51 protein-coding genes, 1 rRNA gene, 1 other RNA gene, 2 pseudogenes and 1 other annotated feature (1 of these 56 running past the window's edge) are annotated in these 57,671 nt (G+C 54.2%); of the genes and pseudogenes, 22 read left to right on the plus strand and 33 right to left on the minus strand.

The window, feature by feature from the left end; all coding sequences use genetic code 11:
* From QQZ17_RS14080 to rluD, 4 genes are all read right to left on the minus strand, one after another.
* A 16S ribosomal RNA gene (locus QQZ17_RS14080) occupies window positions 1–92 on the minus strand; the annotation flags it as partial.
* A 456-nt stretch (window positions 93–548) separates the two neighbouring features.
* The gene (clpB, locus tag QQZ17_RS14085; protein WP_152402761.1) at window positions 549–3,122 is read right to left on the minus strand and encodes an ATP-dependent chaperone ClpB; all 2,574 of its coding nucleotides are present in this window, start codon (window positions 3,120–3,122) and stop codon (window positions 549–551) included.
* A gap of 129 nt (window positions 3,123–3,251) precedes the next feature.
* Window positions 3,252–3,983: a purine nucleoside phosphorylase YfiH gene (yfiH, locus tag QQZ17_RS14090; RefSeq protein WP_152402759.1), complete on the minus strand. Its 732-nt coding sequence runs from the start codon at window positions 3,981–3,983 to the stop codon at window positions 3,252–3,254.
* Entirely contained in the window at window positions 3,980–4,960 is a 981-nt protein-coding gene (gene rluD / locus QQZ17_RS14095; RefSeq protein ID WP_152402756.1) for a 23S rRNA pseudouridine(1911/1915/1917) synthase RluD, read from the minus strand. The genes yfiH and rluD overlap by 4 nt, the downstream gene beginning before the upstream one ends.
* A gap of 130 nt (window positions 4,961–5,090) precedes the next feature.
* Between rluD and bamD the strand changes: the two genes are divergently transcribed.
* The 4 genes from bamD to pheA all read left to right on the plus strand — a co-directional run bounded on the left by bamD (window position 5,091) and on the right by pheA (window position 7,848).
* Window positions 5,091–5,828 carry an outer membrane protein assembly factor BamD gene (gene bamD / locus QQZ17_RS14100; RefSeq protein ID WP_152402753.1) on the plus strand — a complete coding sequence of 246 codons (738 nt, stop codon included), beginning with the start codon at window positions 5,091–5,093 and terminating at the stop codon, window positions 5,826–5,828.
* A 271-nt stretch (window positions 5,829–6,099) separates the two neighbouring features.
* Window positions 6,100–6,438 (plus strand): ribosome-associated translation inhibitor RaiA, encoded by a 339-nt coding sequence (gene raiA / locus QQZ17_RS14105; RefSeq protein WP_152402750.1) that lies wholly within the window; start codon window positions 6,100–6,102, stop codon window positions 6,436–6,438.
* 102 nt (window positions 6,439–6,540) lie between these two features.
* Window positions 6,541–6,665: a sequence feature (Phe leader region), on the plus strand.
* Complete coding sequence (pheL, locus tag QQZ17_RS14110; protein WP_100249759.1) at window positions 6,542–6,589, plus strand: pheA operon leader peptide PheL; 48 nt, start codon at window positions 6,542–6,544, stop codon at window positions 6,587–6,589. It overlaps the preceding feature by 48 nt.
* A 22-nt stretch (window positions 6,666–6,687) precedes the next feature.
* Entirely contained in the window at window positions 6,688–7,848 is a 1,161-nt protein-coding gene (pheA, locus tag QQZ17_RS14115) for a bifunctional chorismate mutase/prephenate dehydratase (RefSeq protein ID WP_152402748.1), read from the plus strand.
* 102 nt (window positions 7,849–7,950) lie between these two features.
* Here the strand turns inward: pheA and tyrA are convergent, their stop codons facing one another.
* The gene (gene tyrA, locus QQZ17_RS14120) at window positions 7,951–9,072 is read right to left on the minus strand and encodes a bifunctional chorismate mutase/prephenate dehydrogenase (RefSeq protein WP_152402746.1); all 1,122 of its coding nucleotides are present in this window, start codon (window positions 9,070–9,072) and stop codon (window positions 7,951–7,953) included.
* A gap of 10 nt (window positions 9,073–9,082) precedes the next feature.
* Window positions 9,083–10,153, minus strand: coding sequence for a 3-deoxy-7-phosphoheptulonate synthase AroF (gene aroF / locus QQZ17_RS14125; RefSeq protein WP_152402744.1), 1,071 nt, complete (start codon window positions 10,151–10,153; stop codon window positions 9,083–9,085).
* Between the two features lie 214 nt (window positions 10,154–10,367).
* On the opposite strand from aroF, the gene QQZ17_RS14130 reads away from it, so the two are divergent.
* From QQZ17_RS14130 to QQZ17_RS14145, 4 genes are all read left to right on the plus strand, one after another.
* Window positions 10,368–10,742, plus strand: coding sequence for a DUF2799 domain-containing protein (locus tag QQZ17_RS14130; protein ID WP_152402742.1), 375 nt, complete (start codon window positions 10,368–10,370; stop codon window positions 10,740–10,742).
* A gap of 140 nt (window positions 10,743–10,882) precedes the next feature.
* Complete coding sequence (locus tag QQZ17_RS14135; RefSeq protein WP_152402740.1) at window positions 10,883–11,401, plus strand: YfiR family protein; 519 nt, start codon at window positions 10,883–10,885, stop codon at window positions 11,399–11,401.
* Window positions 11,394–12,617 (plus strand): diguanylate cyclase DgcN, encoded by a 1,224-nt coding sequence (gene dgcN / locus QQZ17_RS14140; protein WP_152402737.1) that lies wholly within the window; start codon window positions 11,394–11,396, stop codon window positions 12,615–12,617. Before QQZ17_RS14135 ends, dgcN begins: the two co-directional genes overlap by 8 nt.
* 15 nt (window positions 12,618–12,632) lie before the next feature.
* Complete coding sequence (locus QQZ17_RS14145; RefSeq protein WP_152402736.1) at window positions 12,633–13,115, plus strand: OmpA family protein; 483 nt, start codon at window positions 12,633–12,635, stop codon at window positions 13,113–13,115.
* 3 nt (window positions 13,116–13,118) lie between these two features.
* Here QQZ17_RS14145 and QQZ17_RS14150 read toward each other — a convergent pair whose 3' ends face one another.
* The 7 genes from QQZ17_RS14150 to ffh form a co-directional block, all read right to left on the minus strand.
* Window positions 13,119–14,477 carry a PepSY-associated TM helix domain-containing protein gene (locus tag QQZ17_RS14150; protein ID WP_152402733.1) on the minus strand — a complete coding sequence of 453 codons (1,359 nt, stop codon included), beginning with the start codon at window positions 14,475–14,477 and terminating at the stop codon, window positions 13,119–13,121.
* A gap of 57 nt (window positions 14,478–14,534) precedes the next feature.
* Window positions 14,535–14,945: a DUF2946 domain-containing protein gene (locus QQZ17_RS14155; protein ID WP_152402731.1), complete on the minus strand. Its 411-nt coding sequence runs from the start codon at window positions 14,943–14,945 to the stop codon at window positions 14,535–14,537.
* 141 nt (window positions 14,946–15,086) lie between these two features.
* On the minus strand, window positions 15,087–15,434 hold the full coding sequence (gene rplS, locus QQZ17_RS14160) for a 50S ribosomal protein L19 (protein ID WP_125294809.1): 348 nt from the start codon (window positions 15,432–15,434) through the stop codon (window positions 15,087–15,089).
* Window positions 15,435–15,474: 40 nt separating this feature from the next.
* The gene (gene trmD / locus QQZ17_RS14165) at window positions 15,475–16,242 is read right to left on the minus strand and encodes a tRNA (guanosine(37)-N1)-methyltransferase TrmD (RefSeq protein ID WP_046485395.1); all 768 of its coding nucleotides are present in this window, start codon (window positions 16,240–16,242) and stop codon (window positions 15,475–15,477) included.
* Between the two features lie 44 nt (window positions 16,243–16,286).
* A complete protein-coding gene (gene rimM, locus QQZ17_RS14170; RefSeq protein ID WP_046485398.1) occupies window positions 16,287–16,835 on the minus strand; it encodes a ribosome maturation factor RimM in 549 nt (182 codons plus the stop codon).
* An 18-nt stretch (window positions 16,836–16,853) separates the two neighbouring features.
* Window positions 16,854–17,102: a 30S ribosomal protein S16 gene (rpsP, locus tag QQZ17_RS14175; RefSeq protein ID WP_042325918.1), complete on the minus strand. Its 249-nt coding sequence runs from the start codon at window positions 17,100–17,102 to the stop codon at window positions 16,854–16,856.
* A gap of 255 nt (window positions 17,103–17,357) precedes the next feature.
* The gene (gene ffh / locus QQZ17_RS14180) at window positions 17,358–18,719 is read right to left on the minus strand and encodes a signal recognition particle protein (protein WP_046485408.1); all 1,362 of its coding nucleotides are present in this window, start codon (window positions 18,717–18,719) and stop codon (window positions 17,358–17,360) included.
* A 165-nt stretch (window positions 18,720–18,884) separates the two neighbouring features.
* Between ffh and QQZ17_RS14185 the strand changes: the two genes are divergently transcribed.
* Window positions 18,885–19,676, plus strand: a complete 792-nt coding sequence (locus QQZ17_RS14185; protein WP_152402729.1) for a cytochrome C assembly family protein — start codon at window positions 18,885–18,887, stop codon at window positions 19,674–19,676.
* Window positions 19,677–19,695: 19 nt separating this feature from the next.
* Window positions 19,696–20,982, plus strand: a complete 1,287-nt coding sequence (locus QQZ17_RS14190) for an HlyC/CorC family transporter (RefSeq protein ID WP_152402727.1) — start codon at window positions 19,696–19,698, stop codon at window positions 20,980–20,982.
* 81 nt (window positions 20,983–21,063) lie between these two features.
* Here the strand turns inward: QQZ17_RS14190 and grpE are convergent, their stop codons facing one another.
* Entirely contained in the window at window positions 21,064–21,657 is a 594-nt protein-coding gene (gene grpE / locus QQZ17_RS14195; RefSeq protein WP_152402725.1) for a nucleotide exchange factor GrpE, read from the minus strand.
* A gap of 122 nt (window positions 21,658–21,779) precedes the next feature.
* Here grpE and nadK point away from each other — a divergent pair, with 122 nt between their 5' ends.
* The 3 genes from nadK (at window position 21,780) to bamE (ending at window position 24,899) form a co-directional block, all read left to right on the plus strand.
* Entirely contained in the window at window positions 21,780–22,658 is an 879-nt protein-coding gene (nadK, locus tag QQZ17_RS14200) for an NAD(+) kinase (protein ID WP_042325929.1), read from the plus strand.
* Window positions 22,659–22,743: 85 nt separating this feature from the next.
* A complete protein-coding gene (gene recN / locus QQZ17_RS14205) occupies window positions 22,744–24,405 on the plus strand; it encodes a DNA repair protein RecN (RefSeq protein ID WP_152402722.1) in 1,662 nt (553 codons plus the stop codon).
* A 149-nt stretch (window positions 24,406–24,554) separates the two neighbouring features.
* Window positions 24,555–24,899, plus strand: coding sequence for an outer membrane protein assembly factor BamE (bamE, locus tag QQZ17_RS14210; protein ID WP_152402720.1), 345 nt, complete (start codon window positions 24,555–24,557; stop codon window positions 24,897–24,899).
* 54 nt (window positions 24,900–24,953) lie between these two features.
* Here bamE and QQZ17_RS14215 read toward each other — a convergent pair whose 3' ends face one another.
* Together QQZ17_RS14215 and QQZ17_RS14220 are read right to left on the minus strand one after the other, a co-directional pair.
* Window positions 24,954–25,244, minus strand: coding sequence for an RnfH family protein (locus tag QQZ17_RS14215; protein ID WP_152402718.1), 291 nt, complete (start codon window positions 25,242–25,244; stop codon window positions 24,954–24,956).
* The gene (locus QQZ17_RS14220) at window positions 25,234–25,671 is read right to left on the minus strand and encodes a type II toxin-antitoxin system RatA family toxin (protein ID WP_199800597.1); all 438 of its coding nucleotides are present in this window, start codon (window positions 25,669–25,671) and stop codon (window positions 25,234–25,236) included. Before QQZ17_RS14220 ends, QQZ17_RS14215 begins: the two co-directional genes overlap by 11 nt.
* Before the next feature lie 169 nt (window positions 25,672–25,840).
* On the opposite strand from QQZ17_RS14220, the gene smpB reads away from it, so the two are divergent.
* The 8 genes and pseudogenes from smpB to ssrA all read left to right on the plus strand — a co-directional run bounded on the left by smpB (window position 25,841) and on the right by ssrA (window position 42,953).
* Complete coding sequence (smpB, locus tag QQZ17_RS14225) at window positions 25,841–26,323, plus strand: SsrA-binding protein SmpB (RefSeq protein WP_046498167.1); 483 nt, start codon at window positions 25,841–25,843, stop codon at window positions 26,321–26,323.
* Between the two features lie 621 nt (window positions 26,324–26,944).
* Window positions 26,945–27,407: pseudogene (locus QQZ17_RS26435) on the plus strand (BapA/Bap/LapF family prefix-like domain-containing protein); the annotation flags it as partial.
* Between the two features lie 140 nt (window positions 27,408–27,547).
* Window positions 27,548–32,659 (plus strand): annotated as a pseudogene (locus tag QQZ17_RS26440) (Ig-like domain-containing protein); the annotation flags it as partial.
* Entirely contained in the window at window positions 32,657–37,684 is a 5,028-nt protein-coding gene (locus QQZ17_RS26445; protein ID WP_442548510.1) for a BapA/Bap/LapF family large adhesin, read from the plus strand. The pseudogene QQZ17_RS26440 and the gene QQZ17_RS26445, both read left to right, overlap by 3 nt.
* 84 nt (window positions 37,685–37,768) lie before the next feature.
* On the plus strand, window positions 37,769–39,175 hold the full coding sequence (locus QQZ17_RS14235; RefSeq protein WP_152402711.1) for a TolC family outer membrane protein: 1,407 nt from the start codon (window positions 37,769–37,771) through the stop codon (window positions 39,173–39,175).
* The gene (locus QQZ17_RS14240; protein ID WP_152402709.1) at window positions 39,172–41,358 is read left to right on the plus strand and encodes a type I secretion system permease/ATPase; all 2,187 of its coding nucleotides are present in this window, start codon (window positions 39,172–39,174) and stop codon (window positions 41,356–41,358) included. The genes QQZ17_RS14235 and QQZ17_RS14240 overlap by 4 nt, the downstream gene beginning before the upstream one ends.
* Window positions 41,339–42,529: an HlyD family efflux transporter periplasmic adaptor subunit gene (locus QQZ17_RS14245; RefSeq protein WP_152402707.1), complete on the plus strand. Its 1,191-nt coding sequence runs from the start codon at window positions 41,339–41,341 to the stop codon at window positions 42,527–42,529. Before QQZ17_RS14240 ends, QQZ17_RS14245 begins: the two co-directional genes overlap by 20 nt.
* Before the next feature lie 61 nt (window positions 42,530–42,590).
* Window positions 42,591–42,953: a transfer-messenger RNA gene (ssrA, locus tag QQZ17_RS14250) on the plus strand.
* 117 nt (window positions 42,954–43,070) lie between these two features.
* On the opposite strand, the gene QQZ17_RS14255 is transcribed toward ssrA, so the two are convergent.
* The 8 genes from QQZ17_RS14255 to QQZ17_RS14290 all read right to left on the minus strand — a co-directional run bounded on the left by QQZ17_RS14255 (window position 43,071) and on the right by QQZ17_RS14290 (window position 49,910).
* Window positions 43,071–43,289, minus strand: coding sequence for an ogr/Delta-like zinc finger family protein (locus QQZ17_RS14255; RefSeq protein WP_152406273.1), 219 nt, complete (start codon window positions 43,287–43,289; stop codon window positions 43,071–43,073).
* A gap of 68 nt (window positions 43,290–43,357) precedes the next feature.
* Window positions 43,358–44,458 (minus strand): phage late control D family protein, encoded by a 1,101-nt coding sequence (locus QQZ17_RS14260; protein ID WP_152402704.1) that lies wholly within the window; start codon window positions 44,456–44,458, stop codon window positions 43,358–43,360.
* The gene (locus tag QQZ17_RS14265) at window positions 44,455–44,940 is read right to left on the minus strand and encodes a phage tail protein (protein ID WP_125369893.1); all 486 of its coding nucleotides are present in this window, start codon (window positions 44,938–44,940) and stop codon (window positions 44,455–44,457) included. Before QQZ17_RS14265 ends, QQZ17_RS14260 begins: the two co-directional genes overlap by 4 nt.
* Window positions 44,937–47,729 (minus strand): phage tail tape measure protein, encoded by a 2,793-nt coding sequence (locus QQZ17_RS14270; RefSeq protein WP_152402702.1) that lies wholly within the window; start codon window positions 47,727–47,729, stop codon window positions 44,937–44,939. The genes QQZ17_RS14265 and QQZ17_RS14270 overlap by 4 nt, the downstream gene beginning before the upstream one ends.
* Window positions 47,722–47,841, minus strand: coding sequence for a GpE family phage tail protein (locus QQZ17_RS14275; RefSeq protein WP_000763315.1), 120 nt, complete (start codon window positions 47,839–47,841; stop codon window positions 47,722–47,724). The genes QQZ17_RS14270 and QQZ17_RS14275 overlap by 8 nt, the downstream gene beginning before the upstream one ends.
* 14 nt (window positions 47,842–47,855) lie before the next feature.
* Window positions 47,856–48,158, minus strand: a complete 303-nt coding sequence (locus tag QQZ17_RS14280) for a phage tail assembly protein (RefSeq protein WP_060773291.1) — start codon at window positions 48,156–48,158, stop codon at window positions 47,856–47,858.
* A 54-nt stretch (window positions 48,159–48,212) separates the two neighbouring features.
* A complete protein-coding gene (locus QQZ17_RS14285) occupies window positions 48,213–48,728 on the minus strand; it encodes a phage major tail tube protein (protein ID WP_094464801.1) in 516 nt (171 codons plus the stop codon).
* Window positions 48,729–48,737: 9 nt separating this feature from the next.
* A complete protein-coding gene (locus QQZ17_RS14290) occupies window positions 48,738–49,910 on the minus strand; it encodes a phage tail sheath protein (protein ID WP_152402700.1) in 1,173 nt (390 codons plus the stop codon).
* 438 nt (window positions 49,911–50,348) lie between these two features.
* Between QQZ17_RS14290 and QQZ17_RS26450 the strand changes: the two genes are divergently transcribed.
* Window positions 50,349–51,344, plus strand: a complete 996-nt coding sequence (locus QQZ17_RS26450; protein ID WP_446715180.1) for an acyltransferase family protein — start codon at window positions 50,349–50,351, stop codon at window positions 51,342–51,344.
* Window positions 51,345–51,531: 187 nt separating this feature from the next.
* On the opposite strand, the gene QQZ17_RS14295 is transcribed toward QQZ17_RS26450, so the two are convergent.
* The 9 genes from QQZ17_RS14295 to QQZ17_RS14335 all read right to left on the minus strand — a co-directional run.
* Window positions 51,532–51,945, minus strand: coding sequence for a tail fiber assembly protein (locus tag QQZ17_RS14295; RefSeq protein WP_152402696.1), 414 nt, complete (start codon window positions 51,943–51,945; stop codon window positions 51,532–51,534).
* Between the two features lies 1 nt (window position 51,946).
* Window positions 51,947–53,104, minus strand: coding sequence for a phage tail protein (locus QQZ17_RS14300; RefSeq protein WP_371306155.1), 1,158 nt, complete (start codon window positions 53,102–53,104; stop codon window positions 51,947–51,949).
* A complete protein-coding gene (locus QQZ17_RS14305) occupies window positions 53,101–53,706 on the minus strand; it encodes a phage tail protein I (protein WP_152402694.1) in 606 nt (201 codons plus the stop codon). The genes QQZ17_RS14300 and QQZ17_RS14305 overlap by 4 nt, the downstream gene beginning before the upstream one ends.
* Entirely contained in the window at window positions 53,699–54,607 is a 909-nt protein-coding gene (locus QQZ17_RS14310) for a baseplate assembly protein (RefSeq protein ID WP_152402692.1), read from the minus strand. The genes QQZ17_RS14305 and QQZ17_RS14310 overlap by 8 nt, the downstream gene beginning before the upstream one ends.
* Window positions 54,594–54,953 carry a GPW/gp25 family protein gene (locus QQZ17_RS14315; protein WP_152402690.1) on the minus strand — a complete coding sequence of 120 codons (360 nt, stop codon included), beginning with the start codon at window positions 54,951–54,953 and terminating at the stop codon, window positions 54,594–54,596. The genes QQZ17_RS14310 and QQZ17_RS14315 overlap by 14 nt, the downstream gene beginning before the upstream one ends.
* A complete protein-coding gene (locus tag QQZ17_RS14320) occupies window positions 54,950–55,528 on the minus strand; it encodes a phage baseplate assembly protein V (RefSeq protein WP_152402688.1) in 579 nt (192 codons plus the stop codon). Before QQZ17_RS14320 ends, QQZ17_RS14315 begins: the two co-directional genes overlap by 4 nt.
* 147 nt (window positions 55,529–55,675) lie before the next feature.
* Window positions 55,676–56,716, minus strand: coding sequence for a hypothetical protein (locus QQZ17_RS14325; protein WP_152402686.1), 1,041 nt, complete (start codon window positions 56,714–56,716; stop codon window positions 55,676–55,678).
* Between the two features lie 132 nt (window positions 56,717–56,848).
* Window positions 56,849–57,316, minus strand: coding sequence for a phage virion morphogenesis protein (locus tag QQZ17_RS14330; protein WP_152402683.1), 468 nt, complete (start codon window positions 57,314–57,316; stop codon window positions 56,849–56,851).
* Window positions 57,309–57,671, minus strand: partial view of a phage tail protein gene (locus QQZ17_RS14335; protein WP_152402681.1) — the 3' portion only. The gene runs 69 nt beyond the window's last position; only the last 363 of its 432 coding nucleotides appear in the window; its start codon lies beyond the right edge, outside the window; it ends in the stop codon at window positions 57,309–57,311. Before QQZ17_RS14335 ends, QQZ17_RS14330 begins: the two co-directional genes overlap by 8 nt.

Below are 57,671 nucleotides of genomic sequence, written 5' to 3' on the forward strand. Positions count from 1 at the left end.
AAGCAGCAAGCTGCTTCCTGTTACCGTTCGACTTGCATGTGTTAGGCCTGCCGCCAGCGTTCAATCTGAGCCATGATCAAACTCTTCAATTTAAGTTTGATGCTCGTAGAATTAAACTTCGTAATGAATTACGTGTTCACTCTTTGAGACTTGGTATTCATTTAGTGTCCGAAGACATTAAGAATCCATGTCACTTTGAGTGCCCACACAGATTGTCTGATAAATTGTTAAAGAGCAGTGCCGCTTCGCTTTTTTTCTCAGCGGCGCGGGGTGTGCATAATACGCTTTCCCGCTTCAGAGTCAAGCATTTATTTCGCTTTTCTCTGTGGGTATTCATCTCTGAACCCCGCTGACCCGGCGGCTTGCGTGCCGTTGTTCCGTGTCAGTGGAGGCGCATTATAGGGAGTTATTTCAGGCTGACAAGTCAAAAATACAAAAAACTTATCAACCGCTCACTTTCCAGGCAATCAGCCTCATAAACCGTCATTTTAGCCTGTTTTTTAAACAAAAATGGGCTCCGGAGAGCCCATTTATTATTTCATCAGAAATTACTGTACTGCGACAATACGATCGTTGTTTACTTCAAGACGAATCGTTTTGCCTGGAATTAACTCACCAGACAGGATTTGCTGCGCCAGCGGGTTTTCGATCTGCTGTTGGATTGCACGTTTCAACGGACGAGCCCCATACACCGGATCATAACCATTCGCGCTCAGCAGTTTCAGTGCCTCGTCGGAGATGTGGATTTCATAGCCACGCTCTTCCAGACGTTTATACAGACGCTGCAGTTGGATCTGCGCAATAGATGCGATGTGTTGTTCACCCAACGGATGGAATACGACAACCTCATCTATACGGTTTATGAATTCAGGGCGGAAGTTGTGACTCACCACGCCTAGCACCAGGTCTTTCATATGGCTGTAGTCCAGATCGCCGAAGCGTTCCTGAATCAGATCGGAACCCAGGTTAGAGGTCATAATAACTACCGTATTACGGAAGTCGACCGTTCTCCCCTGCCCGTCGGTCAGGCGACCGTCATCCAGTACCTGCAGAAGAATGTTGAACACATCAGGATGCGCTTTTTCAACTTCATCTAACAGAATGACCGAATAAGGACGACGACGAACCGCTTCTGTCAGGTACCCCCCCTCTTCATAGCCGACATATCCCGGAGGCGCCCCTACCAGACGAGACACCGAGTGTTTCTCCATAAACTCGGACATGTCGATACGCACCATCGCATCATCGCTATCAAACATAAAGTTTGCCAGCGCTTTACAGAGCTCGGTTTTACCTACCCCGGTTGGGCCGAGGAACAGGAACGAACCGATCGGACGGTTTGGATCGGCAAGACCCGCACGACTACGACGAATCGCGTTCGATACCGCTTCTACCGCTTCGTTCTGCCCGATCACGCGGCTGTGTAACTCCTGCTCCATACGCAACAGTTTTTCGCGCTCACCTTCCAGCATTCTCGCAACCGGAATGCCAGTCCAGCGCGCCAGCACTTCGGCAATTTCCGCATCCGTCACTTTATTACGCAGCAGACGCATGGTCTTGCCTTCAGACTGGGTCGCGGCTTCCAGCTGTTTTTCCAGCTCAGGGATTTTGCCGTACTGCAGTTCGGACATCCGCGCCAGATCGCCAACACGACGAGCCTGCTCAATGGCAATCTTCGCCTGTTCCAGCTCGGCCTTAATCGTTTGGGTTCCGGAGAGCGACGCTTTTTCCGCTTTCCACTCTTCTTCTAATTCAGAGTACTGACGCTCTTTGTCGTCCAGTTCTTCGTTAAGCATGTCGAGACGTTTTTTGCTCGCCTCATCAGACTCTTTCATCAGCGCCTGCTGTTCCAGTTTGAGCTGGATAATACGGCGGTCGAGTCTGTCCAGTTCTTCCGGCTTGGAGTCAATCTGCATACGGATGCTGGATGCTGCTTCATCGATCAGGTCAATAGCTTTATCCGGCAACTGACGGTCAGCGATGTAGCGATGAGACAGCGTAGCCGCCGCAACGATTGCCGGGTCCGTAATTTGTACATGGTGATGCAGTTCATAACGTTCTTTCAGACCACGAAGAATCGCGATGGTATCTTCCACTGAAGGCTCTGCTACAAACACTTTCTGGAAACGACGTTCCAGTGCCGCATCTTTTTCGATGTACTGGCGATACTCGTCGAGCGTTGTCGCCCCCACGCAGTGTAGTTCCCCACGCGCCAGCGCCGGTTTCAGCATGTTCCCGGCATCCATTGCGCCATCCGCTTTACCCGCGCCGACCATCGTGTGCAGTTCGTCGATAAACAGGATGACATTCCCTTCCTGTTTGGCGAGATCGGTAAGTACGCCTTTTAAGCGTTCTTCAAATTCACCACGGTATTTTGCCCCTGCCACCAGCGCACCCATATCCAGCGCCAGTACGCGACGGCCTTTTAACCCTTCCGGAACTTCACCGTTAATGATCCGCTGTGCCAGCCCTTCAACAATCGCCGTTTTACCGACGCCAGGTTCACCGATTAACACCGGGTTGTTTTTAGTACGACGTTGCAGCACCTGAATGGTACGGCGGATCTCTTCGTCACGGCCGATAACCGGGTCAAGTTTGCCCTGCTCAGCACGCTCGGTCAGATCGACTGTGTATTTTTTCAAGGCCTGACGTTGGTCTTCAGCCCCCTGGTCATTCACGCTTTCACCTCCACGCATTTGTTCAATTGCCTGAGTAATATTGGCGGTTGTTGCACCAGCCGATTTCAGTAAATCGGGCAATGTGCCGCGCGACTCAAGCGCCGCCAGAACGAACAGTTCTGACGAAATAAAGTTGTCCCCTCGCTTTTGCGCCAGCTTGTCGCAAAGATTCAGTACGCGCACCAGATCCTGAGACGGCTGGACGTCGCCGCCGGTGCCTTCCACCTGCGGTAAACGACTCAGCGCCTGATCGATGGCGGTGCGTAGCTGTCCGGCATTAATGCCGGCAGAGGTTAATAAAGGACGTACCGATCCCCCTTCCTGATTCAGCAAGGCGCTCATTAAATGAAGAGGTTCGATGAATTGGTTGTCGTGCCCCAGTGCGAGTGACTGGGCATCGGCAAGAGCAAGCTGGAATTTGTTAGTAAGACGATCCAGACGCATAACTCCTCCCATAACAGGTCAAATTTGCTACTGGAGATTAAATGAGGTCATCCCTCAATTATTCAAGGTTATTGACCTGAATTATGTGAAAAGAAAATTACGCGTACCGGATCGTCTTGATTCTTTAGGTTATATCAGCCAAATAAAACTTGCCATACGCCCCGTGGTCTTGTCGCGACGATAAGAGAAGAAAGTCTCATTTTCACTAAAAGTACAGCGGTCACCGCCATAAATTTGCTCAATGCCAACCTTTGCCAGGCGCTGGCGCGCAAGCTGATAAATATTCGCCAGATATTTTTCACCGTGCGGCACAAAGGCTTCATGCGCGTTAGCCTCTTTGGCGATAAATGCCTCACGCACCTCTGGCCCAACTTCAAACGCGGCTGGACCAATCGCCGGGCCTAACCAGGCAAGAATATTTTCTGGCTTGTCGACAAAACAGGCCACCGTCTCTTCCAGTACGCCTTCACATAATCCACGCCAGCCCGCATGGGCTGCCGCCACTTCAGTACCCGCCCGGTTACAGAATAATACGGGCAGACAGTCCGCCGTCATCACCGCGCAAACGGTGCCCGGAGTATTACTGTATGAAGCATCCGCCCGTTTAGAGGCGTAAGGCTCGCCGGTTAGCTTCAGGACATCTTTTCCATGAACCTGCTCCAGCCAGACCGGTTTTGAAGGCAGATTGCCCGCAGCAAACAGGCGTCTGCGGTTCTCGTCGACATGCTCCGGGTTATCGCCGCAGTGAGCCCCCAGATTTAATGCATCATACGGCGGCAAACTCACGCCGCCTGTACGGGTCGAACTGCAGGCCGCCACACCTTTCGGTAGAGGCCACTGCGGGACAATAAGCTCACTCATAGCCAGGCCACGTCATCCTTATGTTCTTCGAAATCCGCGCGCATCGCGTCAATCAGTTCAACCATATCCTGCGGGATTGGCGCATGCCATTCCATTTCGATACCGGAAATCGGGTGATACAAACGCAGCATAGTGGCATGCAGCGCCTGACGGTCGAATTTACGCAGCGTAGAGATAAACACATCCGACGCCCCTTTCGGCGGACGCGGACGGCCACCGTACACCTGATCGCCCACCAGCGGATGGGTGATATGCGCCATATGCACGCGGATCTGGTGCGTACGTCCGGTCTCCAGACGTAACCGCAGACGCGTGTGCACACGGAAGTGCTCCATGATGCGATAGTGCGTGACCGCCGGTTTACCCATCGGATGCACCGCCATATGGGTACGTTTCGTCGGGTGACGGCTGATAGGTTCTTCCACCGTGCCACCTGCGGTCATATGACCGATCGCTACCGCTTCATATTCACGGGTGATCTCACGCAACTGCAGCGCTTCCACCAGACGCGTCTGCGCCGGAACGGTTTTCGCGACCACCATCAGTCCAGTGGTGTCTTTATCCAGACGATGGACAATACCCGCACGTGGAACATCAGCAATCGGCGGATAATAATGCAGTAACGCATTCAGAACCGTACCGTCCGGATTGCCCGCGCCAGGGTGGACAACCAGATCGCGCGGCTTGTTGATAACAATGATGTCATCATCTTCATAAACGATATCCAGTGGGATATCCTGAGGCTCGAAGCGGATTTCTTCATCGATTTCAGCATCGATGGCGACCAGCTCTCCGCCTAACACTTTTTCTTTAGGTCTGTCGCAAAGTTTACCGTTGACCAACACGCGCCTATCAAGAATCCAATCTTTTATGCGCGATCGCGAATAATCAGGGAACATTTCGGCCAAAGCTTGATCTAAGCGTTGACCGAGTTGATTTTCGGATACTGTTGCGGTGAGTTGTACTCGTTGTGCCATATACAGCTTCTTCGTTTATCGTTGGGTTTTACGGCTTTGCCGTTTAATATAGTGTGCTATTGTAGCTGGTCTTAACCGGGAGCAGGAACAGAGAATCTCCCGTAAACATTTTGAGGAAAGTCAAAACGTCATGACGCGCATGAAATATCTGGTGGCAGCAGCCACGTTGAGCCTGTTTTTGGCGGGTTGCTCTGGTTCAAAGGAAGAGGTGCCCGATAATCCGCCTAATGAAATCTACGCGACTGCTCAGCAAAAGCTGCAGGACGGTAACTGGAAACAGGCAATAACGCAATTGGAAGCGTTGGATAACCGCTATCCATTTGGTCCCTATTCTCAGCAGGTGCAGTTAGATCTCATCTATGCCTACTACAAAAACGCCGATCTGCCGCTTGCTCAGGCTGCTATCGATCGCTTTATCCGCCTGAACCCGACGCATCCTAACATTGATTATGTCATGTATATGCGTGGTCTGACCAATATGGCGTTAGATGACAGCGCATTACAAGGATTCTTTGGTGTCGATCGTAGCGACCGCGATCCGCAGCATGCGCGAGCTGCGTTCAATGACTTTTCGAAACTGGTCCGCGGTTATCCGAACAGCCAGTACACCACCGACGCCACCAAACGTCTGGTGTTCCTGAAAGATCGCCTGGCGAAGTATGAGTACTCCGTTGCGGATTACTACACCAAGCGCGGCGCATGGGTTGCCGTGGTTAACCGTGTAGAAGGTATGCTGCGCGATTTCCCGGATACGCAGGCCACGCGTGACGCCCTGCCGCTAATGGAAAATGCCTATCGCGAAATGCAGATGACGACGCAGGCTGACAAAGTGGCGAAAATTATCGCCGCCAATAGCAGCAACACCTGATCGATTTTCATATGCAAAAACGGCAGCCCAAGGGCTGCCGTTTTTTTATCCGTTTCGCGTCATGACGCTGATGACTTTTGCATGACGCAACCCATCAAATATGGCCTGCTTTCTGGCTTTCCTCAAGTGAAAAATCACCTCTTCCTGCGATAACTCACAAAAAGGTTCCCTTGACAAAAAGTGACAAAATAATGTGATTAAAGTCACACATTTTGACATTAGGAACGGTATGCTGGGATCACCAAGACGGGAAAGACAAGAGGTAAAATTTATGACAATGAACATTACCAGTAAACAAATGGAAATTACTCCGGCAATTCGCCAACATGTCGCAGACCGTCTCGCCAAGCTGGATAAATGGCAAACCCATCTTATTAATCCGCATATCATTCTGTCCAAGGAGCCAAAGGGTTTCGTTGCTGATGCCACCATCAATACACCGAACGGACATCTGGTCGCCAGCGCAAAACACGAAGATATGTACACCGCTATTAACGATTTGATCAACAAGCTGGAACGGCAGCTCAATAAAGTGCAGCACAAAGGCGAAGCCCGTCGTGCAACAACTTCAGTAAAAGACGCCAACTTCGTCGAAGCAGAAGAAGAGTAGTCCCTTACATTGAGTGTATCGCCAACGCGCCTTCGGGCGCGTTTTTTGTTGACAGGGTGAAAACAGTACGGGTACTTTACTCACATCGCTTAAGGAAACTGATATGAAACTCACCCCGTTCTTCTTCGCATTCTTTTTTACCTTCCCCTGAATGGGAGGCTTTCGTCGTGTGAAAAAGAATGCGAAGACGAACAATAAGGCCTCCCACACCGGGGGGCCTTTTTTATTGATAACAATAAAGGCAACACTATGACATCGGAAAACCCATTACTGGCGCTGCGCGATAAAATCAGCACGCTGGATGCAAAATTGCTGGCGTTACTGGCCGAGCGACGTGAGCTGGCGGTTGAAGTCGGTAAAGCCAAGCTCGAATCCCATCGCCCGGTACGGGATATTGACCGCGAGCGCGATCTGCTGGACAGGCTGATTACACTTGGCAAAGCGCATCATCTTGATGCCCACTACATCACCCGCCTTTTTCAGCTCATCATCGAAGATTCCGTTCTCACCCAGCAGGCGCTGCTCCAGCAACATCTGAATAAAACCAACCCGCATTCCGCGCGCGTGGCGTTCCTGGGGCCAAAAGGCTCTTACTCACATCTCGCGGCTCGTCAGTATGCTGCACGTCACTTTGAACAGTTTATTGAAAGCGGCTGTGCAAAGTTCGCTGATATTTTTAATCAGGTCGAAACCGGCCAGGCCGACTACGCGGTCGTGCCAATTGAAAACACCAGCTCCGGTGGAATTAACGATGTGTACGATCTGCTGCAACACACGACGCTGTCAATTGTGGGCGAGATGACGATCGCTATCGACCACTGCGTGCTGGTTTGCGGAACAACAGACCTGGACACCATCGAAACGGTGTACAGCCATCCGCAGCCGTTCCAGCAGTGCAGCAAGTTTCTCAGTCGTTACCCGCACTGGAAAATTGAGTACACCGAAAGCACGTCCGCCGCGATGGAAAAGGTCGCTCAGGCGAACTCTCCACGCGTTGCCGCACTCGGAAGCGAAGCGGGTGGCGTGCTGCATGGTTTACAGGTTCTGGAACGTATCGAAGCGAACCAGACGCAGAACATCACTCGCTTCATCGTGCTGGCACGTAAAGCGATCAACGTCTCCGACCAGGTACCAGCGAAAACCACACTGCTGATGGCGACAGGACAACAGGCGGGTGCTCTGGTGGAAGCGCTGCTGGTGATGCGTAATCACAATCTGATCATGACCAAACTGGAATCCCGCCCCATACACGGCAATCCCTGGGAAGAGATGTTTTATCTCGACATCCAGGCCAACCTGGAATCCCCGCAGATGCAAAAAGCGCTTAAAGAGTTGGGCGAAATTACTCGCTCCATGAAGGTGCTGGGCTGCTATCCCAGTGAGAACGTGGTGCCGGTGGATCCGAGCTGACAATCTTAATTTTCCGGATGGCGCTACGCTTATCCGGCCTACAATTCATGCGACTTTTGTAGGCCGGATAAGGCGAAGCCGCCATCCGGCATCATCCTGCCATTACTGTCGACTGTCATTCGCCTGGCGTAATAGCGTACGACTTTCGCTCTGGAAGCGCTTCGCATAGTCACCGAACCAGTGCTCCACTTTGCGGAAGCTGTCGATAAATGCTTGTTTATCCCCCTGCTCCAGCAGGCTAATCGCTTCGCCAAAACGCTTATAGTAACGCTTAATCAGCGCCAGATTGCTCTCCGAGGACATGATGATATCGGCGTAAAGCTGCGGGTCCTGGGCAAACAGTCGCCCCACCATCGCCAGTTCAAGACGATAAATCGGAGAAGAAAGTGCCAACAGTTGTTCAAGCTGCACGTTTTCTTCCGCCAGATGCAGGCCATAGGCAAAGGTCGCAAAGTGGCGCAGCGCCTGAATGAACGCCATGTTCTGATCGTGCTCGACGGCGCTGATGCGGTGCAGTCGTGCGCCCCAGACCTGAATCTGCTCCAGGAACCACTGATAGGCTTCCGGATTGCGCCCGTCGCACCAGACCACCACCTGCTTTGCCAGGCTACCGCTGTCCGGACCGAACATCGGGTGCAGACCGAGCACAGGGCCGTCGTGCGCCGCCAGCATCGCCTGTAAGGGACCATTTTTCACCGACGCCAGATCGACCAGAATACAGTCAGCCGGCAAAGGCGGTAACTTGCCGATCACCGATTCCGTCAGATGGATCGGGACGCTGACGATCACCATACCGGCATCCGCGACGATCTCCTGCGCGCGATCCCAGTCATGCTGTTCAAGGATCCGCACCTGATAACCCGACAGGGTGAGCATTTTCTCGAACAACCGTCCCATCTGCCCGCCCCCGCCGACAATGACCACCGGGCGCAGAGAAGGACACAGCGTCTTAAACCCTTTATCGTTCTCGCTGGAATAGGACTCACGCATCACCCGGCGCAACACGTCTTCAATCAGATCGGGCGGTACGCCGAGCGCTTCTGCTTCTGCACGACGCGACGCCAGCATCGAGGCTTCGCGCTCTGGTACGTAAATCGGCAGGCCAAAGCGGCTTTTGACTTCACCGACCTCAGCCACCAGTTCCAGACGGCGCGCCAGCAAATCCAGCAGCGCCTTGTCCACTTCATCAATTTGATCGCGTAATGCGGTCAACTCAGCAACCATAACGAACCTCTTAAGCCTGGCGCGCCGCCAACTGGCCGTTCAAGTCTTTGTTTATTTCACGCAGCAACGCGTCCGTCATTTCCCAACTGATGCAGGCATCGGTAACGGACACGCCGTACTTCATTTCGCTGCGCGGTTGCTCGGAGGACTGGTTGCCTTCGTGAATGTTACTTTCAATCATCAGACCGATGATTGAGCGGTTGCCATCTTTAATTTGTGCAACCACCGACTCTGCCACGGCAGGCTGACGACGGTAATCTTTATTGGAGTTACCATGACTGCAATCTACCATCAGTGACGGCCGCAGTCCCGCCTGCTCCATCTCTTTTTCGCACTGCGCGACGTCTGCCGGGCTGTAGTTAGGCGCTTTCCCACCGCGCAGGATCACATGCCCGTCCGGGTTACCCTGGGTTTGCAGTAGCGCAACCTGTCCGGCCTGGTTAATACCGACAAAACGGTGCGACTGCGCCGCAGCGCGCATGGCGTTGATCGCCGTCGCCAGGCTGCCGTCGGTGCCGTTTTTGAAACCCACCGGCATCGACAGACCCGACGCCATTTCACGGTGCGTTTGAGATTCTGTGGTGCGTGCGCCAATCGCCGACCAGCTAAACAGATCGCCCAGGTACTGTGGGCTGTTCGGATCCAGCGCTTCCGTCGCCAGCGGTAGCCCCATGTCGACCAGTTCAAGCAGCAGTTGACGCGCAATTTTCAGACCCGCTTCAACGTCAAAGGAGCCATCCATATGAGGATCGTTAATTAACCCTTTCCAGCCAACGGTGGTACGGGGTTTTTCAAAATAGACGCGCATCACCAGATAGAGGCTATCGCTGACCTCTGCGGCAAGGGCTTTAAATCGACGAGCATATTCCAGGGCCGTTTCAGGATCGTGAATGGAACACGGTCCACACACCACCAGCAGGCGCGGATCGCGACCGGCAATGATGTCAGAAATGGTTTTGCGCGACTGGCCGATTTGCGCCTCTTGCGCCAGGCTCAGCGGGAATTCCGCTTTAAGTTGTTCCGGGGTCATCAGAACCTGTTCGTCGGTAATATGTACGTTGTTCAGCGCGTCTTTTTGCATGATGGCGATCCTGTTTTAGCTCGTTTGCGATAGTTTTCCTCAGAGAGGATGACGTAACGATAACACAACGAGTAAAGATATCAATCCAAAATACGTAAACATTACGTTACAATAGTGATATTTGTTCGATTTAACGCCTTTGTTTTCGTACAGAATAATTTACATGTGTTTATTACGCGATCCGCTATGCTTTGAAAAAACAGGAGAACGGGCAATGACGAGAATAGTCGGTATCGCAGTCATTTTTCTGCTCAGCGGTTGTCAGATAGATCCTTACACCCACGCGCCAACATGGACCAGTACCAACTGGTATGATGCCGGCATCGAAGATGCGATTTCCGGCATTGCCGTTAAAGATAATGAAACGCTGGCCGATACCTTTAACGATCCGGAAGTGGATCGTCCGCAATACCTCAAAGGCTATGCAGAAGGTCAACGTAAAACCTGCCAGCAAAATTTTGCCTACGCCAGAGGCGTGACGGGGAAAACTTTCCCTGCCAGTTGCGATACGGTAGAAAATGCCAGCCAGTTGCGTAAAGCATGGCAACAAGGTGCTGATGAAAATGCCAACTCAACGCGTCTGAATTAATATTTAGTCAGATTTAGCTTAAGGCTTATACGTTAATTCATAAGCTATAATGACGCTCCGCAAAAATAATGCTATTTTGCTTTAAACAAGACATGGATGTATTTTGATGACTGATAAAAGATGCTGGTGAGGAAACCGTTATGTTCGCTTCTCACCGACGCCTGATGCTGTTAATGCTTTTACTGGCAGGATCGCCAGTTTGTGCTCAGGACATCCCTGATGCGGCAAAAAACGTTCGCGCAATGGTCTCTGGCATTGTCAGCTATACGCGCTGGCCTGCCCTCTCAGGGCCGCCCAGACTGTGCATTTTCTCGTCTTCCCGGTTCGCCAGCGTATTGGGGGACAGCAGTGATACGTCACTGCCTTATCAACCCGTCATTATTAACACCGAACAAGAAGCATTAGCTGCTCGCTGTGATGGTGTTTATTTCGGCAGTGAATCTCCCACTGCTCAGGTTGAATTAACAAATAAATATCCGTCTAAGGCGTTGTTATTAATTGCAGAACAGAATACCGAATGCATTATTGGTAGCGCCTTTTGTCTGATTATTAACAATAATGATGTCAGATTCGCCGTTAATCTGGATTCTTTGTCGCGTAGTGGCATAAGAGTCAATCCGGATGTATTGATGCTCGCACGGAATAAAAAGCATGGATAAGGATCATTCCCCTACTACTCGTCCAACGTTTAAGCGAGCGTTGCGACGCATCAACATCACCAGCGTGATCGTGACCATGACGCTGATCTGGCTGCTGCTGTGTGTTGCCTCGGTACTGACGTTAAAACAGTATGCGCAAAAAAACCTCGAGCTCACTGCGGCGACAATGACCCACAGTCTGGAAGCCGCACTGGTATTTACCGATGATGCCGCCGCCGCAGAAACGCTGGCCGCACTTGGCCAGCAGGGGCAATTTTCCGCCGCAGAAGTGCGCGACAATAATCAGAATGTCATTGCCTCCTGGCGCTATAACGCGCAGGAGAACGACGATAAGTTGGGTGATTTTATCAGCCACTGGCTCTTTCCCTTCCCTGTCGCCCAGCCTGTCTGGCACAGCGGAGAGATTATCGGTGAAGTTCGACTTACCGCGCGTGACAGTTTAATCAGCCACTTCATCTGGCTTTCACTGGCCGTGCTCACCGGGTCAATTCTGCTGGCCTCCAGTATCGCCATTTTGCTGACGCGACATCTGCACCGCGGCGTGGTTGAGGCGCTGCAAAATATCACCGACGTGGTGCACGATGTGCGTACCAACCGCAATTTCTCCCGCCGCGTCTCTGAAGAGCGGATTGAAGAGTTCCACAATTTTGCCCAGGACTTCAACAGCCTGCTGGATGAAATGGAAGAGTGGCAACTACGCTTGCAGGCCAAAAATGCGCAATTACTGCGAACGGCACTGCACGATCCGCTGACGGGTCTGGCAAACCGTGCGGCTTTTCGTAGCAGTATCAGCGCCCTGATGAACGACAATTCCGCCCGTAGCAGCTCTGCGCTCTTATTTCTCGATGGCGATAACTTCAAATTCGTGAATGATACCTGGGGGCATGCCGCAGGCGATCGCGTCCTGATTGAAGTCGCCAGACGACTGGCCGAATTTGGTGGCAACCGCCATATCCCCTATCGCCTCGGCGGAGATGAGTTTGCCGTCGTGCTTTACGGCGTACATTCAGACTACGAAGTCCAGCGAATCAGCGCTGCGCTGTCACAAGAGTTTACTCGTCCTTTTGACCTGCATAACGGGCATTTAGTCAGTATGACGCTGAGCATGGGTTACGCGCTGACCTGGGAGCACGCTTCCGCCGAGAAATTACAAGAACTGGCCGATCGCAATATGTATCAGGCTAAACATCAGCGCACCGAGCGCTCGATTAAATAAAAAAGGAATGCACACATGCTTAAGCGTCTTTTATCTCCACTCATTCTTGCCGCGCTACTGCTGGCAGGCTGTCAGGCTCCACAGGGGAAATTCACCCCTGAACAGGTAGCGGCCATGCAATCGTACGGATTTACGGAATCGGCGGGCGACTGGTCCCTGGGGCTTTCCGACACCATTTTGTTTGATAAGAATGACTACAAGCTACGAGCGGAAAGCCAGCAGCAGATCGAGTCGATGGCCGCTCGTCTGGCCTCAGTGGGTCTGAACCATGCTCGTATGGATGGGCACACCGATAACTACGGTGAGGACAGCTACAATGAAGCCTTATCGCTCAAGCGCGCCAATGTCGTGGCTGATGCTTGGTCAGAGGGCGCGAAGATCCCGCGCACCAATCTGACCACCCAGGGATTAGGGAAAAAATATCCGATCGCCAGCAACCAGTCTGCGAAAGGTCGCGCTGAAAACCGCCGCGTCGCCGTGGTCATCAGCACGCCTTAATCCTCAGTCGACTGACTGCGTGAACACCGTACGTGACGCATGAACCCAGCGCAGCCAGTCGATCAGCATGAACAGCAGCAGACTTCCCCCCAGCACCGGCATTGCCAGTCCGAGCGCAATCGCCAACAGCACGACGCTAACACGTCCCCGCACGCTCAACATAAGCCAGCAATGAACCAGCGTCTGTGCCGGACTGACTGATGGGCTCGCAGGGCGGCGGCTCCACCACAGTCGATAGCCAATCACTATCATCAGGCATAGCCCGGCGCCAAAACCGATCAGCAACAGTTGGTTCGGCAATCCCAGCAGAATACCCATATGAAAATCGACGCCCCAACGCGTCAACTTCGCCATTAGTGGGAAGTCGGCAAACCGCGTACGGTCAGTCACCTGCCGTGTTGCCGGATCGACAGCAATGGCGTCAACCTGAGTAGGCCAACGGCGATCGATCTCTGTCACCGTCCAGCCGTGCTGCGCATCCTTCGGCGGGCGGATTTCCAGCCGGAGTGCATTCAGTCCTGCTTGCTGCGCGGTCTGTAATACGGCATCGAACTGACGGATATCCACGCGGGTCTCAGGCATCACCATGCCGCCATGATGGTCTGCATGCTCATCATGAAGCTGGCGAGGTCCGTGGAGTTGAGCGTTAAGCTGTGGTGTCAGCCAGCCAAACGCCGCGCGCATTTTATCCACGTTGCCGCCTGCCCACTGTGACCAGGTCAGTCCGGTTGCCGAAAATAACAGCATTCCGGCTAACAACAGCCAGCCCAGCGTAACGTGCAGTCGCCGGTGGTTTTGTACCGGATTGTTCAGCCGACGACGGGGGCGCGTAAACCACCAGAGTGCGATACCGCCCAGCGCCGCCACCCACATCCAGGATGCCGCCAGTTCACTGTAAATGCGCCCGACCTCCCCCAACAGTAGCGAACGGTGGGCATAATCAATCCACTGACGCAGAGGCAGAATGCCGCTGGTGCCGTACACCGGCATATCGCCTTTGATGGCCAGGGTCACTGGATCGATAAAAATAGCCCGGTGTTCAGAGGCCGCCAGTGCAGGATCGGCAAACATGACTCGCGTTGTATCGCCAGGTTCCAGTCCAGGGCGAACGGCGTGCAAGCGCAGGTGCCCACCGGTCACCTGCTGAGCGATAGCCACCTGTGCCGCCAGCGATTGCGGCTCTCCCTGCATCGTCCCGTTAAGTGCCTGAGCGTAAATAGCCTCTTCCAGCTGCGGCGTCGCCACATACAGCGTACCGGTCAGCGCGGCAGCAAAGATAAATGGCCCGACAAACAGGCCGATATAGAAATGAAGGCGCCGCAGCAGGGTTATCCATGCCGCGCGCGGTGTGCAGGTTGTCATACTTTTCCTCAGAAAAAGCAAAAGAGTGTCGTGACGCTTATGCGCACAATCTTATTTTCAGAAACAGGAAAGCGCAGACCTGCGCGGCGGCGCGCGAGTATCCGGATACAGCCAGGGGAAGAAGTGCCAGTGTTGAACCGTCGGACGAATGGGGTTGCATGGCACTCTGAGCAGGACGCCGCAGAGCAGAATAACCAGAGCCAGGATAAGCCCGGGAACGTGAGCCAGTAACACGCAGTAACCACAGGCTTCGCCGTGATCGACGGGCATCGGGACGGGAGGAGAATCACCGTGATGCCCGGCGTGCTTTGTCATCGAATTCATCTCATGATGCATACCCGGCATCGCACTCATCGGGTCCTTTTGCAGCGCCACGGAGATCAGCGGGGCAATAACAATCAGCAGGATCGCCAACAGCGCGAGACATGCCGCACGCTGCTGAAAACCTGACTGACGAATTTTACCCATAACACCTGCCCCACTCGCTGCAAACGAAGAGCATTGTAAATGATTTATGAACCGAAGGTTAACGTCGTGAGTATTACGGAGATAAAAAAAGGGCCAGCCAACTGGCCAGCCCCTCTAACAGGATGTCGCCTGAGCGATATCTTAGTTAAGACGCTCTTTGATACGAGCAGCCTTACCAGTACGCTCACGCAGGTAGTACAGTTTAGCTTTACGAACGGCACCACGACGTTTGACAGTAATGCTGTCAACAACCGGAGAGTGAGTCTGGAAGACACGCTCAACGCCTTCGCCGTTGGAAATTTTACGAACAGTGAATGCAGAGTGCAGACCGCGGTTACGAATAGCGATAACCACGCCCTCGAATGCCTGCAGACGTTTTTTGGAACCTTCAACAACCCATACTTTCACTTCCACGGTATCACCCGGACGGAAGGAAGGTACGTCCTGCTTCATCTGCTCTTGTTCAATTTGCTTAATAATGTTGCTCATAATTTAATCTCTTATCCTGGGTAAACTGATAATCGGGGGCTTACGCCATCCCATCATGTTTATGTTGCTGTTGCGCGTGTTCCGTTTTGAACTCCGCCAGCAACCTTGCTTGCTCTTCAGTCAGAGCCAGGTTTTCCAGAAGTTCAGGTCTTCTAAGCCAGGTGCGGCCCAGCGACTGTTTCAAACGCCAGCGACGTATCTCAGCATGGTTTCCTGACAGTAACACTGCCGGGACGTCCATCTCTTCTAACACTTCAGGTCGGGTATAGTGCGGGCAGTCCAGCAATCCATCCACAAAGGAATCTTCCGTTGCCGATGCTTCATGACCCAGAACCCCCGGGATAAACCGGGAAACGGAGTCAATCAGTACCATTGCTGGTAACTCTCCACCACTGAGAACGTAATCGCCGATTGACCATTCTTCGTCAATTTCGGTTTGGATCACACGCTCATCTATGCCTTCGTAGCGACCACATACCAGAATCAGCTTTTGATTCGTGGCCAGTTCGCTGACGCCCGCTTGATCAAGCTTGCGTCCCTGAGGTGACAGATAAATCACCTTAGCGCCTTCACCCGCCGCGCTTTTTGCTGCATGAATGGCATCCCGTAAGGGTTGTACCATCATTAACATCCCCGGTCCGCCGCCGTAAGGACGTGAGTCCACGGTACGGTGCCGGTCATGCGCGAAGTCACGAGGACTCCAGCTCTGGATGTTCAGCAGGCCATTTTTAACAGCCCGGCCAGTTACCCCGTAATCGGTAATTGCACGAAACATTTCTGGAAACAGGCTAACGATACCTATAAACACAAGCCAATCCCCATCACGCCGTCATTTACCGCTTATCCGGTGGTTTAAAAACCAGGATCCCAATCTACTTCGATAGTCCGCGTAGTGAGATCGACTTTCTTGATAACCTGCCCATCGAGGAACGGCACGAGGCGTTCCTTGATACCAAACGCATCTTTCAGGTTTGCCTTAATGACGATGACGTCATTCGATCCGGTTTCCATCATGTCGACGACTTTCCCGAGATCGTAACCTTCTGTAGTCACTACCTGGCAGCCCATCAGGTCTTTCCAGTAGTAGTCACCCTCTTCCAGTTTTGGCAGTTGCGTAGAATCCACGACAATTTCGCAATTGGTCAGTAGATTCGCAGCATCCCGATCTTCAATGCCTTTCAGCTTGATGATCAGATCCTGATTGTGGTGCTTCCAGCTTTCCAGCTGTACTTGCTGCCACTGACCCGCCTTCTGGATAAACCAGGGCTGATAGTCAAAAATGCTTTCGGCGTCTTCAGTGGAAGAAAACACTCTGAGCCAACCACGAATACCGTAAGACGATCCCATTTTCCCTAAGACAATTGGGTCCACGGGTGCTTGCGCAGTGAGTTGCTTGCTCATCATGACCACCGTGACAGATTAAGCTGCTTTGCTTACTTCTTTGATCAGCGTAGCGACGCGATCAGAAATGGTCGCGCCCTGGCCAACCCAGTGAGCGATGCGATCCAGATCCAGGCGAGTGCCTTCTTCTTTTTCGCTAGCGATTGGGTTAAAGAAGCCAACGCGCTCAATGAAGCGACCGTTACGTGCGTTACGGCTGTCAGTAACAACAACCTGGTAGAACGGACGCTTTTTAGCGCCGTGACGAGCTAAACGAATAGTTACCATAACATCCTCTTGTGTGAATAAAACAACCGGGCCCCATCGAGGAACGGAGCCCGGGTGTCATATTAAAAGCCCGAAAATTTTACTGATTTCTGGGGAAATTGCAATCAGCAGTTAAAAACTCTGTCGCAGAAGGCCGTCGGCGGTGCAGCCAGTTCGGTGCCGGCGTGCGCGCAGCCACCGGAGCGTACACGCAGTACGTGAGGATGGCGAGCACACCCCGGTGCCGAAATGGCAAATAAGCCAGGCCTATAAAGATTAACGACCGGGGAATCCGGGAGGCATCATCCCTTTCATACTTCTCATCATCTTAGCCATCCCGCCCTTCTTCATCTTCTTCATCATGCGCTGCATGTCATCGAACTGTTTCAGAAGGCGGTTAACGTCCTGCACCTGCATACCGCAACCCTGCGCGATACGGCGTTTACGGGACCCTTTGATGATTTCTGGCTTCGCGCGCTCTTTCAGCGTCATCGAGTTGATGATCGCCTCCATGCGCACCAGCACTTTGTCATCCATCTGTGACTTCACGTTGTCCGGGATCTGGCCCATGCCCGGCAGCTTGCCCATCAGGCTCGCCATGCCGCCCATGTTTTTCATCTGCCGCAACTGTTCCAGGAAATCGGTCAGGTCGAAACCATCGCCCTTTTTCAGTTTAGTCGCCAGCTTCTCAGCCTGCGCGCGGTCAACTTTACTTTCGATATCTTCGATCAGCGACAGCACGTCGCCCATGCCGAGAATACGTGACGCGATACGGTCCGGATGGAACGGCTCCAGCGCCTCGTTTTTCTCGCCAACGCCGAGGAATTTGATCGGCTTGCCGGTGATGTGGCGAATAGAGAGCGCGGCACCGCCACGGGCGTCACCGTCAACTTTGGTCAGCACCACGCCGGTCAGCGGCAGCGCTTCGTTGAACGCCTTCGCGGTATTCGCCGCATCCTGACCGGTCATCGCGTCAACCACAAACAGGGTTTCTACCGGATTGATAGAAGCATGAACCTGTTTGATTTCGTCCATCATCGCTTCGTCAACGTGCAGACGACCGGCGGTATCCACCAGCAGCACGTCGTAGAATTTGAGTTTGGCTTCTTTCAACGCCGCGTTAACGATATCGACCGGCTTCTGACCGACATCCGACGGGAAGAAATCAACGCCGACCTGCTCTGCCAGCGTCTCCAGCTGTTTGATCGCCGCCGGGCGATACACGTCGGCAGAGACCACCAGCACTTTCTTCTTGTGCTTTTCGCGCAGGAATTTACCCAGCTTACCGACGCTGGTCGTTTTACCGGCACCCTGCAGACCCGCCATCAGCACCACGGCCGGCGGCTGCGCAGCCAGATTCAGACTTTGGTTCTCTTCACCCATCGCCGCCACGAGTTCGTTACGGACAATCTTGACGAACTCCTGTCCTGGCGTCAGGCTCTTGTTGACTTCATGTCCAACCGCTTTCTCTTTTACGCGATTGATAAACTCTCGCACTACCGGCAGCGCAACGTCAGCCTCCAGCAGCGCCATGCGCACTTCGCGCAGCGTCTCTTTAACGTTGTCTTCAGTAAGGCGTCCACGGCCACTGATGTTGCGCAGCGTGCGCGACAAACGATCGGTTAAATTATCAAACATTGTCTCTCGCCTGGGGTGGAAACGGTTGGTCGCTTAAGCGACACATGTATATAAATTTGCCGCAGTATAACATGAAGCCGTCTTTGTTGTTATGCAACGGTTGGAGCCGCGGTCACGTAACGCTATACTGCTTCTCTTTCTCACTGGCCAACTGTCGACACCACTATGCCCGTTTTTGCTCTGCTCGCCCTTGTCGCCTACTCCGTCAGCCTCGCGCTGATCGTCCCCGCACTGCTGCAAAAAAACAGCGGTTGGCGGCGTATGGCCATTCTTTCTGCGGTTGTCGCGCTGGTGTGTCACGCCATCGCACTTGAAGCCCGCATTCTGCCGGGTGGCGACAGCGGACAAAACCTGAGCCTGCTGAACGTCGGCTCGCTGGTTAGCCTGATGATCTGTACGGTGATGACGATTGTCGCCTCACGCAACCGTGGCTGGCTGTTGCTGCCGGTAGTGTATACCTTCGCGCTGATCAATCTGGCCTTCGCGACCTTCATGCCAAACGAATTCATTACCCATCTCGAAGCCACGCCGGGGATGATGATCCACATCGGGCTGTCGCTGTTTTCCTATGCAACGCTCATTATCGCCGCGCTGTACGCGCTGCAACTGGCCTGGATCGACTATCAGCTTAAAAACAAAAAGCTGGCGTTCAATAATGAAATGCCGCCGCTGATGAGCATTGAGCGCAAGATGTTCCACATTACGCAGATTGGCGTAGTCCTGTTGACGCTCACCCTGTGTACCGGCCTGTTTTACATGCACAATCTGTTCAGCATGGAAAATATCGACAAAGCGGTTCTCTCTATCATCGCATGGTTTGTCTATATTGTTCTGTTGTGGGGGCATTATCATGAAGGCTGGCGCGGTCGTCGTGTCGTGTGGTTTAACGTCGCGGGCGCTGGGATCCTGACGTTGGCCTATTTCGGTAGCCGGATATTGCAGCAGTTTGTCAGCTAAGCCTTAAAGGAGGCGCCCCCTGGAACACATCTCCACCACCACGCTGATCGTCACACTGATCGTCATGGTGGTCATCTCCGCCTATTTTTCCGGTTCCGAAACCGGGATGATGACCCTGAATCGCTACCGCTTACGCCACCTGGCTAAACAGGGGAATCGTCCGGCAAAGCGCGTTGAAAAGCTACTGCGTAAACCCGATCGCCTGATAAGCCTGGTGCTGATTGGCAATAATCTCGTCAATATCCTCGCCTCGGCGCTCGGCACTATTGTCGGTATGCGTCTGTATGGCGATGCAGGTGTTGCCATCGCCACCGGCGTGTTGACCTTCGTCGTGCTGGTATTTGCCGAGGTCCTGCCGAAAACCATTGCCGCGCTGTATCCGGAAAAGGTGGCCTATCCCAGCAGCTTCCTGCTGGCTCCTTTGCAGATTCTGATGATGCCGCTGGTCTGGCTGCTCAACACCATCACCCGACTGCTGATGCGCATGATGGGCATTAAAACCGACATCGTGATCAGTGGTTCGCTGAGTAAGGATGAGCTGCGCACCATCGTGAATGAATCCCGCGCACAAATCTCCCGGCGTAACCAGGACATGCTGCTGTCGGTGCTCGATCTGGAAAAGGTCAGCGTGGATGACATCATGGTGCCGCGCAGTGAAATCATCGGTATTGATATCAATGACGACTGGAAGTCTATCGTGCGTCAGTTGTCACACTCGCCGCACGGACGCATTGTGCTGTACCGCGATTCGCTGGACGACGCCATCAGCATGCTGCGCGTCCGCGAAGCCTGGCGGCTGATGTCGGAAAAAAAAGAGTTCACCAAAGAGACGATGCTGCGCGCCGCCGATGAGATTTACTTCGTCCCGGAGGGTACACCGCTCAGCACGCAGCTCATCAAATTTCAGCGCAATAAAAAGAAAGTCGGTCTGGTCGTCAATGAATATGGCGATATTCAGGGGCTGATCACGGTAGAAGATATTCTCGAAGAGATTGTCGGCGACTTTACCACCTCGATGTCACCTACGCTTGCTGAAGAAGTGACGCCGCAAAATGACGGTTCGGTGATCATCGATGGCAGCGCCAACGTGCGGGAAATTAATAAAGCGTTTAACTGGCACCTACCGGAAGACGACGCGCGTACGGTAAATGGCGTGATTCTGGAGGCGCTGGAAGAGATCCCGATTGCGGGCACTCGCGTGCGCATCGGTCAATACGATATCGATATTCTCGACGTCCAGGAGAATATGATTAAGCAGGTCAAAGTGTTACCCGTTAAACCGCTGCGGGAAAGCATCGCAGAGTAACGACAACGGCCCGCGGATATTCCAACGGGCCACAGGCCGGATAAGCGTCAGCGCCATCCGGCAATACAAATAGCCGAAATATTAACCTTTCGCCTTCGCGACGGTGACCATCGCCGCGCGGATCGTACGACCGTTCAGCGTATAGCCTTTCTGCATGATACCCAGCACGTTGCCCGGCGCGATGTCTTCAGACTCGACCATCGCAATCGCCTGATGCACGTTCGGATCCAGCGCGACGTTCGTCTCGGCGATCACTTCAACGCCAAATTTGCGCACGACATCCAGCATGGATTTCAGGGTTAGTTCGATCCCTTCCACCATCGGCTTCAAATCCGGATTGGCTTTGTCCGCCACTTCCAGCGCGCGATCCAGGCTATCAATCACCGGCAGCAGTTCATTGACGAACTTCTCGAGCGCGAACTTGTGCGCCTTCTCAATGTCCAGCTCGGTACGACGACGCAGGTTTTCCATGTCCGCTTTTATGCGCAGCACCGCATCACGTTCACGGGTCTGAGCTTCAGTAAGCTGCGCTTCCAGATTCGCAATTTTTTCATCGCGCGGATCCACCTGTTCAGCAGAAGCGTCTGGTTCAACCGCCTCAACTTCTTCATGCTGATCCATGATAATTTCTTCCGGGGCTTGCCCCTCAGGCGTTTTCTGTTCTTTACTACTCATGAATTTCTCCGCGTTTTTTTCGCATTCATCTCGCTAACTTCGCTTATTATGGGGATCAGATTCAGGGTTTCAAGGGAAGCACTCACATTGTCATCAATCTTCATCACAAGGACCTCGAAAAAATGAATAATCATTTCAAGTGTATTGGCATTGTGGGGCATCCTCGTCACCCCACGGCACTCACGACACATGAAATGCTCTACCGCTGGTTATGCACTAAAGGGTATGAGGTCATTGTCGAGCAGCAAATCGCTCACGAGTTGCAGTTGAAGAATGTGAAAATCGGCACCCTGGCGGAGATTGGTCAGCAGGCAGACCTCGCGGTCGTCGTCGGCGGCGACGGCAACATGCTCGGCGCAGCGCGTACCCTGGCACGATACGACATCAAGGTGATCGGCATCAACCGTGGCAATCTTGGCTTTCTGACGGACCTTGATCCCGATAACGCACAGCAACAACTCGCCGACGTGCTGGAAGGCCATTACGTCGCGGAAAAACGTTTTCTGCTGGAAGCGCAGGTCTGTCAGAAGGACTGTCAGAAGCGCATCAGTACCGCCATTAACGAGGTCGTGCTGCACCCCGGCAAGGTTGCACACATGATTGAGTTTGAAGTCTATATTGACGAAAGCTTTGCCTTCTCCCAGCGTTCCGATGGTCTGATTATCTCAACGCCAACCGGTTCCACCGCCTATTCCCTGTCAGCCGGCGGGCCGATTCTGACCCCGTCGCTTGACGCCATTACACTGGTACCGATGTTTCCGCATACCCTTTCGGCGCGTCCGCTGGTCATCAACAGCAGCAGCACCATTCGGCTACGCTTCTCGCATCGCCGTAACGATCTCGAAATCAGTTGCGACAGTCAGATCGCGCTGCCTATCCAGGAAGGTGAAGATGTGCTGATCCGTCGCTGTGATTACCACCTGAATCTGATCCACCCAAAAGATTACAGCTATTTCAATACATTAAGCACCAAACTGGGCTGGTCAAAAAAATTATTTTAATTTAACGCCAACCTCTTTACTGTATAAAAAACCAGTTTATACTGTATGTAATTACAGTTATGGTTTTTCATACAGGAAAACAGCTATGTTAGCACAACTGACCATCAGCAATTTTGCTATCGTTCGTGAACTTGAGATCGATTTTCAGAGTGGAATGACCGTCATCACCGGTGAAACCGGGGCGGGTAAATCCATTGCAATTGATGCGCTCGGCCTGTGCCTCGGCGGTCGTGCTGAAGCCGACATGGTTCGTGCTGGCGCCAGCCGTGCCGACCTGTGCGCCCGTTTTTCGCTGAAAGACACACCTGCTGCCCAGCGCTGGTTGGAAGAAAACCAGCTTGAAGAAGGACGTGAGTGTTTACTTCGCCGCGTGATCAGTAGCGACGGGCGCTCCCGTGGCTTTATCAACGGAACGGCGGTTCCGCTCTCTCAGCTTCGCGAACTGGGGCAACGACTCATTCAAATTCACGGCCAGCACGCGCATCAGTTGCTGACTAAAGCCGAACATCAAAAATCCCTGCTCGATGGCTACGCAAATGAATCCATGCTGGTACAGGATATGGCTGCGCGCTACCAACTCTGGCACCAGAGCTGCCGTGATTTAGCACACCACCAGCAGCAGAGCCAGGAACGCGCCGCCCGTGCGGAACTGCTGCAATATCAGCTTAAAGAGCTGAATGAATTTAACCCGCAGGCGGGTGAGTTTGAGCTGATTGATGAAGAGTACAAACGCCTGGCCAACAGCGGTCAACTTCTCTCCACCAGCCAGAATGCGCTATCGCTGATGGCGGACGGTGAAGACGTTAACCTGCAAAGTCAGCTGTATACTGCGAAGCAACTGGTCAGTGAACTGGTCGGTATGGACGGTAAACTCTCAGGCATTCTCGATATGCTGGAAGAGGCGACCATTCAATTAACGGAAGCCAGCGACGAATTGCGCCACTATTGCGATCGACTGGATTTAGATCCTAATCGGCTGTTCGAACTGGAACAGCGCATCTCGAAGCAAATTTCACTGGCCCGTAAACATCATGTTAGTCCGGAAGCGCTGCCGCAATATTATCAGTCGTTGCTGGAGGAACAGCAGCAACTTGACGATCAGGCCGACTCACTGGAAACCCTGACCCTGTCGGTGAATAAACATCGCCAGCAGGCGCTGGAGGCGGCGAAAGCGCTGCATGAGCAGCGTCAGCATTATGCACAAGAACTGAGCACCCTGATTACCGAGAGTATGCACTCACTCTCTATGCCGCACGGTCGTTTCACCATCGACGTCACGTTTGATGAGCATCATCTGAGCGAGGACGGCGCGGACCGCGTCGAGTTTAAAGTGACCACCAACCCAGGTCAGCCGATGCAGCCGATTGCCAAAGTGGCCTCCGGGGGAGAACTGTCGCGTATTGCCCTCGCGATTCAGGTGATTACCGCACGTAAGATGGAAACCCCGGCGCTAATTTTCGATGAAGTCGATGTTGGCATCAGCGGCCCAACCGCCGCAGTCGTCGGAAAATTGCTGCGTCAGCTCGGAGAATCGACCCAGGTGATGTGCGTTACCCACCTTCCGCAGGTGGCGGGATGCGGTCATCAGCACTTTTTTGTCAGCAAAGAGACGGACGGCGAAATGACCGAAACGCATATGCAACCGTTGGACAAACGCGCACGGTTGCAGGAGTTAGCGCGCCTGCTGGGCGGCAGCGAAGTGACGCGAAACACCCTCGCAAATGCGAAAGAACTGCTGGCGGCGTAAACTTTTTTGCACCTCAACGGTCAGAGTAGACAACAAAAACGCCGTCGGACCCGTAAGCAAAAGGTTTTAAAGTGGTGAAAGGTCTATTATCATCGGCATATTACATATGAGCCACGTACTGCTCGGGCCCGAAAAGGAATCAAATCACTATGCGCTGTAAAACGCTGACTGCTGCCGCAGCAGTATTATTGATGTTGACCGCAGGCTGTTCCACTCTGGAGCGAGTGGTTTACCGCCCTGATATCAACCAGGGGAACTATCTGACTGCGAACGATGTATCCAAAATTCGTGTGGGCATGACGCAACAGCAGGTTGCCTATGCGCTGGGTACGCCGATGATGTCCGATCCGTTTGGCACCAACACCTGGTTCTATGTGTTCCGTCAACAGCCGGGCCATGAAGGCGTCACGCAGCAAACGCTGACGTTGACCTTCAACAGCAGCGGCGTATTGACCAATATCGATAACAAGCCTGCGTTGACCGACAACCGATAAGCTTGTCTTCTGATAACAAAAAAGGTGCTCTGTGAGCACCTTTTTTGTTATCCGCTATTTTTTCGCCGATTTCTCTGCCCGCTGTCTGCGCAACTCTTTCGGATCGGCAATCAGTGGACGATAGATTTCAACCCGGTCGCCATCCTGTAACACATCCGCCAACTTGACCGGACGGCTGTAGATACCGACTTTGCTTTTTGTCAGATCGATGTCCGTACGCAGTTCCAGTAACCCCGACGCGCGGATAGCCTCTTCGACCGTCGCCCCCGGCTGCAACGTCACCCGTTGCAGATACTGTTTCTCAGGCAGCGCGTAGGCCACCTCAACGACAATCTTAGGCGACACGGTAGACCTCTTTGGCACGAACCGTGAAAGCCTGCACCATATTGGATGCCAGCTCTTTGAAGATACGACCAAACGCCAGCTCGATCAGTTTGTTGGTAAACTCAAAATCGAGATGAAACTCAATACGGCAGGCATCTGAACTCAACGGCGTAAATTTCCAGCCGCCAATCAGTTTTTTGAACGGACCGTCGACCAGTTGCATCAGGATACTCTGGTTATTGGTTAACTGATTTCTCGTGGTGAACGTCTTACTGATCCCCGCCTTAGAGACATCCACCGCAGCCGTCATCTGTCCTGGCGTAGACTCGAGAACGCGGCTGCCGGTGCAACCCGGTAAAAACTGAGGATAGGACTGAACATCATTCACTAACTGATACATCTGTTCCGCACTGTAAGGGACTAACGCGGTTCGACTAATCTGCGGCATAGCTATTTCCATCAACAAAAATCGAACAAATAATATCATTTATCGCAAGGTAAAAAAAACGCTATCCCACAACAGGGTACAACCTTGTTCATGCTAAGATATCCCCTTGCCCCCCGAAGGATGAAATGGGGTGTTTTTCGATTCCAGATTACCTATACTGAGCGGCACTATGACGAAGAAAAAAGCACACAAACCTGGCTCAGCCACCATCGCGCTCAACAAGCGTGCGCGACACGAATACTTTATCGAAGAAGAGTTCGAAGCGGGACTCGCCCTGCAAGGGTGGGAAGTGAAATCCCTGCGCGCCGGTAAGGCCAACATCGGCGACAGCTACGTGATCCTGAAAGACGGTGAAGCTTACCTGTTCGGCGCTAACTTTACGCCAATGGCGGTGGCCTCCACGCACGTGGTATGCGATCCCACCCGTACCCGTAAACTGCTGCTGAATCAGCGTGAACTTGACTCACTGTATGGTCGCGTGAACCGTGAAGGCTACACCGTTGTCGCCCTTTCTCTGTACTGGAAAAATGCCTGGTGCAAAGTCAAAATTGGCGTGGCGAAGGGTAAGAAACAGCACGACAAGCGTTCCGATCTGAAGGATCGTGAATGGCAACTGGATAAAGCGCGCATTATGAAACATGCAGGTCGTTAAGCGCATTACTGTGTGACCTGTCTCTCTATTTGGGACGGGTCATTATTATTGACATATTGGACCTCCAAAAATATATTCTCCCGCCTTTATTTCTATTTCTGTTGAAACATCAACACTGCCAAGAATATATCCTCAGCCATTTTCATATTATGGACATAGCCCAATTACCCAATACTTCAAATAATTTTTTTTGACGTTTTAACATTCAGAAATAACAATACAGTTTGTGTAAGAAATCGATTATTAACCCTGCTCACATCAATCAAAGAAAACCTTATAACACAGAAAGATAAGTTACCCCCTCTTGTTATGTCAGGTTGCTACGCTTCGCCAGATGGCGTAAAAAAGCATATATTTCACCCTCGCTAAACAAATCACAAATATGCGTTAAGTTGCAGGATGAGCGCTTTCTGACTATATCATCTAATACGAAAGTACCAGTGAATCACAAAAAACAAAGGGTTATTCAACACAACAGAAACCATCATCTGCGTGACACTCACATTGAAATCACCGGCGACAATTCATCGACCTGATGAACGGGATCGCTCGTCTGCTCATTTTCCTTGCCCGGTGATTTTAAAGAATTAATGCACAGAGCAAGCCATCAGGAGTGAACATATGCGTCTTCTCGCCGTTATATCCAAGTTGACGGGCGTTTCCACCAATGTTGAAGCCTCTGAAGTCACACTTAATGCCCCTTCCATTGTGAAATTATCCGCAGAGCGTAGCGATATCAGCCAACTGACTCGCGTGAATCAGGATCTGGTGATCGTCTTTACTTCTGGTGAAAAACTGACCGTTAAAAATTTCTATGTGGCGAACGACCAGGGAACCAGCCAACTGGTGCTGGAAGACAGTCACGGCGCACTGTGGTGGGTGGAAAATCCGGAAAGCGGCCTGCACTTTGAACAAATTTCAACCATTGACGATCTGCTTGTCACCGCCGGAGAATCTCACGAAGGTGGGGCTATCTGGCCGTGGGTGCTGGGTGGGGCGGTTGCCGCCGGTGGGATCGCGGCAATAGCGTCCTCGGGTGGCGGCGGCAGTAGCCATCATGATAACGACAACGGCAATCCTGATGATGGTTCCGGTAACGGTGGTACACCGGGTGAGGGGGGCGGAAATAACGGAGGCGGAGGCAACGGCGGCGGCGATAACGGTACGAACCCTCCGGGAGGAGAAAACCCCACACCACCGCCTGCCCCCGTGATTACCGGCGCAGTGGATGCCGTTTCCGGCATCACCGGCGCCATTCAGGTGAACCAGACCACCAACGACAGCCAGCCGATGATTTCTGGTACCGGTGACGCGGGCTCCCTCATCACCCTCTATGACAACGGGCAGGTAATGGGAACCGTCGTCGTCGATGGACAGGGTAACTGGCACTATCAACCCGACGCGCCCCTTTCTGACGGTGAACATGTGCTAACCGCGACCGCCACAGACGAAAACGGTAGCACCAGCGCCGTCTCCGGCGATTTCACCTTTACCGTCGATACCATTGCCCCGGATGAGGTTTCCGGACTAACGGTTTCTGAAGATGGACTCTGGGTATCCGGGCTCGCAGAAGCAGGTTGCGTCGTCACGATTTTCGACAATCAACACCATATTCTTGCCTCCATTCAGGTCGATGACACCGGTCGGTTTACCGTTCGCCTCAACTCGGCACAAACCGATTCCGAGCAGCTCTATGCTGATATTTCTGACGCCGCAGGCAACGAAGGCGACGAAGCGTCCTTCTTCGGTTCCGACTCAGGTTTCCCCGATGCCCCCGTCATTATCGGCATCATTGATGATACGCAACCCACCGCCGTGACGTTAGGCAGCGGTCAGTTTACGAAGGATACCACCCCCACCCTCACGGGGACCGCGCTGCCTGGCGCGGAGGTGACCATTTACGAAAACGGTATCGCTATCGGGACGGCGAGCGCCGACGACGGCACGTGGTCGTTCGCGCTGAGCGGTGTGCCTGAAGGATTGCACAACTACACCGCCACACAGACCACAGAGGACGGCGTCAGCGGCAACACGGTGGAATTCTCGGTCACCGTGGATACCACCCCTCCGGCAGTTCCCGACGATCTGCTCGTCTCGCAAAACGGAACCGTGCTTACCGGCAGCGCCGAGGCGGGTAGTAAAGTCACGATTACAGATGCCAGCGGCACCACACTCGGCACCGTGACCGCCGATAGTGAAGGAAAATTCAGCTTCCCGCTCAATCCGGCACGGGTAAACGGTGAGGTTCTGACCGCGACCGCCACGGATAAGGCGGGAAATAACAGTCCGCCCGCCAATGCAACAGCGCCTGATACCACTCCCCCGCAGGCAGCAGGCAATCTGGATGTATCTGAGGATGGGACAACGGTGACCGGTACCGCCGAACCCGGCACGACGGTGACGATTTACGGTAGCGACAACACCCCGCTGGGGTCTGAACTTGTTCTACCCGACGGCTCATTTACCGTCACGCTGGCCCCGCCGCAAACCAATGGCGAAATTTTAACCGCCATCGTCAAGGATCCGGCGAATCTGACCAGTCCACCGGCGACCACCCTCGCCCCGGACACCACCCCGCCGCAGCCCGCCGGAAATCTGGAGGTTTCGGATGATGGCACCACCGTGACGGGGACAGCGGAACCCGGCAGCACGGTGACAATTCGCGATCCGGACGGCACCCCGATTGGCCATGGTCAAACCGACGGCGAAGGGAATTTCACCGTTACGCTGGACACGCCACAAACCAACGGCGAAACGCTTACCGCCACGGTGACCGATCCGGCGAATCAAAACAGCACGCCAGCCAACGTCACCGCACCGGATACCACACCGCCGCAGTCCCCCACGGCGGTCATTTCTCAGGACGGCACCGTCCTGACCGCCACCGCCGAGCCTGGCAGTACGATTACGATTAAAGACAGTAACGGTAATACGCTGGCGCAATCCGGTCCGGTCCCGGAGAGCGGCACGCTGGCGATCGCGCTTGACCCGCCGCAGGCCAACGGTGAAACGCTGAGCGTCACCGCCACGGATGCCGCGAGCAATACCAGCCTGCCGTACGAGGTCGTGGCGCCGGATATCACCGCACCGGATGCCCCGGTCGTCAGTTCGATTGTTGATGATATCGGCGCGCAGAAAGGCAATCTGGGTGACGGGCAACTTACCGATGACAATCAGCTAACCTTCAGCGGAACCGGTGAACCCGGCGCAACCATCACCATTCGGGACGGAAATATCCCGCTGGCGGGAACGGTCACTGTAGACAACAACGGCAACTGGACGCTCACCACTCCGGTGCTGGGCGACGGCGACCATACCTTCACCGTCACGGCGACTGATACCGCAAACCATACCAGCACACCGTCTGCTCCCATCACCATTACGGTCGATACCACACCGCCGGCTATTCCGCTCGTAACCCTGACGGATAACACCGGCAGCAACGTCGGTGAACTGGCGGATAACGACGTAACCGATGCAACACAGCCGGTGTTAAGCGGCAGCGGCACCGCCGGAGATATCATCACGGTGTATGACGGAACGGCGGTCATTGGCACGACAGAGGTCGATGAAAACGGTAGCTGGAGCTTTACCCCGAGCCCCGCGCTGGGCGAAGGCGATCACACGCTGAGCGTCACCGCCAGCGATCCTCTGGGCAACACCAGCGATAAATCCATCCCCATAACCATTACGGTGGACACCACCGCGCCTGATGCCCCCACGCTAACGCTGACGGATGGCGCTGATGCCCCACTGACCAACGGCCAGGCGACCAATGAAACCCAGCCCGTTCTGAGCGGCACAGGAACAGATGGCGATATCATCAGCATTTACGACAATGGCGTTCTGGTCACCACCGTCACGATAACTGACGGCACCTGGCGCTACACGTCGGATGCTCTCGATGAAGGTGACCATGTCTTTAGCCTCACCAGCACCGATCCGGCGGGCAATGTCAGCGAGCCCTCCGCACCAATCGGCATTCTGGTGGATACCACCCCACCCGCCGTGCCCAACCTGACCGTCACCGACAACGTCGGCAGCCAGACCGGCATACTCGATAACGGCCAGTATACCGATGACACGCGACCGCTGCTGAGCGGAAGCGGTACGCCTGGCGACACCATTACCATTACCCTCGACGGTGTTGAACAGTCGCCGTTGGTTATCGACAACTCCGGGAACTGGAGTTTTCAACCGACGGGCCCGTTGTCACAGGGCGATCATAACATCCGGGTGACCGCGACCGATCCTGCCGGTAACAGCAGCACCTCGCCGGAACGCATCGTGCGCGTGGATACTCAGGCTCCAGGCACGCCAACGCTGACCGTCAACGATGACGGCGGACCGTTGAACGATGGTGGACAGACCAACGATGCCACCCCGACGCTGAGTGGGACGGGCGAAACGGGCAGCATCGTCACCATTCTGAATAACGGCGTGCCGATTGGCACCGCCGAGGTCATTGATGGCGTCTGGAGTTTCACTCCGGACAGCGACCTTGTCGAAGGCAACTACAACTTTACCGTGACGGCAAAAGATGCCGCAGGCAACACCAGTCAGCCATCGGATGCGATTGGCATCACCATTGATACCCAGGTGCCCGACGCGCCGTTTATCACCTCGCCAGGCAATCCGGCAGTCACCAATCAGCCCGAGTTGCCCATTAGCGGCACCGGCGAACCCGGCAGCACCATCACCTTGTCGAATGGAGTCACGGTTATCGGCACTGCCGAAGTCGATTCCGACGGAAACTGGACGATCGTCCCGGACTCACCGCTCACCGAAGGCAATTACACGCTGACGGCAACGGCCACCGATCCGGCGGGTAACATCAGCGGACCTTCTGCCTCCATCGCGCTAAACGTCGATCTGACTAAACCGGCAGCGCCGGAGGATGTGACAATCTCTGCCGATGGCGCAACGGTCAGCGGTACGGCGGAAACCGGCAGCACGGTGACTATCCGCGACACCGGCGGCAATGTCATTGGATCCGGCGTGGCGACGGACGGCACCTTCCAGATTCAGGTCACGCCTGCGCAAACGGGTCTCAATTCGCTGACCGCCACGGCGGAGGATGCTGCGGGCAACAACAGCGATCCCACTAATTTTAACGGCTCCGGCACCGGGCTGCCGGTCATCAGCGCCATCGTCGATGATACGGGTAGCGTTCAGGGCGACCTGAAGAGTGGGCAAACCACCGACGACACGCAGCCGGGACTGCGCGGTTTCTCCACGCCGAACTCGACGGTTAACATTCTGGTCGATGGTGGCGTTGTCGCATCGAACGTTCAGGTCGACGGAAACGGCAACTGGAGCTGGACATCCGCCGCCGAGTTAGGCGAAGGCCCGCACACCTTCCAGGTTGTCGATAGCGGGGATAGCAGCAAAGCGTCCGCCGTGGTGAACATCACTGTTGATCTCACCCCACCGACACAACCTGCGATTGGCAGCGTGACGGATGATGTCGCTCCCGGTACGGGAACGCTGACCAGCGGGCAGACGACCAACGATCCCCGCCCCACTCTGAGCGGCAACGGCACCAACGGTGAAACCATCACAATTTACGATGGCAATACGCCCCTTGGCCAGGTGCAGGTGGTTAACGGCGCGTGGAGCTTTACTCCATCCACCAGCCTGGGGGATGGCAGCCACAATCTGACCATCACCGCCACCGATGCGGCAGGAAATACCAGCCTCGCGTCGCAAGCGTTTGTGGTGGTGGTGGACACCACGCCACCGGCGGCACCAACCATTGCCAGCGCGGTGGATGACAGCGAGCCGCAGACGGGCGTCATCAGCAACGGCGGCAGCACCAACGACACCACGCCCGACTTTAGCGGCAGCGCCGAAGAAGGCAGTACGATTACCGTCTATGACAATGGGGTAAAAATCGGCACCGCGCTGGTCACCAACGGTAGCTGGAGCTTCACCGCGCCGACGCTGGCCACCGGCTCGCACGCGATAACCGTCACCGCCACCGATGCGATGGGTAACGTCAGCGCGCCTTCTGCTGCCTGGACGGTGAACGTCGATACTACCGCGCCACGGGTTCCGGTGATTCAAAGCGTCACCGACGACACCAGCCCGGCAACCGGCGTGCTGGCGAACGGACAAAGCACCAATGATACTCAGCCAACCTTCCAGGGAACGGCGGAGCCAGGTTCTACCGTTACGCTGTATGACGGTAGTCTCGCCGTGGGCAGCGTGGTGGTGGGCACCGACGGAAGCTGGTCACTCTCTCCGGATAACCCGTTAGGCAGCGGCCCGCATAATCTGAGCGTCACGGCGACGGATGCAGCAGGTAACGAAGGCCCGTCAGCCGCGTTCTCCCTGACGGTAGATACGCAGTCGCCATCGGCTCCTGTCATCAGCTCCGTTACCGATGACGTCGCCCCCAATAGCGGAACGCTGAGCAATGGGCAAAGCACCAACGACACACGACCAACGCTTGCCGGGACCGCCGAAGCTAACAGTACCGTCAGTATTTTTGACGGCACCACGCTGCTGGGCACCGTACAAGCCGATGGCTCAGGTGCCTGGACCTTTACGCCCGCTACCGCGCTGGGCAACGGTTCGCACACGTTCAATGTGACCGCGACGGACGCCGCGGGCAACGTCAGCCCTGGCACCGCCTTTACCGTGGTGGTTGATACCGTTGCGCCAGTTGCCCCGATCATCGTCAGCGTCACCGATAACGTGACGCCAGGAACCGGCGATCTCACCAGCGGGCAAAGCACAAACGATACCCGCCCGATCGTTGCCGGCACCGGCGAACCTGGCAGCACCATTAATGTCTACGATGGCAACGTTCTGCTGGGTACGACCACCGTGACCGAAGGCGGGAGCTGGAGCTACCGACCGGATGGACTTTCTCAGGGTGCCCACTCGCTGAGAGTCACCGCCACCGATAGCGCGGGCAATACCGGGCCAGCGTCAACAAATTTTGCGTTGACGGTCGATACCGTTTCGCCCGGCGCGCCAGTAATCAGCAATGTGCTGGATGACGTTGGCCCGGTCACCGGCAGTCTGACCAGCGGTCAGACCACTAACGACGCGCGTCCTGGTTTCACCGGCACCGGTGAGCCGGGGGCCACGATCAGCATCGTGGATAACGGAGTTCCCCTCGCCAGCGTGACGGTCGAGGCGAACGGGACCTGGACCTTTACCCCCACCAGCGATCTGGGACAGGGGAATCATTCGCTGACCTTCACCGCGACCGATGCCGCCGGTAACGTCGGCCCATCAGCCAGCTTCGCCATCTCGGTGGATACCGCCGCGCCGCTGGCACCGGTGATCGCGTCAGTGGTCGATGACAGCGCGCCGCAGACCGGCAATCTCTCGCCCAATCAGAGCACCAACGACACCCGCCCCACGCTTAACGGCACGGCGGAACCGGGCACCACGCTGACCTTTACCGATAACGGCACGGTCATTGGTAGCCTTGTTGTCGGCACGAACGGCAACTGGACCTTCACGCCAACAACCGCCTTAACCAACGGCGCGCATACCCTTGCGGTGACCGCGACCGACGCGGCGGGCAACGTCAGCCCGGCCGCCAGCTTTGGCGTCACGGTGGATACGCTGGCACCAAACGCGCCGGTGATCGCCACCATTCTTGATGATGTCAGCAACATCACGGGTCCCGTCGGCAGCGGACAAAGCACGAATGACACCCTGCCGGAACTGCGAGGGACCAGTGAACCGGGGGCATTCATCAATATCTATGACGGTGCGACGTTACTCACGCCAACGCCCATTCAGGCGGATGCCAGCGGCGCGTGGAGCTTTACCCCCACTACCGCACTGGCGGAGGGTTCACATACCTTTACCGCCAAAGCCACCGACGCGGCGGGCAACGTCAGCGCCTCGTCGGCGGCATCGACCATCGTGGTGGATACCACCCCGCCCGGCACGCCGACCAACCTGGCGGTGGTCACCAACGGCAGCCACGTCACCGGGACGGCAGAGGCTGGCAGCACCGTCACCATCACCAGCAGCAACGGCACGGTACTGGGAACCGGCGTCGCGGACGGGACCACCGGCAGCTTTAACATTCTGATTAATCCGGCGCAGGTCGGTGGAGAAACGTTGCAGGTGGTCGCCCAGGATAAAGCGGGTAACACCGGAACGTCCGGCAGCGTCATTGCACCGTTCAGTGGTCTGCCTGGCGCACCCGTTATCGCCTCGCTGACGGACGATGTAGGGTCGATAACCGGACTGGTGGCCAATGGTCAGGCCACCAATGACGCCAGGCCGCTGTTAAACGGGACGGGCCAACCGTTCTCCACCATCACGGTGTACAGAGACGGTGTCTCCATTGGTAGCGCCAGCGTGGATGCGCAGGGCAACTGGTCGCTGACCCCGCAGGCCAATATCGCCGACGGGACGCACGTCCTCACCGCTACGGCCACCAATACCAACGGCACCAGTACGCTGTCATCAGGCTATACCGTCACGGTGGATACGGTCACGGCTACGCCAACCGGCACCATCAGCAGCGACGGCGCCAGCATCAGCGGCACTGCCGAAGCGGGCAGTACGGTGTCCATCACCCTCAGCACGGGCTTAACGGTCACCACCACCGCCAACAGCAGCGGGAATTACACCTATACCTTTGATCGCAAACAGACCAGCGGCGAGAACATCAGCGTCAGCGCCACGGACGCCGTCGGCAACGCCTCGACCCCGACGCAGGTCACCGCCCCAACCCTGCCCATCTCGGCCAGCGATAACGTGGAGAATCTGGAGCTCACCTCAAATGCGACCGTAACCAGCGAGCAGCTCAGCGACTATGGCCTGCTGCTGGTTGGCGCGCTGGGCAATGTGGCGAACGTGTTGGGTAACGATACGGCAGCCGTTGAATTCACTATTCAGGACGGCGGCAGCGCAAATCTGGTGATCGATGCCAGCACCACCGGGGTCGTGCTCTCGTTGCTGAATACTCAGGAAGTGGCGATCCAGAAATTTGACGCCGCGACCAACTCATGGACCACCGTCATCGACACCGCGCAGTCGCAGTTTGCCAATCTGCTGACGCTCGGCAGCAGCGGCGTCACGGTGAACGTGTCCGGACTGGAGGGCGGCACTTATCGGGTTCTGACTTACAATACGGCGCTGCTGGCGACCGGCTCTTATACCGCACTGAACGTCAGCGTCGAAGAGACCAGCGCCGGCACCATCACCACGTCCACGCCGCAAACCGGCAACGTGCTGAATAACGACAGCGCCCCACTGGATACCGTCGTCACCACCGTCACCAACGCCAATGGACAAAGCTTTACGCTGGGGGCTGGCAGTAACGTCATCCAGGGCGTCTATGGCACGCTGACGATCAATCAGGACGGTACCTACAGTTACGCGCTGAACCCGAACAGTCCTGCCTCGGTCATTGGCCGAACGGAGAGCTTCACCTACACCATCAACGGCGGCGGCAACAGCGCGTCGGCGAAGCTGGTGATTACTCTGGGCAATGACACGCCGGCTAGCAGCGTGACCGCCGTGGATAACGTCGCCACTCTGCCCTACGACACCCATGTGGAGGCCATCAACAACGGGACGTCCTCGCAGGGCGGCTTTACGGTGGTGAACGTCAGTCTGGGCAACGTGCTGGATCTGGGCGTGCTGGACAAACTGAGTAACCCGATTATTTTCGACGTCGAGCAGGGTTCAACGCGCACCATGACGCTGCAATCCTCCATTGGCGGCGTGGCGGTGGCATCTAGCTTCGACCTGTACATTTATCGCTTCAACGACGTCACCCAGCAGTTTGAGCAGTGGCGAGTGGAGAAAAACTGGTTAAACGCGCCGCTGCTGGGCGGTCAGTCCGATAAGCTGACGCTGAACCTGCCGGGCGGTGAATACCTGTTCCTGCTGAATCCGGCGTTTGGCATTACGGCGCTCACCGGCTACACCCTTAACGTGCTTGAGGACCATGTTTACAGCGTTGACAGCCTGACCACTTCCACCCAGGGCAATGTGCTGAACGACGACATCGCGCCCGTCGGTACGCTGGTGACACAGGTGAACGGTGTGGCGATTGCCGCAACCGGCACCACGACCATTGTGGGTACTTACGGCACGTTGACCATTGATGCCAAAGGTAACTACACCTACACCCTGAAAAGCGGCGTGGGCGCGGACGGCACCAAAACGCCGGACAGCTTCATCTACACGGTGAAAGCACCCAACGGGGATACCGATACCGCATCGCTCAATATCCAGCCGACCGCCCGTGGGCTGGATGCCGTGAACGATGTCAGCGATACCCTGCTGGCCACGGCGGCTCAGGACACCACAGGCTATCTGGATTCCACCGTCGGTAGCGCCAGTTGGGGGTTACTTGGCAGAACCGGTAGCGGCAGCGGCACCTTTGACGTCGCGGCGGGCACCATTCTGAAAGGTGCGGCCATCGTCTTTGATGTCTCAACGCTGGTCACGCTGGGCAACCTGACCATCAACTGGTCGATAGTGGAAAACGGCGTGATCATTCGCTCCGGCACGGTGCCGGTCGCCAACATCACGCTGGGCGGTGCCTCCGTGACCGTCAATTTGAGCGGGCTGGAACTGGATGGCGGCACCTACACCCTGAATTTCACCGGCAATAACACGCTGGCAGGCGCGGCAACCATTACGCCGAAAATCACCGGCACGACGGTCGATCTGGATAACTTCGAAACCTCCGGCACGCATACCGTCACCGGCAATATTTTTGACGGCAGCGACTCCGCCGGTGCGATGGACCAGTTGAACACCGTCGATACGCGCCTGACTATCACCGGCTTTAACGGCAGTACCGCCACGCTGGATCCTTACTCCAGCGCCACCACCACCATTCAGGGCCACTACGGTTCACTGCAAATTCGCGCCGACGGTTCGTATACCTACACGCTCAACAACGGCGTGGCCCTCTCTTCGATCACGGCGAAGGAGACCTTTAGCTACACGCTGAATGACACCCACGGTCATACCGACAGCGCCACGCTGACGGTGGATATCGCCCCGCAGGTTACCAGTACCTCACAAAGCGATGTACTGGTGGGCTCGGTGTATGGCGACACGCTGATCTACAACCTGCTCAACGCCAGTGATGCCACGGGCGGTAACGGTACGGATACCTGGAAAAACTTCTCGCTGGCGCAGGGCGACAAGATTGATATCGGCGATTTGCTGGTGGGCTGGAACGGACAAACCGCGACGCTTGGCAACTATCTCAGCGTCAGCACCAGCGGCAGCAACACCATCATCTCTATTGACCGTGACGGGACAGGCAGTACTTATCACTCCACACAACTGGTGACCCTGGAGAATGTACAAACCACGCTGACGGAGCTTATCGAACAAAACCACATTGTGACCTGATAAAGGTCTCCAGAACGACCACACAACGACCCCGGGCGCACGTTCGCCCGGGGCAAAAAAACAACGTTCAATTAGGGAAGAAAGATGGGAAAACGACCGCTTACATTCTGGTGGCTGGTGGGAAACCTGTGCGCGGCCCCGGCTATCGCGGCTGGAGAGACGCCCCGCATCGCCCCGCAACAGTGGGTTGAGCAACAGGAACTGCCCGCGCTTGATGGCCCGATGCCGCTGAGCAGCGACAGCGCCGCTCCCGGTGAACTGAGCCTCTCTCAGGCGGTCAATCGCGCCGTCACCTGGCATCCGTCGATCGCGGAAGTGGTCGGCAAACTGTATGCCCAAATCCAGCAGGTCGATGTCGCGAAAGCCAAATACTACCCGCAGGTTAACGCCGGGATGAACAACGGTTATACCAACAGCTATTCCGACAGCGGATTTAGCCCATCGCTGGTGCTGTCACTGTCGCAAATGCTCTATGACTTCGGCAAAGTCGCAAGCCAGGTACGGGCAGAAAACGCCAGCGTGGCGCAGGAACAGGCCAACGTGCTGCTCAGCATTGATACGGTTAGTCATGAAACGGCAACCGCCATTGTGCAGGTGCAGACATGGCAACAGATGGTGGCGGTGGCAAAGGAGCAACTGGATGCCCTGAGCGCCATTGGCAGGCTGGCGAATCAGCGCAACGATGAAGGGGCCAGCTCGCTTTCGGACGTGGTGCAGACCGATGCGCGTATCGAAGGCGCACGCTCCCAGCTCGTGCAATATCAGGCCAACCTTGAAAGCTCGCAGTCGACGCTCATGACCTGGCTGGGCTGGAAAAACCTCAATACCATCAGTAACGACTTCCCGCCAAAGCTGAGTCGCAGTTGCGAACTGGCAAAGCCAGACGACAAGCTGGTGCCTTCCGTGCTCGCCGCCTGGGCGCAGGCTAATATCGCCCAGGCCAATCTCGACTACGCTAACGCGCAAATGACGCCAACGGTTTCGCTGGAACCAGAGGTGCGTCGCTATCTCAACGATAATTACGCCGGGCATGAGTCCGTTGACCGTACCCAGTATTCGGCGTGGGTCAAAGTGGAGATGCCCATTTATCAGGGCGGCGGCTTAACCGCCCGTCGCAACGCCGCCAGCCACGCGGTGGAATCCGCCCAGTCGGCAATCCAGCGTACCCGGCTGGACGTGCGCAAGAAGCTGCTTGCCGATCGCAGTGAAGCGATGAATCTCGTGACCTCCTTGCAGATCCAGAAACGCCAGGAAACGTTGAGCGAGCGAACGCGCGAGCTGTATCAGCAGCAGTATCTCGACCTCGGCTCCCGACCGCTGCTCGACGTGCTCAACGCCGAACAGGAGGTCTACCAGGCGCGCTTCGCACAGTTACAGACGGAGAGTCAGTTGCATCAACTGCAGCTTAACTGCCTGTATAACACCGGTCAGATGCGCCAGGCCTTTGGTCTGGAAAACCGCACGATCCAGTCAGTGGAGATCCAGCCATGACCCACGCCGACATTCCTGGCGACGAGCGCATTACCGCGCCAGCGCTGGCCAACTGGGCGCGGGCGATGAGCCATATCGCCGGCCATTATCGTATCGCCTGTTCTCCCGGCGCGTTACAGGCAAGCGCCCCCTGGTTCAAAGATAAACCGATGCCGCAGGCGCTCAGCCAACTGGCCCGCCAGGCCGGACTCTCATTTCAGCCGCTGGCCCCCACGGAACAATCGCTCACCCGCTGGCGTCTGCCGGTGGTGATCCAGCTCCAGGACGGTGAACTGGTGCTGGTTGAACAGTTCGATGGCGAAGACCAGCTTGACGTCTGTTTCATCAACGGCGAACTACAGCGCAACCGAATATCCCTGCGCGAACTGCTGCCGACGGTTCGTTTCATCATCGCCTTACGCCCGCTTTCCGCCGTGAAAGACCGCCGGGTGGACGCCTACATCTCACGTTTCAAACCCGACTGGCTAAAAAGTTTGGTGCTGAAAGATCTTCGCCCTTACGGCCCGGTGATGCTGGCGGCGCTGCTGATTAACATCCTGTCGCTTTCCGGGATCATCTTCTCGATGCAGGTGTACGACCGGGTGATCCCCGCGCAGTCATGGCCGTCGCTGTACGTTCTCGCCGCTGGCGTATTGATAGCCATGCTGTTCGGTTTTCTGTTGCGACTCGCCCGCGGTCACGTCATGGATCTGTTGGGTAAACGCGCCGATATGCGGGTGTCGGATCGCGTGTTCAGCCACGCGCTGCGCCTGCGCAACAGTGCGATCCCGCGCTCCACCGGCAGCTTTATTTCACAGCTACGCGAGCTGGAGCAGATCCGTGAAATGGTCACCTCCTCGACCATCTCCACGATTGTGGATCTGCCCTTCTTTTTCCTGTTCATCGTGGTGCTGGCGATCATCGCCCCGCCGCTGGCCTGGATCGCTCCGGTCGCCGCGCTGCTGATGATCCTTCCCGGTCTGCTACTGCAAAAAAAGCTCGCGGAGCTGGCGAATCAGTCGGCGCACGAGGCCACGCTGCGCAATGCCGTGCTGGTCGAAAGCGTTCAGGGGCTGGAGGACATCAAGCTGATGCAGGCGGAGAACCGGTTTCTGCAGCAGTGGAACAGTTATATCCGCATTACCGCCGAGTCGGGACTGCGCACCCGCGAGCTGTCGCAGGGGTTGATCAACTGGGGAGTGACCGTCCAGGGACTGGTTTATGCCGCGATGGTGATGTTTGGTGCCCCGCTGGTGATTGAAGGCACCCTGACCACCGGTTCGGTGGTTGCCGCCTCGATGCTCGGTTCGAGAATGATCGCGCCAATGGGCAATCTGTGCGGCGTACTGGCGCGCTGGCAGCAGGTGAAAGCCGCCAAAAAGGGGCTGGACAGCATAATGGAACTCCCCACCGAGACCCAGCGCGATGAAACGCTGGTGCATCAGGAGATCTTTCACGGTCACTATCTGTTCGAGAACGCACAGTTTCGCTATCACAGTGAAGACCAGCGGGTGCCGCTGCGCATTAACCGGCTGGAGATTGCCGCCGGCGAACGCATCGCGGTGCTCGGGCGCAACGGCGCGGGCAAATCAACGCTGTTACAGGCGCTGGCAGGCGGTGTGGAACTGGTCGAAGGCGACGCCCGTCTTGATAACCTCAGCCTGACGCACATCGATATGGCCGATTTACGCCGCAATGTCGGTCTCCTCAGCCAGAACGCGCGCCTGTTTTTCGGTACGCTGCGCGAGAACCTGACGCTGGGCGCCCCGCATGCCAGCGACGACGAGATTTTTACCGTACTGGAGATTTGCGGCGCGGCCAACTTCGTGAAACGGCTGCCGAAAGGTCTCGACCACCCGATTATGGAAGGCGGCAACGGGCTATCCGGCGGTCAGCGGCAATCCATCATGCTCGCCCGCATGCTGTTGCGCGCACCCAATATTGTCCTGCTTGATGAGCCCACCGCCTCGCTGGATGAGCATTCCGAACGTGAGTTTATTCAGCGGCTGGGACAGTGGCTTGGCAATCGCACTCTGGTGGTTGCCACCCACCGCGTACCGGTACTTGAGCTGGTCGAACGGGTGGTGGTGCTCAAAGAGGGGCAACTGGTGATGGACGCGCCGAAAGCGCAGGCGCTGGGGCAAAGTCGAATGGCCGCGCAGGCCAACACGCGGGAGTGGAAAAATGAAAACCAGTCAGCCTGACGCAACGCCGGACGCACTCGACGACAGCCGCGAGCGCGAATTTTCGGGTGCCAGCCGCATCATCTGGCTCACCGGGATCTTGTGCCTGATCCTCGCGGTGTGGGCGTGGTTCGGCATTCTTGATGAGGTTTCGACCGGTACCGGTAAGGTGATCCCCAGTTCGCGTGAGCAGGTATTACAGTCGCTCGACGGAGGAATTCTCGCCGAGCTGATGGTGCATGAGGGCGATCAGGTACAGGCGGGACAAGTGCTGGCGAGGATGGACCCCACGCGATCGGAGTCTAACGTCGGCGAAAGCGCCGCCCGCTATCGCGCGTCGCTGGCCTCCAGTCAACGCCTGACGGCGGAGGTGAGCGATAAGCCGCTGGTCTTTTCTGACGAGCTGAACGGCTGGCCGGATCTGCTCGCCTCGGAAACGCGGCTCTATACCAGTCGCCGCGCGCAACTCGCTGATGCGCAGTCTGAGCTCAAAGAGGCGCTGGCGCTGGTGAATAAAGAGCTGGCGATCACCGAGCGACTGGCAAAAAGCGGGGCTGCCAGCCACGTCGAGGTATTGCGTTTGCAGCGGCAAAAAAGCGACATCGGCCTGAAGCTCACGGATTTGCGCTCGCAATATTACGTCCAGGCGCGCGAGGCGTTGTCCAAAGCCAACGCCGAAGTGGCAATGCTGTCCGCCATCATTAAGGGACGCGAAGATTCGGTGACCCGCCTGACCATTCGCTCTCCGGTTCGCGGTATTGTGAAGAACATTCAGGTCACGACCATCGGCGGCGTGATCCCGCCAAACGGCGAAATGATGGAGATTGTGCCGGTTGACGATCATCTGCTGATTGAGACGCGCCTGTCTCCGCGCGATATCGCCTTTATCCATCCCGGTCAGCGCGCGCTGGTCAAAATCACCGCCTACGATTACGCCATTTACGGTGGCCTTGAAGGCGTGGTTGAAACCATCTCGCCGGACACCATTCAGGACAAAGTAAAACCAGAAATCTTCTACTACCGCGTCTTCATCCGTACCCATCAGGACTATTTACAAAATAAGCTGGGACGCCGCTTTTCTATCGTACCGGGCATGATTGCGACAGTGGATATAAAAACAGGTGAAAAAACCATCGTCGACTATTTAATCAAACCGTTCAATCGGGCGCGAGAAGCGCTGCGCGAGCGGTAAATCCTTGAGGATTGGGCTGGAAAGGGCTGTCACAAGTCTGTTATACTTGTCTTAACACATTGGGGCTGATTCTGGATTCGACGGGATTTGCGAAACCCAAGGTGCATGCCGAGGGGCGGTTGGCCTCGTAAAAAGCCGCAAAAAATAGTCGCAAACGACGAAAACTACGCTTTAGCAGCTTAATAACCTGCTCTGAGCCCTCTCTCCCTAGCTTCCGCTCTTAAGACGGGGATCAAAGAGAGGTCAAACCCAAAAGAGATCGCGTGGAGGCCCTGCCTGGGGTTGAAGCGTTAAAACTAATCAGGCTAGTCTGGTAGTGGCGTGTCAATCCGCAGGTGCCAGGCGAATGTAAAGACTGACTAAGCATGTAGTACCGAGGATGTAGGAATTTCGGACGCGGGTTCAACTCCCGCCAGCTCCACCAAATAAAACAAGGGGTTACGTGAAAACGTAGCCTCTTTTTCTTTGGTAGTGGCGGCAAAATGGCGACAGCGACTCGGACTGGCGACATTAAAAAACCCGCAGTCAAAGCGGGTTCTGCTCAGAAATTCATATGGGCTTGTCCGCCCTTTCCTGGATGTAGCGGTGCAGAAGAAACGACATTCGGTTTTGTTATGTGACGTACAAACGTTTCATGAGTCACGAATGTACAGCCACAGTTAATATTCTGGCACTGGTTATAACGTTCCTTCGTCGTTGCTGATACCTGGAAGCTACTTCTGGTGTGTGCAGCCTGACCGCACTCTGGACAGTTCATCATTGTTGCAATTCCACCATCTTTGCCGAAATCGCAATAATGATACATTATAATTCAATTTTGAGAACCGATTATTCCATTTCAAGACCATCAATTTTCACCTCAAGATCCAGACTAGTCGTAAACCCACTATCCGGGCTGACGTTATGCGTCAGTGTGGTGATGGTCCACTCAGCCTCATCAATCGGCTGTTTAAACCCCGACACTTTTACCGGCATTTCTGTATAGAGATCTGCCCGGCCCTCAGCGAGCTGCAGGGAAAATGAAGCAACCCCGCGCTGCAGACGTTCCCACTGCATTTTTGCTGCGCGCTCTGCATTGCTCCGGTTAGCATAGGTACGATTAAGAACCAGCACGTTTTCATCCGTTCCCACCAGATAATCACCCTGTTTTGCTTCCGGCGCTTTGGGTGCGGCGACTTTCTTGCGACGTCGCTTTACCTGCATTGTTTCTTTCTTCTTTGGTTCACGGGTATGCAGCCAGCTGGCAATAACGCCCGTATACGCGCCACGATCGGCCAGGGTAAAACGATGACCGTCACCGGCCTTACGTTCAATGGTGATTACCGGCAGCGGCTTACCGCTCGCCGTCCTTCCCTGCCCCTGCCGGATAAACAACAGGTTTCCATCCTTCACGGAAGCAATCGCCCCATACTGGCGCGCCAGCTTCATCAGGAAACTGGCATCGCTTTCATTGGTCTGGTCCAGATGTTCCAGCGCTTTATCCGCCAGGTCTTTACCCAGCGCCATTTTGAGCTTATGCCGGGCGGCTATTTCCTTTACCACATCGCCAACGCTTGTCTGATGCCATGATTTTTCGCGTCGTGTATTGAGGGTTTCACGGAAATCTGCGCTACGCGCCCGGATGGTCAGCCGGTCAGGTGCACCGCTGTGTTCAATTTCATCTACGGTAAAAGCTCCTTTAGGGAAAAGCGGCTGGCCCTTCCATCCCAGCGCCAGCTGAATAACGGCACCACGTCGCGGCAGGACGATCTGCCCGTCGGCGTCGTCCAGCTCCAGATCAAGCTGGTCAGCCTCAAAACCCCGGTTATCGGTGAGCGTCAGACTCATCAGACGCGCATCCAGCGCGGCAGTCACATCCTTACCTTCAATGGTGATACTGAAAGCCGGGCTTTTGCTGTTCAGGTCAAAAAGATCAGAGCTAAAATTCACTGCAGCAACCCTCCAACCGTATTTTTAATATTACCTATCGCAGATGTTGCAGAGTCCTGCAGGTTACTGAGCTGATCGCTGAGACTGCCGAACATATCAGACAGGGACTCATCAACCCTTTTCAGGGTCAGCGTAAACTCAATACGGCGAGGCATTCCACTTTCAAAAAATTCCGTTTTTGTCTGATTCAGGCTCTCGATCACAAACATACCGTAAATGGTTCCACTGCCTTCAATCAGAGGCCAGGCTTTGCCCTGCTCTGCCATCAACTCCAGCGCCAACAATGACAACCTGCCCCCAGTGACCTCCGGCAGCAGTACGCCAGATAATGTCAGCGAGTCATTATCCGGGCCAAGAAACTGCGTTGATGGTCGCCGGTTCACCCGGCTGTTGGTTGCGTGTCGCCAGCTGCGCTGATACTGCAGCTCCTGATACGGCACGGTACGCAACATGAAGACATATAACCCCAGCACCATCATCATGATTCATATCCCCCTTGATCGCTGAAATTACTGCGTGCTTTAGCCCTGGCTTTGCGCTCGCGCTCATCAAGCTGCCGCGCCACTTCGCGGGCAATATCCTGCGCACTCTGCCCCGGCTGGGCAGTGATATAAATGGGCGCGTTTATCTCATAGCGGATAACTGAGGGTTGGATATCTGTCTTAGCGGCCTGCGTCTGGTATGCCCGCGCCGGGAGGCTGAACGGATGAAGCGGTGACGCCTCTGTCGGTGTTGCAGCACCCCCCATGACTCCGGCAACAATGGAAGCCAGTGCTGCAGTACGCCGCCGGCTGGTTACATTTGCCGGACCGTTCACAATCTCCGGACCATTCTCGCCCACGATGCCAAACTGCCCACGCGGAATAACGCCGCCGCTGTCGTACATGCCAGCATAAGAAACAGCAGCAGCGCCACCCGTTATCTGTATCTGTGTTTTGCCCGACGTGTTATTACCGGTCATCCAGTCAGGCAGATAATCGGTAACAGAGGAAATCTTGCTTTTAAGCGCCTCCCATCTGGCGTTAATCCCATCCAGAATACTGTCAATAATTGCGCTCCCCATCGCCTGGAATTTTGCCGGGAGCGCCGCAACATCAGCCAGAATCGCATTCCATTTATCACTGATGGCCTGTCTGATACTGGCCCATGCTTCATACACTCCGGCCCTGATGGCGTCCCAGTTTTTGGCAATCAACCCTGGCAGGGTGTAGTTGAAAAACAGAAATTTGATGCCTTCCCAGGCATTGCTGACAGCCTGTTTAATCCATTCCCACGCAGCAGTCGTGGCAGCGCAAACTGCATCCCACATAGCTTTGAACTTCGGTCCCAGCGTGTCCCAGTTCTGCCAGATATAGACTGCCCCCATCGCAATCAGGCCAATCACAGCCAGTATTGGGTTTGCGAACATCAGGCGGCCCAGCCACATAATCCCCTTACCAACACTGCCGATGGCCTTGCTGATCACACCAAATGCGCTTCCTCCTTTGATACCCAGGACAGAGAACTGCAGGCGCATCAGTGCAAGAGGGCCAAGCACCGCCGACACTGCCAGCATCATTGTCCCCAGCACCGCTGCAACAGAGGCAATGCCCGCAACAACTTTCAGCAACCCACCTGCCAGCTTCGGGTTTTCCTCAACCCAGCGGCGAAATATTACCGTGACCTGCTTTACCGTTCCCATGATCGCCATCAGAGGCTCACGCAGCGTTTCGCCCAGACTACTGAAAGCGTTTTGCGCGCCCGTCTTAACCAGCAACCACTGAGCAGACAATGAATCTTTGTTGATGTCCGATTCTTTCTGCATGGAGCCGTTTGCGTTACTGCCGGATGTGAGTTTCAGCTGGCGCTGCAGCTCCGGCAGGTTGTTAGCCAGTTTTGCTGCATCATCGCCAAACTCTTTGCCAAAAATCATCGTCATCGCTGACAGGCGTTTATCCTGCGGCAGATTGTTGACCTTCTCCAGAACGCGCTGAATAGTGCCCATGGCATCGGTGGTCATCTGCTTTTCAATCTCTGCAGGATTAAGTTTCAGCAGATCCATGCCCTCAAAGAAGCGCTTGCTCTGCATTGTCGCAATGGACAGTTCACGCACCATAGCATTAGAGGCACTGGCAGCTATTTCCGGTGCGGCACCAAGAGACAGGAATGTGGAACCAAGTGCTGCCGCCTTGCGATAGTCCAGGCGATCAGCCACGCCGCCCATACGCTGCAGCACGTCGATGATATCCCCGCCCTTTGACATGGCGTTATCGTCCAGGTAGTTCAGTGCATCGCCCAGTTGTTCTATATTGCGGGTTGGCACCTTATACAGCTGCGCAATTTTCCCCAGCCCTTCCGCCAGTTCATCGGCGGGCAGCTCAAAGGCCGTTGCGGCTTTTGCCGCCGTGGATGCAAAGGCCAGCAGGTCACGTTTCTGGTCCTCGTAAGGATCGTCCTGATTGGTCACGCCCATACGTGCACCGCCCTCAACCAGCGCGGCATAATCAATGGCACCGTTTTCCATCGGCAAATCTTCGCTGGCAGCCTTAATGGCATCCTGCATGTCATAATATTGTCTGGTACGGTTGCCGCTATCATCACGCAGGCCATTCATCTGCTTTGCCACACCTTTCATGGCATCTTCAATGCTTGAATAGCTCTTAACAGCAGCCACCACAGGTGCCCCCATTGCCACCCCGGCGGCGGTAGTGCTCGCTCCAGCCCCGGCAATGCGATCCCGTACTTCCAGACTTCTGGAATAGTGATCACGGGCAGCATTCATTCTGGCCTGCTGTTCACCCAGACGTTTCAGGGATTTCTGCTGACGGTCCAGCGCCTGTCTTGTTTCATCGGCATTCTGTCGCAGTTCCCGCTGCGCACTGCTGAGTTTCTTTGTGTCCAGCCCGGCTTCATTCAGCGCCAGACGCTGACGCTGTACGGACTGGCGAAGGCCGTTATATTTACTCTGCAGCTCAGTGACACAGCTTTTTGCCTGCTCAAGCAGTCTCGCCTGTGCCGCCGTCGGGCGGTTAGTGGCGGAAAACTGCGTGGCGAGTTTTGCCGCTTCTTCACGTGCGGCTTTCAGGCTGTTGCCCGTGACAGCCAGTTGCGTACTGGCTTTGCGGAAACCGTCAATCTTACCCGCCTGCGTATCTAATTCTTTCAGCCGGGTACGGCTTTGCTGGATAGCGGCAGCCAGCTCTTTTGAGCTGGTCTGCGCGGATCGAAATGGACGGGTGATTTTATCAACCGCATTCAGAATCACCTGCAGACGCAGGTTATTGTCACTCATCGCTGGCCCCGCTTCTCTGAATCGCTTTGTGCCGCCACTCCAGCACATCAGTCAGCGGCATAACGTCAGTGATGGACGGCGACCAGTGAAAGATGGTAGCAATGTCTGCCACCAGATCATCAACCGTCAGGCTGTCGGTAAACCGGCAAGCACCGACTTCTTCAACAAAAAAGTCACCACCTCTACCGACAACGCGGTGAGATCGGCGGGGTCCAGTTCTGCCATTTCCTGCGCGGTCAGTGTCGGGGTGGAAATACGCGGGATGACGGTCATCATCGCGCCCACATCCATATCCATGATTGCCTGCAGGCGTGTCCCGCGCAGTGCGCCGGACTGCGGTTTGCGCAGCACAATTTCGGTGATTTCAGTTTTACCGCGCTTGATCGGGGTATCCAGTTGCACGGTCCTTTCAGTCAGCTTGTCGCTCATGTTCGTTTCCTGTTAATGAAATACTGGCGCGGCTGCCCGCGCCGTTAAGGTTAATCAGAGGCCGAGGGCGTTGCGGTGTGCTTCCATCAGGTCCACGCCGTCAACGATTTCAACCATGTTGACCAGATCGACCTCATAGAGCACCTCACCGTTAATGGTCAGCTTCGCGTAGCTGTTGGTGCTGCTGACTTTGGTGGAGCTGCTCTCGCCGGTTTTCCACTCGCCGGAATCCACTTCTTTATGACGCCCGCGCACAACCAGCTCAACAGCCTGCACTTCGCCGGTATCGTCACGCTGAATGGAGCCGGTGAAACGCAACTGGATACCGTCCACCGTGGCAGTGCCCATCTGCTTGAATAACAGCAGTTCAGTGCCGCCGATTGAAAATTCCGTGTCCAGTGCGCCGTCATCCAGCCCCATGTCCACGTCCACCGCGCCCGGCATGCCACCACCGCGATACTTCTCAAACTTGCGGGTGAATTTCGGCAGGGTCAGAGACTCAACAATCCCCTGCCAGTTGTTCCCGTCGTTGAACAGGTTCAGGTGTTTTAACTTACGTGGTAAAGCCATGATTTCCCCTTATGCAGCTACGCGGCTGGCGAAATCCACCAGATAGCGATCGGTGATGCGCTGGCGCAGCATCAGGTTTTCAAGCGGTGGCACCGGCGTGTAGTCGTAGTCGATGGTGAGTTTTCCGGCTTTCAGGGAGTCTTTATCGTTCACGGACTCATCCAGCCAGCAGTCAGCCCCAATGAGATACCCCTGATTCACCAGGCTGCGCAGTTTGGCGCGGATACCTTCGATGATGTCGCGAGCAAGTGACGGGTTAAGTGGTTTATCCACTGCCCACATGTGCCCCTCTGCGATGGTGTCAGCCAGCACCTGCGCTGTGCGGGTGTAGTTTTCAAAAGCAAACAGCGGATCGTCACTGAGGCAACGGGAACCCCAGAAGCGAAAGCCGTCTTTGCGGATAAGCGTGGTGACGTCGTTCTGGTTCAGCAGTCCAGCATCGGTTGCAGGGTCCTGCAGATCCCAGAACACATCGGCGGAAATGCCGGTGACGCCGTTCACGCCCACGTTGGACAGGGTTTTGTGCCATCCGGTCTGCTCGTCAATTTTGGCGCGCAGGCCGAGCGCACGGGCGGAGGCGTAAGCCGTCGCATCCGCGCTCAGTACAGTGTCAAAATTGATGAAATCAGGCCAGATCAACATCCCCTCGCGCTGGCTGAAATTGTCACGATAGGCAATAGCTTCTTCCACCGTTTTGCATCCGTAGGCGGACAGGTAGGCAAACCCACGCAGACTCTGCGCCACACTCAGCAGTTCCGTAGCAACCGCCTGCGTGTCATGTCCCGGCACGCCAAGAATGCGCGGCTTGACCTCGAGCTGCGCCTGCGCCGAAAGCAGCGCTTTCATACCTGTTTTTTTACCGTCAGCGCTCACGCCTCCAATAATGTTGGAGGTGGTTTCCGCTTCGGTTTCGCCCTGCGCCACACGCACGACAACGGTTACGGGTTTAGCCTGGTCTGCAATCGCATCCAGTGAACGTGCCAGCGTGCCGGACTCGCCCGCTTTACCACTGGCGGTCAGTACATCGGTCAGCAGGACTGGCTTATTAAGTGGAAAAGTCACGGGATCGGCATCGTCGCCGGTACAAACAAGACCGACAACTGCCGTGCTTACTGTTCTGATAGGGCGGGTGCCGTCGTTAACCTCAACGACGCGCACGCCGTGGTGGTAGTCCTGAGCCATAAGGCAGTCTCTCCGGTTTACAGGGTGTCTGCCTATGTTCAGGGTGATAGACATCTCGTGCACGCGGTCAGTAATGTGTCAGTGCTGGCACAATGAAACCATTGTCATGCAAACCGGCTGGCAGGAAATTTTTTTTGATATAGTGTGGATATCCAATAATCATCAAAACCTAATATTCTACTGAGCGAGCATAAACCAATGCAATATATTCAGCATATTGCAAGATAATTAGTTGGCTCCAACATTTAGAATTAATCTGAAAAAAAACATCTTTTATGATAAATTTTTTTTACTTTACCAGCGAAGGCCATTTCTCTATAATTTATTTCTGTAATTATCACAACTTGTAGAAGAATGCTGTACAATTAATCACTATGTAAGCACTTTTAATTTTTGGCGAGCATATAAATGAAAGATAGAAATTTTACTATTGATATAATGAGATCGTTGGGAATACTGCTAATCATCCTTGCTCACATGAACCCGACACCTTCTGACATCTTGTTTCAGATAAGGACCTTTGACGTCCCCATGATGGTTTTTATTTCAGGCGCTTCATTTTTTCTCGCTAAAAAAACCTCAGTGAATTATTTATCATATGTATGGTCAAGGATTAAGCGACTTGTTTTCCCTGTGTGGATTTTTTTGTTTTTCTTTTACCTAGTAACCTTTCTATTTAATATAAAAATAACCCACTGGACTTTAAATTACAATACAATGACAAGCTCTTTTAAATTAGAAAGCGGATTTGGCTACGTATGGATAATCAGAGTATTTTTAATCGTCGCTCTCCTTTCCCCTCTGTATGTCTTATTAATAAAAAAATGTGGTGAACTGAAAACCGTTCTTTTATTTACTCTAATGTGTGTTCTTATTACCTTTGCACATTTCACCCCACCATACAAAGATAATAAATTTATAAGTTTCATATTGAGTGATTATTTTATTCATTCCGTTTCTTACGGTTTAATGTTTGTAATCGGATATTTAGCCTCATCATTGACCACCAAAAAACTATCAATAATATTCATTATACACGCAGCACTACTTCTGTTTTTTTGTGTATTTTATTTTAATAACTTTAGAGTCAATGATTATAAAACCCCTCCTACTATTATTTATATTTCTTATGCAATAATCATATCTATTACTATTTACTCTTCATTACAGCACTTCAGGTTAAAAAATAAAACATTCGCACTAATCATTAACAATATAGCTACAAATACGATATGGATATATCTGTGGCACATTCCAATGATTTTTTTCACGAAAAACTACTTTAGCAATTATCATTATTCCATTAGCCTTATCATAACCTCTATCTTCTCCATTTCGATGGCTGTTTATCAACGTAAACTTATTAATCGGATTACACGGCGAATTAAACAGTCATGGTTATCTAGTTTTGTTAATCAGGTGTTCACCGGTTAACCCCTCCAACAAGGGCTGACTCCATAAAGTTTGGATAGCTCATGTTATTCTTTCAGGGTCTGAGTTCGATATCCTATCGGACTCAGACCTTATAATTGCAACCTTCGCAACTAACCAATGTTTAGATAGTATCAGTTTATGCTTTATTTTTAGAGCGTTATATCAGCCGATATAAGTTTACGACAGGCTAAACCGGAAGGGCTGGCCATACTGGTGACGCAGGATCAACTCTCATCAACAAAACCCGGTATTTTTTCCATTCAGTCAGCGTAACGGTTTCTTCATCAGTCGCGATCTCCGCATCTAACGCATCCTGCCGCCACGCAATTTCAGAATCGGCTTTAGTCTTCAGATTCAACTTCATATTTTCGGCATTTGCTGTTAGTTCTTCCTGTGTTGGTGGTGGCTCGCTTACCCATGCTGGCATGTTATCAACAACCCCCCGCACTTTCCCTTCAGGTGGCTCCCCGTTAAATTCAGCCTCAACAGTATCATCAATATCAATTAAATCACTAAGTTCATCCCATGACGATTGATATATATGAAGCATTTCAATCGGGAAAAATGCGTTATATTTTGCTGACCATTTATATTTATTCATTTTATTCACCTATGCAGAACCAGTTAAAACGAACTTGAGAACCAGTACGGCGAAAAGAAAATGACGTCCGCGAAAGTAAATTATCATCTTGAATGATATAGGCCGTATCCGTGTTGGTTGCAGTCCCGGATAAGCTAAGGATCACTCTACCTTGCGTGGTTGGAAAAGGAATCGGGAAATTAATGGTCGCTGATGCAGCAGTACCGGTGTAAACACCCCACTGCAATAGTTTCCCGTTAGGCAATTGGCACCATCCTGAGCCAGCGCCAAAGCTGGACATATCCGGTATCTGATTTGCGCCGGTACCGACATCTCTTTTCGCAATCTCTCCCAAACCAAGGTTTTTGAGAAACTCTGAAACATCAGCAATGTCTTTTCCATTGGCAGCCTTGTCCATCTTTCCGGCAAGCGCATTTGTCATGGTGGTGGCAAAATTAGGATCGTTTCCCAACGCCTCCGCCAGTTCGTTAAGGGTATCGAGTGCAGCTGGAGAAGATGCCACCAGTGCTGCAATTGCCGCCTGCACAAAAGCCGTGTTAGCAAGTTGCGTGGAATTATTGCCTGCCGCCGCCGTCGGCGCTTTTGGCGTACCAGTGAATGTCGGACTGGCTTTTGGCGCATACTGCGTATGAGGATCGTTAGCTGCGACATGCTTCGCCATCAGGTCATCCACATACACTTTTAACTCCAGCACCTTGTCATCAACATATTTACGAGTTGCCAGTACCACTGCCGGGTCAATTTTCAGGGTGATGTTATCAGTGCTGCTGGTAATCAACACCATTCTGACAGTCTGCGTGCGCCCGCTCCCCTCCGCCAGCTGCGGCTTGTAGCTCTCCGGGCAGTTACCCACGGCAATCAATGCGCCAGTCTCATCAAACAGACCTACCTCACGAATCCACCAACCGCCCTCCGTTTCGGGGATCACCTGTTCAGCGATAATCTGGCTGCTGTTTTGCGGATCGATATACAGCATATTGAGGGAAGCGCGGCGTTTTTCAGCAACTAACGCGGTTTGCTGCGCGCTTGGCGTGGGTAATACGCCACCACCGTCTCCCACCGCCATCTGGGTAATTTTCAACGGGACACCGAGCGCGGCGGCGCTTGCCAGTTTCGCCGCCCCGATATCCGTCAGCAGGGTGTAAAATTTTGCGCTCATGGATTCACTCTCATTGTGTCAATAACATGGACTGCCCCGCCCTCGTAAGCGGCGCCACCGGAAATAATGGTGTCGTTGATATACGGGTAGATCGTGATTTCTTCGCCGGTGTAGGTAGCCGCGCCTACAAAATAGGGGCCGCTGGTCTGCAGGTTGATGGACATGCCGATCAGGTGACGGCTGCACGGTTTGGCATCACCGATGAGGCGCTCCAGTTCCAGATAGGTTTCTTCCGTGATGCCCTGGTCCTGCACGCCAATATCCAGACGGAACGTCCCCGGCGTTTCGCCGGTCTGCCACCACTCAATGATGCGAATCAGGAAGCCAAACGGCTCCACCACGCGCCGCACTGCGCTGGTTGTCCCCTTGTGCTGGTGAATATAGAAAGCATCCTGCACCACCCGGCGCTTGACGCTCTCCGCCCAGCTTTCGTCCCAGCGGTCAACGGAAAACGCCCACGCCAGATACGGCAGAAAGCTGACCGGACACGTTGCCGGGTTCCACAAATCGCGCAGCGGCACCATAAGTCCGGAAATCCCGCTGCAGGTCTGCGCCAGTCGGCGCTCAAGCAGCGATGAACCTGACGGCAGCAGGCTATTCATCCGTGCCCCCGTTGGTTACGCTCCATTCCGTACAGAACGCCGCCTGCGTCTTATCCAGCACCATATCAGCCAGCGGTGACGCCAGCTCCACACGCTGGACGCCCTCGACATGCAGCGTGGCATAAATCGCGCTGCGACGGATATCACGGCCCAGCCGCGTCTGACTGGCGATATACTTCTGTAGGCTGGCTTTTGCCGCCGCCATCACCGGCTCAGCTTCTGGCCCCGGATAAAGATAGATCGTCGCATCCACGCTGTAAGGGATAATTTCGGCGCTGCGCACCGTCAGGCGGTCTGCCACCGGACGCACGCTCTCGCTGTTAAGCGCCTGCTCAACTACCGCCAGCAGATCAGCCTCTGCTGTACCATCACCCTCACGACTCAGTACGGTAAGTACCACCTCCGCCGGTGCCGGGCTGGTTGCGCTGGCATCCGCCACGCGCCCGTCCGCGCTTCTGGCGTGAAACTCATAGGCCGCCGTCGGCCCCGCAACGGACAATCCCTCAAACGCAGCCGGAACACGCAGACGCAGCGCCTCATCGCTTTCCATCACTGCCGCGACCGGCGGCACCGCGTCGCTGTCAGCAGGCGTTACCGTCAGGCGTTTCACGTTGTAGTTGACTGCCAGCTGATCGAGATCGCCGCCGATGGCATATGCCACCATGACCGCCTGCGCGGCCTCGTTAATACGCTGGCGCAACAGTATTTCGCGGTAGGTGCTTTCCTGCAGCAGCTTGGTGACGGGTTCAGACTCCAGCGCTAACGTGCGCATAACGGCCTCCTGTTCATCAGTCGGATAAAGGGCCACAAAGGCGGCCTTGCGTTCTGCCAGCAATGTCTCAAAATCCGGCACATCTACTATCTGCGGCGCGGGCAGCAGGGAAATGTCAATTACTGCCATTTTCTGCTCCTGTTGATACCGAAAGGGAAACCGGCGCGCCGTTGTTGCGCTGCCCGGTAAGCTCAACCACCATGGAGCCGTCAAAATTGCTGCTGATGGTGATGGAATCCAGCGCAAGCCGTGGCTCCCAGCGACTCAGGGCCACATAGACCGCAGACATGACCTGCAGGCGCAGCGCCGGGTTCTGCGGCTGGTCAATCAGCACGGATAAAAGGGAACCATACTCCCGTCGGGCAATACGGCTGCCCTGTGGCGTCAGCAGAATATCGCGCACAGACTGGCGCAGATGGTCAGTGTCCGTGATGCTCTGCCCGTCCTTCTGGTTCATGCCGATATACAGCGTCATACCGGACCTCCGGTATTTGCACCACCCTTCGCAACACCGGTATGCACATGGTCATCCACCACGATCCCGTTAGAACTCATCGCACCGCCTCCCTGGGTAACGCCGCCATTGATCACCACCTCGCTGTTAATGCGCGTGGTGTCGGCCTCCACCACAAACTCACCGGTTTTGAGGGTGATATTGTCCGCCGCCTCGATCACCATGGATTTGATACCCCTGACATACCACCGCCCGGTGGCGGGTTCATACTCAAACCAGCCCCCGTCCGGGTACTCCGTCACGCAGCCGTCCACGGAATCCGACGGTGGCGCAAACTGACTGGAATAGATGGCAGGCAACGCAAAAGCAGTTTCCAGATTGCCACCCATACTCAGCACCACCACCTGCTCATCCGGCGACGGACACCACCATGTACGGGCACCACCGGCACGCAACGTCAGCCAGTTAATCCAGTTGGTTTCAAGCTCGCCCACTCTCACCCGGCACAGCCAGTTTTCCCGGTCCACTTCGGTCACTGTGCCGGTGCGGATCAGGTTGGTGATAAGGCGCATGATTTCTGTAAGTTGTGCATTCATAAAAGTAATAATGCACAACTTTTGTAAGTAATTTGATCTTGTTTGATTGTATAAGCAAGGATACAAAGAAGTTTGGAGGAAAATGAAAAACTCGCAGCACTTATTCACTGCGAGGTTGTATGAAGCCGGTCAATTGTCTAAAAATAGTCATTTCATATTGACAATATCGCGGAATACATCCTGCATTAAACTCGCGATATCGGAAAGTATTTTCTCTTGTGTTGAATCATTGATCTCTAATGATTTTATAACAAAAGAAATTCGATCTGCAGCAGGTAAATAATGAGATGGCACTGTTGTTTCTATTGCGGAAAAAAATATAGCTATCCCAGCCATCATAAATGTTAACGTAACACCTTCATCACGACATATGATTGAGGCAATTCTAACGCCCCACATATCTGCCTCTTTCTCTACTTCAGAAGGATCTAAATCTGGGTGCTGATGGTTCAGCATGGCATGAGAATACTCGTGTGCGGCTATGAAAATCTCACACCCTAACACCATATCCAGTATGAGCTTTTGCCCCACAGGTCCAAAGTTCATTAATGATGTGTATGCAAGTTGGCCGCGAACATTGTAATCTTTGAAGAAATTCCGCCACTCGTTCAAATCAGTCTTACTTTGTAATAACTCCGTTCTATTTTGATCATCGTTTACATGTTTCTCCCATTCAGCTCTCCACTCTTTTTCATTTCCCCCTTGTAAAAGAGTTCGTGGATAACTGCTCACAAACAAACTAATGACTCCATGAACAAAATGAAATATCCCCGATTCAAAAATAATAAAAACTTTTGATTTTCCGTCTGAACACTTTACCGGAGCAGCCAGCGCACTAACTTTACCGGTTGGGGCACAACAAAATCCGCCATAATTTTGGTGATCAAAGGGAAAACTTTTCGCGACTAACTCCACTTTACTCATTAGATGAGATGCAATACTATAACTTAATCGGTCATCGTAGATTGTTGGAAGAGTCATTACACCTTGGACATTATCAACGATCTCCTTCATATAATCAGAAGGTATGTTATCCATTTTACGGCAAATATTGAGAAGACCTTCATCACTATTTAGTGATTGAGCAAGCTGATCCTCTTTGTAAACTTGAGCAGTTAAACTCTGTTCTATTAATTGGCTTTCAATATATTCTTCTAGGTTTTTATAATCACTATTATATTCAGACATTATTTTGATCATGCCGCACCTCTTCAATTGGTTTGATTTAATATCAGCATAATAATATCCGAATCAAAAAACAAACCTAAAAAAAACCTCCATACACAAAAAAAATTTCGACCAAAATTAAATTTTCATTATTTATGTTTTAAACCAGAGATGGTTAACCACAAAAAACTCAAGTAGATTTTCGATTATCATATCCTGTGTGCTCATATTAAATCCTAACAATCGACGTTCAGAATACTTCACTTCACCTCCCTTTTTACTGACACGATCACGCAGCCCATAATGATGCACCCGCGCAATCCGCTGAACTTTCCTCTCAAAGTGCACGCTGGCAGAATCCGCAGTGGCTGCGGTTTTCAGGTATTTAGTGGTGCGCAATTTGGCGAACATCTGGCGCTTGATACGCCCCTTTTTGCTTCTGGCCGTCACCCGGCGCGCCTCAAAGGCGGTGCCGTCTGGATTACGCTGCAGCCTGATGTTCTGCTGCTGCATCCGGCGCAACTGTTGCGCCAGTTGCCGCATCATACGGTTGCGTGCTGCAGGCTCCAGATTTGCCAGCAATGCCGTCAGCCAGTCATCCATCCTCTGCAGCTCATCCACGTTTCACCGTCCACATTTCTTCGGGTCCGTCCGGCTCTGGCACCGCTTCAACGCTCGACACATTACCGTCAGTGCTGACCAGTACACGCTCCGTCAATTGCAGGTTCAGGCTGATATCGCACACATCGTTGCGCAGAATATCCACTTCAAAGGTGAATAGTTTTTCGCGCAGATCCGGGTTATTGATAGCATCCGGCTGGTTGTCACTTAGCCACAGCAGCACAGGAGCCATCAGCAAATTCTGGTCACCGCTGAAATCCTCGATCACCACGTTCATGGTGTAGCGGTATTCCCATGACATGGAGCTGGCACCGGTTGCAACCAGTGAGCCGTTATCAACGAAAAGGTGCAGCTT

Source organism: Citrobacter sp. T1.2D-1, from assembly GCF_950098555.1.
In the GTDB taxonomy this organism is placed as follows: domain Bacteria; phylum Pseudomonadota; class Gammaproteobacteria; order Enterobacterales; family Enterobacteriaceae; genus Citrobacter_A; species Citrobacter_A telavivensis.

What these genes read in the sequence shown, in the direction of transcription:
- clpB (WP_152402761.1), bottom strand. Translation starts at nt 3,122, where the DNA reads ATGCGTCTGGATCGTCTTACTAACAAATTCCAGCTTGCTCTTGCCGAT.
- yfiH (WP_152402759.1), bottom strand. Translation starts at nt 3,983, where the DNA reads ATGAGTGAGCTTATTGTCCCGCAGTGGCCTCTACCGAAAGGTGTGGCG.
- rluD (WP_152402756.1), bottom strand. Translation starts at nt 4,960, where the DNA reads ATGGCACAACGAGTACAACTCACCGCAACAGTATCCGAAAATCAACTC.
- bamD (WP_152402753.1), top strand. Translation starts at nt 5,091, where the DNA reads ATGACGCGCATGAAATATCTGGTGGCAGCAGCCACGTTGAGCCTGTTT.
- raiA (WP_152402750.1), top strand. Translation starts at nt 6,100, where the DNA reads ATGACAATGAACATTACCAGTAAACAAATGGAAATTACTCCGGCAATT.
- pheA (WP_152402748.1), top strand. Translation starts at nt 6,688, where the DNA reads ATGACATCGGAAAACCCATTACTGGCGCTGCGCGATAAAATCAGCACG.
- tyrA (WP_152402746.1), bottom strand. Translation starts at nt 9,072, where the DNA reads ATGGTTGCTGAGTTGACCGCATTACGCGATCAAATTGATGAAGTGGAC.
- aroF (WP_152402744.1), bottom strand. Translation starts at nt 10,153, where the DNA reads ATGCAAAAAGACGCGCTGAACAACGTACATATTACCGACGAACAGGTT.
- QQZ17_RS14130 (WP_152402742.1), top strand. Translation starts at nt 10,368, where the DNA reads ATGACGAGAATAGTCGGTATCGCAGTCATTTTTCTGCTCAGCGGTTGT.
- QQZ17_RS14135 (WP_152402740.1), top strand. Translation starts at nt 10,883, where the DNA reads ATGTTCGCTTCTCACCGACGCCTGATGCTGTTAATGCTTTTACTGGCA.
- dgcN (WP_152402737.1), top strand. Translation starts at nt 11,394, where the DNA reads ATGGATAAGGATCATTCCCCTACTACTCGTCCAACGTTTAAGCGAGCG.
- QQZ17_RS14145 (WP_152402736.1), top strand. Translation starts at nt 12,633, where the DNA reads ATGCTTAAGCGTCTTTTATCTCCACTCATTCTTGCCGCGCTACTGCTG.
- QQZ17_RS14150 (WP_152402733.1), bottom strand. Translation starts at nt 14,477, where the DNA reads ATGACAACCTGCACACCGCGCGCGGCATGGATAACCCTGCTGCGGCGC.
- QQZ17_RS14155 (WP_152402731.1), bottom strand. Translation starts at nt 14,945, where the DNA reads ATGGGTAAAATTCGTCAGTCAGGTTTTCAGCAGCGTGCGGCATGTCTC.
- rplS (WP_125294809.1), bottom strand. Translation starts at nt 15,434, where the DNA reads ATGAGCAACATTATTAAGCAAATTGAACAAGAGCAGATGAAGCAGGAC.
- rimM (WP_046485398.1), bottom strand. Translation starts at nt 16,835, where the DNA reads ATGAGCAAGCAACTCACTGCGCAAGCACCCGTGGACCCAATTGTCTTA.
- rpsP (WP_042325918.1), bottom strand. Translation starts at nt 17,102, where the DNA reads ATGGTAACTATTCGTTTAGCTCGTCACGGCGCTAAAAAGCGTCCGTTC.
- ffh (WP_046485408.1), bottom strand. Translation starts at nt 18,719, where the DNA reads ATGTTTGATAATTTAACCGATCGTTTGTCGCGCACGCTGCGCAACATC.
- QQZ17_RS14185 (WP_152402729.1), top strand. Translation starts at nt 18,885, where the DNA reads ATGCCCGTTTTTGCTCTGCTCGCCCTTGTCGCCTACTCCGTCAGCCTC.
- grpE (WP_152402725.1), bottom strand. Translation starts at nt 21,657, where the DNA reads ATGAGTAGTAAAGAACAGAAAACGCCTGAGGGGCAAGCCCCGGAAGAA.
- nadK (WP_042325929.1), top strand. Translation starts at nt 21,780, where the DNA reads ATGAATAATCATTTCAAGTGTATTGGCATTGTGGGGCATCCTCGTCAC.
- recN (WP_152402722.1), top strand. Translation starts at nt 22,744, where the DNA reads ATGTTAGCACAACTGACCATCAGCAATTTTGCTATCGTTCGTGAACTT.
- bamE (WP_152402720.1), top strand. Translation starts at nt 24,555, where the DNA reads ATGCGCTGTAAAACGCTGACTGCTGCCGCAGCAGTATTATTGATGTTG.
- QQZ17_RS14220 (WP_199800597.1), bottom strand. Translation starts at nt 25,671, where the DNA reads ATGCCGCAGATTAGTCGAACCGCGTTAGTCCCTTACAGTGCGGAACAG.
- smpB (WP_046498167.1), top strand. Translation starts at nt 25,841, where the DNA reads ATGACGAAGAAAAAAGCACACAAACCTGGCTCAGCCACCATCGCGCTC.
- QQZ17_RS14235 (WP_152402711.1), top strand. Translation starts at nt 37,769, where the DNA reads ATGGGAAAACGACCGCTTACATTCTGGTGGCTGGTGGGAAACCTGTGC.
- QQZ17_RS14240 (WP_152402709.1), top strand. Translation starts at nt 39,172, where the DNA reads ATGACCCACGCCGACATTCCTGGCGACGAGCGCATTACCGCGCCAGCG.
- QQZ17_RS14245 (WP_152402707.1), top strand. Translation starts at nt 41,339, where the DNA reads ATGAAAACCAGTCAGCCTGACGCAACGCCGGACGCACTCGACGACAGC.
- QQZ17_RS14255 (WP_152406273.1), bottom strand. Translation starts at nt 43,289, where the DNA reads ATGATGAACTGTCCAGAGTGCGGTCAGGCTGCACACACCAGAAGTAGC.
- QQZ17_RS14265 (WP_125369893.1), bottom strand. Translation starts at nt 44,940, where the DNA reads ATGATGATGGTGCTGGGGTTATATGTCTTCATGTTGCGTACCGTGCCG.
- QQZ17_RS14270 (WP_152402702.1), bottom strand. Translation starts at nt 47,729, where the DNA reads ATGAGTGACAATAACCTGCGTCTGCAGGTGATTCTGAATGCGGTTGAT.
- QQZ17_RS14280 (WP_060773291.1), bottom strand. Translation starts at nt 48,158, where the DNA reads ATGAGCGACAAGCTGACTGAAAGGACCGTGCAACTGGATACCCCGATC.
- QQZ17_RS14285 (WP_094464801.1), bottom strand. Translation starts at nt 48,728, where the DNA reads ATGGCTTTACCACGTAAGTTAAAACACCTGAACCTGTTCAACGACGGG.
- QQZ17_RS14290 (WP_152402700.1), bottom strand. Translation starts at nt 49,910, where the DNA reads ATGGCTCAGGACTACCACCACGGCGTGCGCGTCGTTGAGGTTAACGAC.
- QQZ17_RS26450 (WP_446715180.1), top strand. Translation starts at nt 50,349, where the DNA reads ATGAGATCGTTGGGAATACTGCTAATCATCCTTGCTCACATGAACCCG.
- QQZ17_RS14295 (WP_152402696.1), bottom strand. Translation starts at nt 51,945, where the DNA reads ATGAATAAATATAAATGGTCAGCAAAATATAACGCATTTTTCCCGATT.
- QQZ17_RS14300 (WP_371306155.1), bottom strand. Translation starts at nt 53,104, where the DNA reads ATGAGCGCAAAATTTTACACCCTGCTGACGGATATCGGGGCGGCGAAA.
- QQZ17_RS14305 (WP_152402694.1), bottom strand. Translation starts at nt 53,706, where the DNA reads ATGAATAGCCTGCTGCCGTCAGGTTCATCGCTGCTTGAGCGCCGACTG.
- QQZ17_RS14310 (WP_152402692.1), bottom strand. Translation starts at nt 54,607, where the DNA reads ATGGCAGTAATTGACATTTCCCTGCTGCCCGCGCCGCAGATAGTAGAT.
- QQZ17_RS14315 (WP_152402690.1), bottom strand. Translation starts at nt 54,953, where the DNA reads ATGACGCTGTATATCGGCATGAACCAGAAGGACGGGCAGAGCATCACG.
- QQZ17_RS14320 (WP_152402688.1), bottom strand. Translation starts at nt 55,528, where the DNA reads ATGAATGCACAACTTACAGAAATCATGCGCCTTATCACCAACCTGATC.
- QQZ17_RS14325 (WP_152402686.1), bottom strand. Translation starts at nt 56,716, where the DNA reads ATGTCTGAATATAATAGTGATTATAAAAACCTAGAAGAATATATTGAA.